Source organism: Streptomyces sp. NPDC107471, assembly GCF_055582845.1.
The window spans coordinates 337,552-395,222 of record NZ_JBVJPC010000002.1 but is presented as its reverse complement, the minus strand read 5'-3'; the positions used below and the strand labels follow the sequence as shown (position 1 = coordinate 395,222).

The window sequence follows — 57,671 nt, the reverse complement described above, 5'->3', positions numbered from 1 at the left end:
CGAGGGCCACATCCTCCAGCCGTTCATCCTCGGGCGCGCGGTGCGCGTCCACCCGCTCGCCGTCGTCCTCACGGTCGCGACCGGCGGCATGGTGGCCGGCATCGGCGGCGCGGTGGTGGCCGTACCGCTGGTCGCGGTGACGAACACGGTGGTGAGCTACCTCAAGACGTACGCCGAGGAACAGTCGGCGCCGGCCGACACCGAGGACGAGGCCGCGGCCGAGGAGGTCCGGGCGGAACCTCCGGCGGACCCTGAGAAACCCGCCTCGGATTCGGTCAATTGAGCGCCGAACACAGTGTTTTGAAAGCCCCTCGAACTCAACTTCCGTCAACTAGGGGCAGGTAGGAAACCCACCCCCGGAATATGCGCCCGGACTGATACACCTTCCCTCCTCAGCGCTACGCGTCAGGCGTGTGTGCGAGACGGTGGGGGGTGTGATGTCGGGCCACGAACACCTGGCACAGGCCCTGGCCTCGTGCGGCCGTGACGGCTTCACCGGAGAGCTGCGGATCACCGGGGCACCCGGCGGCACCTTCCACTTCGCGGACGGCCGGGTGGTCGCCGTGGAGTCGCCCGGCGCCCCGGGCCCCGAGGCGCTGCTGCTGCGCTCGGGACGGGTCAGCGGCGAGCAGTGGGCCGACCTCGTGCGGGAGTCCGGCGGCTCGCGCTGGCCGGCCACCGCGCTGATCGCCCACGGCTACGCGGGGGCCGCCCAGCTCAGGGTGGTGTGCGCGCTGGCCCTGCACGACGCCGCCTTCGCCCTGGCCGCGGGCCGGGTCGAGGAGTGCGAACGCCGGGCCACCGCCGAGCCGTTCGCGCAGGTCCCTCTGGGTGAGCCGCCGCTACGGCTGCTCCAGGACGCGCTGCGCAGACTCACCGCCCTCGCCGCCCTGCCGCACCCCGTGCACCCCGACCGGGAACGCCCCGTGCGCTCGGGCACGGACGGCGCTTCCGAGTCCCTGCGGCGGGAGCTGCTCACCCACGCCGACGGCCGTCGTACCGCCCGCGACCTCGCCTTCCGGGTCGGGCGCGGCGTGTACACCGTGTCGGTCGAGGTCGCCCGGATGCTCGACGAGGGGCTCCTTGTGTGCGCGGGACCGCCCGCGCCCGTCGCGGTCCGCCCGCTCCCCGACGGCGACGAACTCCGGCCCCGCAGACCCCCGGCCGGGGAGCCGTCCCCGGCCCCGGTGAGAACCGATCTGCCCCGCCGGAAGCCCGGCAACTTCTTCCGACTCAGAAACGGAACGCCCCAGTGAAAAAGCCGATCAGACGCGAACAGGATTAGGGGAGTCGATTTCATGGATCACAAAGCCCTGGCGCTCGAAATGCGCGGACTGCGCGAACAGGTCACCGGAATAACGGACACCGCGCTGGCCGCCGCGGACGGGCTGCTCATCGCCGCCGACACCGCCGACTCGATCGACCCGGAAGGTCTCGCCGCGCTCGCCGCGGCCGGCCTCGGCCTCGCCCGGCGCACCGCCGGGGCCACCGCCCGCGGCACCCTGCGCCGGACGGTGACGTACGGCAGCCACGGCTGCGCCGCCTTCTACGCCGTCGGCGAGACCGCCCTGATGGTCGTCCTCGGCGACGAGGGCATGGACGTGGACCACCTGCACCGGGCGACCCAGCCGACCCTGAACCGGATCGGCTCGATCCTCACCGACAAGGCGCCCGGGAAAGCACCAGAAGGAGTCTGAAGGGATGGCGACGAAGCGCATGGCCACAGGTTTCTCCGACCAGGTGATGGGCCTGGTCAAGTCCCTTCGTACCGACGCCCCCGACTGTGTCGCCTCCGGCGTGGTCGACATGTCCACGGGGATGCTGCTGTCGTACGAGACCGTCGAGAACCACCCGCCGGAGGTCCTGGACCTCCTGGCGGGTGCCACGCTCGACCTGTTCCAGGGCCGGACGGTCGTGATGATCGAGGACGTCTTCAAGGAGCGCCGCGGGATCAGCAGCGACAACCACTTCTTCCAGGAGATCCTGGTCAACAGCGAGAACCTCACGCACCTGTTCTTGCGGCTGGTCGAACAGCAGGACGTCGTGGCCGTCGTGGTGTGCCGCAAGTCGGTCAACGTCGGCATGCTGTTCGCCCAGGTCCGGCGGGTGGTGAAGGAGTACAGCCTCTGAGCGGGCGCCCGGCTGCGGGCGGCTACTCCGTCCGCAGCCCGTCCGGCCGCATCAGCCTCAGCAGCGGCGGCAGGCTCAGCAGCGTCACCACGAGGACGACACCGGCGCCCACGCCGGTCATCGACAGCACGCTCGACCAGTCCACGCGCACCGAGGTGTTGGTCATCTTCAGCAGGACCACGCCCAGGGTCAGCCCCACCGCCGAGGCCAGCAGCAGACCGAGCCCGACCGGGATCGCCGTCTGCCACAGCACCGACAGGCTCAGGGTGCGCCGCCGGGTACCGAAGGCGACCAGCGCCGACAGCAGTTGCTTGCGCTCGCGGAGCTGTTCCAGTTGGGAGACCAGCAGACTCGCCCCGATCAGCGCGAGGACGCAGACGGCGCCCACGAACAGGCCGGTGCGGATGGAGGAGTAGCGGTCGTTGCTCTCGGTGGACACCCAGGTCATGGGCTCCTCGTACGGGTTGATCCGGGCGGCCGTGTTGCGGACGTGATCGCGCGCGTCCGGGAACGAGTCGTCCACCCGCACATAGATCTCTCCGCGCACCCCCGCCGCGGCCGGTGCCGGGAAGGCGCCCGGGGTGAGCAGGATTCCGCCGCGTCGGTAGCCCGTCGGGTCGGTGATGGACTCGGCCTGCTTGACGCCCTTCGGGACTGTCCAGACGACCGAGGTCTGCTTCTCCGCGGCCTCGGAGATGTCGAAGTAGAGCTTCTGGCCGGGCCGGGCCGTCACGTTCGACTCGTCGTCGGCGTTCTGCCTGGCGGTGTCGCTCTCACCCGCACCCGGCGCGACATGCGAGACGAAGACGTCGCCGTCGCGGCACGAGGGCAGCTTGGCCACCTCACGCAGGGACGTGCAGTCGGCGACGGTCACCCGGGCCCAGTTCGCGTCCTCGCCCGTGCCGTCGTTGACGAAGCCCTCGTCGAACGCGTACACCTGCCGGACGCCCTTGGTCGCGGCCAGTTCCTTCGCGGTCGCCCCGAGCGCCTTCCCCTTCGGGACGGTCACCTGCATCTGCGCCCGCGAGATGTCGTAGCCGGTCTCCTTCGTGTAGTCGCTCGAGGTGCCCGCGAACAGCATCTGCAGCGCGATCGCCCCGGCCACCGCCACCGCGATGCCGTTGACCATCCGGGCCGCCGTGCCGCTGCTCAACTGGAGCCTGCGCACCGCCAGTTGCCAGGACACCGAGCCCGCGCCCATCCGGGCCACGACCGCCTCGACGATCCACGGCAGCAGCGCGGTCACACCGACCAGCAGCAGGATGACACCGCCGCTGACGAGGTACTGGTTGAAGTCGCCACTGTCGCGGCCCTGTCCGACCATCGGGTACAGCATCCCGAGCCCGGCCAGCGGCAGCAGCAGCCGCCACCACAGCCTGCGTCGCGCGGGCTTCGCCGTACGCACCACGCCGAGCGGTTCGATCACCACGCCCCGCAGGGCGAGGAGCGTCACCAGCACGGCCGCGGCGGGTACCGCGACGGCGACCAGCAGGGCCAGCAGCGGCGAGGGATTGAGATAGCTCGGGAACACGCTCTGCCCGAACACCTCGACCGAACCCGCGACTTCACGGCCGATCAGGAAGAAGTCGGCACCGAGGACGAGTCCGAGGACCGCGCCGGCCAACGCCTCGCCGGCGGCGATCCGCCGGGTCGAGCGGCCGTCGGCGCCCACCAGCCTGAGGGCCGCGAGCCGCCGGTCGCGCCGCTCGCCGCCGAAGCGGACGGCCGCGGTGATGAACACGGCGACCGGCATCAGCAGCACCACGAAGACGACCAGGACCAGCAGCACCAGCACCGGGTCGGATTCCGACTCGGTCGGGTTGGGGTTCCCGTACTTGTTGATCCGGCTGATCCCGGCGCCGTTGATGTCCTGGGCGGCGAGCCCCTCGGCCCCGCGGTAGAAGGCGAGTTCGTGGGAGCCGATCAACCCGCTCTCGGCGATCGTCCCGGCGATCCGGTTCGGCAGCCGCTCCCGCAGCAGTCGGCCGTCCTCGGATTCCAGCAGTTTCCTCAGCGCGGGGGAGACGACCATCTCGCCGACCGCGGGGAACTTCGCGACCCCGGGCGGCAGAGGCGCCTTCGGCCCCTCGGGCTCCAGGTCCCGGCCGCGGATGTCGGTGTCCCGGAAGGTGGTCGACGCGTTCCCCGACAGCAGGGTGTCGTCCCCCTTCCTCATGTCCTGCCCGTAGTTGATGTCCGCGCGGGCGTCGCCCCGCTCGTGCCGCACCGCCAGCGCGTTCGGCAGGGCGGTGGTCAGCAGCAGCAACGCCACCCCGAGCCCCACGCCGACCGCGGTCAGCAGCGCCCGGACCCACCCCTCGCGTCCGCCCGCGAAGGCGAACCGGACCCCCATGGCGAGGTCTCGCCACCATTGCCGCAGGCTCATACGACCCGCTCCATGTCCCGGGACTTGCCGTCCCGTACGACGATCTCGCGGTCCGAGTAGGCGGCCACCCGTGCCTCGTGCGTGACGAGGACGACGGCCGCGTTGGTGGACCGGGCCGCGTCGGTGAGCAGCTCCATGACCCGCTCGCCGTTGAGGGAGTCCAGGGCGCCGGTCGGCTCGTCTGCGAACAGCACGCGCGGGTTGGTCACCAGGGATCGGGCCACCGCCACCCGCTGCCCCTGACCGCCGGAGACCTCTCCGGGCCGCTTCTTCCGCAGGTCGTCGACCTCCAGGCGCTCCATCCAGTTGAGGGCCGCCTTCTCGGCCTCCTTGCGGGAGGTGCCGTTCAGCCGCAGCGGCAGCGCCACGTTCTCCACGCAGGTCAGCTCGGGGACGAGCTGGCCGAACTGGAAGACGAACCCGAACTCGGAGCGGCGCAGAGCGCTGCGCTCGGAGTCGTTCATCGTGGCCATCTCCCGGCCGTTGTACGTGATCGAACCGGAGTCGGGCGTGACGATCCCGGCGAGACAGTGCAGCAGGGTCGACTTGCCGGACCCGGAGGGGCCCATGACGGCGACGACCTCGCCGGGGTGGATGGAGAAGTGGGCACCGTCGAGGGCGACGGTCGGACCGTAGGTCTTGCGCAGCTCGTCGGCGACGAGAAGGGAACCGGCCGGGGTCACTTGACCACCACCTCCGCGAGCTTGTCGAGACGCGCGGCGGTCAGCTCCAGCCAGCGCAGGTCTGCTTCGAGATGGAACAGGGCGTGGTCGCAGATGAGCTGGTCGGCGAGGTCGCCCTTGCGCTTGCGGTCGGTGAGGATGCGCATCATCCGCAGGTGCTCGGAGCGCTGGTTGTCCAGGATGTCGCCGGCGTCCCGGTGCGTGAGCAGCGCGAGGACGACCTTGGTGTACAGCGTGGACTGCAGGTACGGCTCGGGCTTCTCGGGCGTCGCGAGCCACTGCTGCACGTCGGTGATCCCGGCGTCCGTGATGGCGTAGCGCTTGCGCTCGGGGCCGCCGCCGGGCTCGATCCCGTCGACTTCGACGAGCCCGTTCTTCAGCAGCCGCGACATCGTCGAGTAGACCTGGCCGTAGTGCAGCGGCCGGTCGTGACCGAACTTCTCGTCGAAGGCCCGCTTGAGGTCGTAGCCGTGGCGGGGCCCGGACTCCAGGAGCCCTAGGAGGGTGTGACCGATGGACATGGGAAGGACTGTACACGCGGTGTATACCCCGCATGTATACGCGGAGTGTGTAGGTGGGCGGCAGGGGTGAGCAGCCGCAGGTGACGGCCGATTGTCACGGTTCTGCTACGCCCGCTCTACGCGTCCCCGGCGTCCTTGGGCGGTCGTCCCCGGCGCGGCAGCGGTCCGGTGTCGCCGGGCAGTCGGCCGGCCTCCTTCAGGGCCCTGCGCAACAGGAACTCGATCTGCGCGTTCGCCGACCGCAGCTCGTCCCCGGCCCACCGCGCCAGCGCCTCGTACACCAGCGGGTCGAGCCTCAGCAGCACCTGCTTGCGCTGCTGAGGCCGTCGCTCGGGGGGGCCGCCCTCGGAAGGTGCGGAAGGTGTCGTCACTGGTAGAGCGTCCCGGTGTTGAGGACCGGCTGCGGGGCGCGGTCGCCGCACAGCACCACCATCAGGTTGGACACCATCGCCGCCTTGCGCTCCTCGTCCAGCTCCACGATGTCCCGCTCGGTGATCCGGGCGAGCGCCTCCTCGACCATGCCGACCGCGCCCTCCACGATCTGCCGCCGGGCCGCGACGACCGCGCCGGCCTGCTGCCGCTGGAGCATCGCCGAGGCGATCTCGGGCGCGTAGGCGAGGTGCGTGAAGCGGGACTCGATGATCTGCACGCCGGCCGACTCCACGCGCGCGTGCAGCTCGGTGGCGAGCTTCTGGGTGATCTCGTCGGCGTTGCCGCGCAGCGAGAGCCCGTCCTCCTCGTGGGCGTCGTAGGGGTACTCGATGGCGATGTGCCGTACCGCCGTCTCGGTCTGGGTGGCGACGAACTTCACGAAGTTGTCGACCTCGAAGGTGGCCTGCGCGGTGTCCTCGACCTTCCAGACCACGACCGCGGCCAGTTCGATCGGGTTGCCGTAGGCGTCGTTGACCTTGAGGACGGCGGTCTCGTGGTTGCGGACCCGGGTGGAGACCTTGGTCCGGGAGGTGAAGGGGTTCACCCAGCGCAGGCCGTCCTGGCGGATCGTGCCCTTGTAGCGGCCGAAGAGCTGGACCACCCGGGCCTCGCCCGGCGCGACCGTGTTCAGGCCGCGCAGCGAGATGAGCGCGACGATCAGCACGAGGGCCCCGCCGACGGCGAACCCGGGGCTCTCCCCGGCGGCCGCGAACAGGAAGACGGCGAGCAGCAGCCCGGCCAGGCCCAGCAGCAGCGCCAGCGCGCCGCCGATGCTGTGCGCCGCGAACTCCCGCACGCGCGGGGCGGGCATGTCGGGTACCGATTCGTCCATGGCCATAGGGGTCCCCCATCTCTCGAACTCGCGGAGCGGCTATCGCTGCTCTAGCTAAGTGATATCACTTTACCCCGTCCTGGCAACCTTGACGCCCCCTCGGAGGTCTGGTTCCGAGGAGGCGGGTGCTGATTCTCACGCCCGCCCGAGGCCGGATCGAGGGCCCTGTGTCATATAGACCGGTGTTAGCTTTCTGAGCTGACCTGAGCCACGAACCTGTGTGGCCGCCGATGAGGAAGCGGAGCGAGTCGACCCATGGGACGAGCGGAAGAGAGAAGAGCACGTCAGCGCGGTGGCCGCCGCGCGGCGCCGCCCACGCGCTCGTCCGGCACGCCGAGCGAGGGCATCGCGCCGGGCGGCAGGGCCGCCGCGCGCAAGGCCGCCCGCGGCAAGAAGGGCACGAAGAAAGGTAAGAGCGGCATACGCCGGTTCTTCACCTGGAAGAAGCTCCTCGGCGCGTTCTTCGGCTTCTGCCTGCTCGGCATCGGCGCCTTCATCGTGATGTACATGATGATCGACGTGCCCGAGGGCAACGCGGCCGCGCAGAAGCAGAGCAACATCTACGAGTACAGCGACGGCTCGGTCCTGGCCCGCGTCGGCGACACCAACCGCGAGATCGTGGACCTCTCGGAGGTGCCCAAGGAGGTCCAGCGCACCTTCGTGGCGGCGGAGAACAAGTCCTTCTACACCGACGCCGGCGTCGACCTCAAGGGCACCGCCCGCGGCCTGATCAACACCCTGTCCGGCAAGGGCAAGCAGGGTGGCTCCACCATCACCCAGCAGTACGTCAAGAACTACTACCTCGACCAGGACCAGACCGTCACCCGCAAGCTGCGGGAACTGGTCATCTCGTTGAAGGTGGACCGCACGACGTCCAAGGACAAGATCCTCGCGGGCTACATCAACACCAGCTACTACGGCCGCGGCGCCTACGGCATCCAGGCCGCCGCCCAGGACTACTACCGCGTCGACGCCAAGAAGCTCAGCGTCGCCCAGGGCGCGTACCTCGCCGCACTGCTCCAGGCGCCGAGCCAGTACGACTGGGCGGTCGCCAGCCCGACCGGCAAGAAGCTGGTGCAGGCCCGCTGGAACTACGTCCTGGACAACATGGTCGAGCAGGGCTGGCTGAACAAGGCCGAGCGCGACAAGATGACGTTCCCGGTACCCAAGGAGCCCAAGGCCGCCCCCGGTCTCGAGGGCCAGAAGGGCTACCTGGTCAAGCTCGCCAACCAGCAGCTCGAGAGGCAGCTCGTCAAGACGCAGGGCATCACCCAGGACGAGGCCGAGGCCCGGGTCGAGAACTCGGGGTGGACCATCACCCTGAACATCGACAAGAAGAAGCAGGCCGCGCTGGAGAAGTCCGTCAAGACCCAGCTCATCAGCAAGCTGGACCCGAAGAAGCGCGCGGTGGACAAGAACGTCCAGGCCGGCGCCGTCTCCGTGGACCCGAAGACGGGGAAGATCCTCGCCCTGTACGGCGGCCAGGACTACACCAAGCACTTCTACAGCAACGCCAACCGCACCGACTACCAGCCCGCGTCGACCTTCAAGCCGGTCATCCTCGCCGCCGCCCTGGAGAACAACTCCGAGACGCAGAGCGGCAAGACGATCGGCGCCGACACGGTCTACGACGGCACCAGCAAGCGTCAGGTCGTGGACGGCAACGGCAACAAGGTCGGATTCGGTCCCGAGAACGAGGACGACGCCGACTACGGCAAGGTCACCGTCCAGACGGCGATGAACAAGTCCATCAACTCCGTCTTCGCGCAGATGGGCGTGGACGTCGGCATGGACAGGGTGCTGGAGACGGCCACCAAGCTCGGCATGGACACCGGCAAGCTCAAGCCGCTGCCCGCCTACACCCTGGGCACCATGGGCGCGAGCCCGATCCAGATGGCCGGCGTCTACGCCACCCTCGACAACCACGGCAAGCAGGTCACGCCCGCCATCATCAAGTCGGCCGAGCAGGGCGGCACCGAGTTCCAGCTCCCCGACCCGATCGGCGAGCAGGTCATCAGCCGCGAGGCCGCCGACACCGTGACCTCGGTGCTGACCGGCGTGGTCGCCGACGGTACGGCGAAGGTGTCCGTGGCGGAGAACCCGGCCCGCGACGGCCGCAAGGTCGCCGGCAAGACCGGTACCTCGGACGACAACCTCTCGGCCTGGTTCACCGGCTACACCCCGGACCTGGTCACCTCGGTCGGCCTGTTCGGCGAGGACAGCAAGACCGGCGCCCAGACCAAGCTGTACAAGACCGCCGGCCTGGACCGCGTCAACGGCGGTGGCTTCCCGGCGCAGATCTGGGCGGCGTACACCTTCGGAGTCGCGGCCGAGAACACCAAGTTCGACCTGGACACCGACCAGGGCGCCGCGGTCCAGCCCACCTGGACCCCGACCGTGTCGAACACGCCGAGCGAGACTCCCTCGGAGACGCCTTCGGAGACTCCGTCGGAGACGCCCTCCGAGACACCGTCGGAGACGCCTTCGGAAACCCCGTCGGAGACGCCATCGGAGACCCCGCCGACCGGTGAGGAGAGCACTCCGGCCGAGTCGTCGACCTCACCGCTGAACCCGTTCGAGCCGAACGAGGAGCAGTAACCCATGAGAGAGGGCGCCCGGTGACCACCGGGCGCCCTCTCTCATGTCCTAGCCCCTGTTGAGCTCGAACCACACCACCTTGCCGGTGCTCAGCCGGGTGGCGCCCCAGCGCCGGGCGAGCCGGTTGACGAGGTAGAGCCCGCGCCCGCCCTCGTCGGTGGCCCGGGCCTGTCGCAGACGCGGCAACTGCGGCACGTCGTCCCCGACCTCGCACCGCAGGACGTCGGTCCGCAGCAGCCGGAGCGTCACCGGACGCGTCGCGTACCGCACGGCGTTCGTCACGACCTCGCTGACCAGCAGCTCGACCGAGTCCGTCAGGTCCTCCATGCCCCACCGGGACAGCGCCCGCCGGGCGAGCCGCCGGGCACGGCCCGGGGCCGCGTCCTCCGGCTCCAGGAACCAGTACGCCACGTCACTGGGCGCGATCCCGTCGAAGCGGGCCGCGAGCAGCGCGATGTCGTCGTCCCGGTCGCCCGGCCCGAGCATGTCGAGCACCTCGTCGCACAGCGCCTCCAGCGGCGGCGGATGATCCGGCCCGGTCAACTGCGCGGTGGCGGCGAGCTTCTCGCGGAGCTGCTCTATCCCGGTCCACACGTCCCTGAGCCGGGACTCGACGAGCCCGTCGGTGTACAGCAGCAGCGTCGCCCCGGCCGGCGCGTCCAGCTCCACGGCCTCGAAGTCCACCCCGCCGACACCGATCGGCGCGCCCGGCGGCACCCGGAGCACCTCGGCCCGGCCGCCCAGATGCAGCAGCACCGGCGGCGGATGACCGGCGTTGGCGATGGTGATCCGGTGCGAGACCGGGTCGTAGACGGCGTAGAGGCAGGTCGCCATGCGGTCCGTACCGAGCCGCTGGGCCTGCTCGTCGAGGTGGTGCAGCACCTCCTGCGGGGGCAGGTCGAGCCCGGCGAGGGTCTGCGCGGTCGTCCGGAGCTGGCCCATGATCGCCGCGGAGGTCATGGAGTGGCCCATGACGTCCCCCACGACCAGCGCGACCCGGCTGCCGGGCAGCGGGATCGCGTCGTACCAGTCACCGCCCACCCGGGCCGTCTCGGCGGCCGGCAGATAGCGCGAGGCCAGCCGGACCCCGGTCGGCCGCGGAAGCGTCTCGGGCAGCATGGTGCGCTGGAGCTCGTCGGCGATGTACGCCTCACGGCCGTAGAGGACCGCCTTGTCGATGCCCAGGGCGCTGTGCGTGGCGAGCTGGGCGGCGACGAGCAGGTCGTCCGGGTCGAAGGGGATGCGGTCGGGGCGGCGCAGGAACAGGGCGGCGCCGATGACCCGGCGCCGGCCGCGCAGCGGGGCGAGGATCGCCCGCCGGCCCGACGGTACGGCGAACTCGCAGCCCTCGCCGAGCAGTTCCGGCAGCGCGGCATGGGCCGCGGGCGTGTCCGTGAAGACCGGGCGCACCCCGCGCAGCACCTCCGCGAGCGCGCTGCCGGGCTGCACCTCGCACAGTTCGGTGCCGAGCGCGTCCAGCTCGGTCGGGTTCTCCGGCACCGGCACCGGAAGGATGCCGTCCTCCAGGTCCCGCTCCTGCTGCGGGATGCGGTCGCTGCGCCGCAGCCGGAGCACGAGGGGGCCGGTGGGCCGCTCGTCGCCGACGGGCAGCGGGTCGCGCAGATAGACGAGGATCGCGTCCGAGAAGGTCGGCACGGTCGCCCGGCACAGCCCCATCACGATCTCGTCCAGGTCGATGCCCCGGGCGATCCGGCGGGTGGCCGCGCCCACGAAGCGCAGCCGGTCGCCGTCGCGCCGCATGGGCGTGGGCCGGCCCGGGGGCAGCCCCTGTCCCGTACGGCGTTCGTCAGCGCTCAGGGGCACCCGCTCGTCCTCGCCGCCCGGCTGGACCGGAACGCCCTCGGGGAAGGGCCGGGGACGGTGCGTGTCCGGCTCAGCGGCGGCCGGCTGGGAGTGCTCGGGTCCGGTACCGGCCGGGTTCATGCCCATGTCCTTGTGGTTGCCGGTCCGGCCGGCCGTGCTGTTGCCGGCCTGGACGACGGGTGCCGCCTCCGGGGTGGAGTCACCGGAGCGGGCCTGGACGGGTAAAGCGCTCGGCGCCTCGGCGCCCTGGGCGGGCGGCGGCGCCGGGGAACGCAGGAGCGCCCCGCGGGGGTCCGTGGGGTCGACGCCCGGCTGGGGGCGTTCGAAGGAGGTCGGGTGCTCCGTCACGCGTGTCGAATCCGTCCGTCCGGGGCTGCGCGCCGTACGCGCAGTCGGTCCCGCCGAAATCCCGATACCCGGAATGCGTGTCCCAGGAACGGAATTCCCGCGTGGTCAGGGGCTGTTCCTGCGTTTTTGGTCAACCTTCCGCGGCCCGTACCGGTGTTGCCCTCGTACCCCACGCTCACGTCCTGCCGCCCCTCGGTGACGATCGGTCAAGCACAGTGCCCGCTCCGGTAGTTGCCGCTGCGCGCTCTTGCGGAGGACGATCCTACGTTTGCAGCCCGGGGGCGCATCAAGGGTCTCATGAGGACAAGTGCGCGGGCGTACGGTCCCAGTCTTCCGGCAGGAGCGGAACCGTCCAGGCCGGATCGGGGCGCCAGTCGGGCCAGCCGTCCGAGAACGGCGGGCCCCAGGCGCGGATCACCTCCACCGCCGACCGCCCCGCCGATCTGACCTGTTCGGCCAGGTCCGGGCCCATCAGCCCGTCCCGCTGGGCCTGCGCGAACTCGTCCTCGTCCCGCCACTGCCAACCGCCGTCCGGATCCACGGTGATGTCCAGGAAGTGGTCCTCGGAATCCACACCCCCGGCCCAACGCGCCAGGGGCTCCTCCAGGTTCACGTACCAGTTCTTGAACCGCCAGCCCGGCTCCCAGAACAGCCACACCGACCACGGCAGCCCCGGCCGCGCCAGCTTCAGCACCCCGGTGCCGAACCAGCGGTCCCGCCGGACCGAACGCGGCTTGGTGTAACGGGACTCCAGCGGCTCCGCGTGCACCGGCGTGCCGTCCGCCAGCACCGGCCGTACGCACTCGGTGCCCGGTGCCAGCCACACGGCCAGCAGGTCCTCGTCGTCGCGCACGACGGTGACGGGGCGGGCGATGTGGACGTGCGCGCCGGCGTTCTCCCGGTAGCGCCACAGGATCTGACTCCCGGGCTCCCAGAAGTGCGCCGTCGTACCCGCTTCCACCGCTCTCACCGCTCCACCGTCTGCCATGCACAGATATTAGGTGCCATAGGCATACGACGCTGCGGTACGCGTCACGGTTCACGCCGGGGACGGGAAAGGTTACGGCCGTGTCATCCGCAGGACATCGAGTGCCTGGTCGAGCTGTTCGGCCGTCAGGTCGCCCCGCTCGACGTATCCGCCCTCCAGCACGACCTGGCGGATCGTCTTCTGCTCCGCGAGGGCCTTCTTGGCCACCTTGGCGGCCTCCTCGTACCCGATGTACTTGTTGAGCGGGGTGACCACGGAGGGCGAGGACTCGGCGTACTCCCGGGCGCGTTCGCGGTGGGCGACGATGCCGTCGACGGTCCGGTCGGCGAGCAGCCGGGAGACGTTGGCGAGCAGCCGGATCGACTCCAGGACGTTCTTCGCGATGACCGGCAGCATGACGTTGAGCTCGAAGTTGCCGGCCGCGCCGGCGGTGGCGACGGTGGCGTCGTTGCCGATGACCTGGGCCGCGACCATCAGCACGGCCTCCGGGATCACCGGGTTGACCTTGCCGGGCATGATCGACGAGCCGGGCTGGAGGTCGGGGAGCGAGATCTCGGCCAGCCCCGTCCTGGGCCCGGAGGACATCCACCGCAGATCGTTGGCGATCTTCGTCAGCCCGACGGCGATGGTCCTGAGCTGCCCGCTGGTCTCGACGATCCCGTCCCGGGCGCCCTGGGCCTCGAAGTGGTCCCGCGCCTCGGTGAGCGGCAGCCCGGTGGTGCGGGCGACCTCCTCGATCACGGCGGCGGAGAAACCGGGCGGGGTGTTGATGCCGGTGCCGACGGCGGTGCCGCCCAGCGGCAGCTCGGCGAGTCGGGGCAGGGAGGCGGTGAGGCGCTCGACGCCGTACCTGATCTGCGCCGCGTACCCGCCGAACTCCTGACCCAGGGTCACCGGCGTGGCGTCCATCAGATGGGTCCGCCCCGACTTCACGACGTCGGCGAACTCCTCGGACTTACGGGTGAGGGCGTCGGCGAGGTGGTCGAGCGCGGGGATGAGATCCCGGGTCACGGCGGCGGTGGCGGCGATGTGGATGGAGGAGGGGAAGACATCGTTGGACGACTGGGAGGCGTTGACGTGGTCGTTGGGGTGCACGTCACGGCCGGCGCCGAGCCGCTCGCCCGCCAGGGTCGCGATGACCTCGTTGGTGTTCATGTTGGACGAGGTGCCGGACCCCGTCTGGAACACGTCGATCGGGAAGTGCGCGTCCCAGTCGCCGCGGGCCACCTCGTCGGCGGCCTCCTGGATGGCCTCGGCGATGTCCTTGTCGAGCACGTTCAGCCGCGCGTTCACCTTCGCGGCGGCCCCCTTGATGCGGGCCAGCGCCTCGATGTGCGCCCGCTCGATCCGCTGCCCCGAGACGGGGAAGTTCTCCACGGCCCGCTGGGTCTGCGCCCGCCACTTGGCGTCCGCCGGCACCCGGACCTCGCCCATGGAGTCGTGCTCGATACGGAACGCCTGTTCCTGCTGCTCGTCGGCCACTGCCGATCACCTCCGCCTAGCTCAGCGTCTGCCCCCGTGACACCTATTCCTGCCGCACCCACCCCCAGGACACACGGCCCACCGGCACCAGAGTGCCCAACCCACCGACCCCGAAGCCCCCGCCCGGCCGGGACCGCCCCGCGGATCACACCGGGCGACGGCGGACCGTGCCGCTCGTGCCGGGCGGGCAGGCCGGGGGCCGAGCGGTGTCTGTACGGTGGCGCTGACCTGCTCGTGCCGGGCGGGCAGGCCGGGGGCCGAACGGCGGGCACGGCGCGGTGACGTCGGCTTCTCGTGCCGAGCGGCGGGCGCGGCACACCTGGCGTCGACCTGCTCGTGACGGGCACGCGAGATCGCCGTACCCGGTGCGGTCAACGGCCAGACCTCCGGCGACGGCCCCAGGAACCTCGCCGCCCTCAGTCGGCCGCTTCCCGAAGACGGTCGCGTACGTCGACGACGCGGCCTGCGCGCTCGGGAGGCCGGAAGCCCGACGGCCGGCATTGGGCGGCGGCGCCGATCCGATGGCACATCGAGGAAGGGGACCCCTCCGCTCCAGATTCCTCTGGGTCGACACCAGCACCGGGCCGGCCCCCACCGCGGGGTCGAAGGGGCGGCAGCCCCTGGGGATGGGACGGGCAGGGGCTGCGGGGGCGAGATCCACACCCCCTCAGCCACCGAGGGCACGAGCCGGCCCAGGCCCCCGACAGGAGCCGCCGCAGGAACGGAAACGAAGCGGCGGCGGAGCCGAGACACGACCCCGCCGCCGTCCCTATGCCGCTATGCCAACCCAGCCCCCCGAACCGGAATCGACGTGAACGTCGGAGACGGGGACGGGTCCTGGAAGAAATCGTTGCCCTTGTCGTCGACCACGATGAACGCCGGGAAGTCCTCGACCTCGATCTTCCAGACGGCCTCCATGCCGAGCTCCTCGTACTCGACGACCTCGACCTTCTTGATGCAGTCCTGGGCGAGCCGCGCGGCGGGACCGCCGATGGAGCCGAGGTAGAAGCCGCCGTGCGCATCGCACGCGTCGGTGACCTGCTTGCTGCGGTTGCCCTTGGCCAGCATCACCTTGGAGCCGCCCGCCGCCTGGAACTGCTCGACGTAGGAGTCCATGCGGCCGGCCGTGGTCGGACCGAAGGAACCCGACGCGTACCCCTCGGGCGTCTTCGCCGGACCGGCGTAGTACACCGGGTGGTCCTTCAGGTACTGCGGCATCTCCTCGCCCGCGTCGAGCCGCTCCTTGATCTTGGCGTGCGCGATGTCACGCGCGACCACGAGCGGACCGGTCAGCGAGAGCCGCGTCTTGACCGGGTACTTGGTGAGCTCCGCGAGGATGTCGTCCATCGGCTGGTTGAGGTCGATCCGCACGACGTCGCCGTCGGAGTCGAGGTGCTCGTCGGTCGTCTCCGGCAGGAACCGCGCCGGGTCCGTCTCCAACTGCTCCAGGAACACGCCCTCGGCGGTGATCTTCGCGACGGCCTGGCGGTCGGCCGAGCAGGAGACGGCGATCGCGACCGGGCAGGACGCGCCGTGCCGCGGCAGCCGCACCACACGCACGTCGTGGCAGAAGTACTTGCCGCCGAACTGCGCCCCGATCCCGATCTTCTGCGTCAGCTCGAAGACCTTCTCCTCCAGCTCCTTGTCCCGGAAGCCGTGCCCGAGCTCCGAGCCCTCGGCCGGGATCTCGTCCAGGTAGTGCGCGGAGGCGTACTTGGCGGTCTTCAGCGCGTACTCGGCGGACGTACCGCCGACCACGATCGCCAGGTGGTACGGCGGGCAGGCGGCCGTACCGAGCGAACGGATCTTCTCCTCCAGGAACTTCATCATGGAGGCCTCGTTCAGGACGGCCTTCGTCTCCTGGTACAGGAAGGACTTGTTGGCCGAGCCGCCGCCCTTCGCCATGAACAGGAACTTGTACGCGCCGCCGTCGGTGGCGTACAGCTCGATCTGCGCGGGCAGGTTCGAGCCGGTGTTCTTCTCGTCCCACATGGTCAGCGGGGCCATCTGCGAGTACCGCAGGTTGAGGTTCAGGTACGCGTCGTAGATGCCGCGCGACAGGGCTTCCTCGTCGCCGCCGGACGTCAGCACGTTCTGCCCGCGCTTGCCCATGACGATCGCCGTGCCGGTGTCCTGGCACATCGGCAGCACGCCCGCCGCCGCGATGTTCGCGTTCTTCAGCAGGTCCAGCGCCACGAACTTGTCGTTGCCGGACGCCTCCGGGTCGTCGATGATCCGCCGCAGTTGGGCGAGGTGCGCCGGCCGCAGGTAGTGCTGGATGTCGTGGATGGCCTCCGCGGCGAGCCGGCGCAGCGCCTCCGGCTCCACCTTGAGGAAGGTCCGCCCGTCGGCCTCGAAGGTGGAGACACCCTCGGAGGTCACCAGCCGATACGGGGTGGTGTCCTCTCCCATGGGGAGCAGATCGGTGTACGCGAACTCAGGCATCTCAGCCCATTCCTCACTCTGCGGGTCGACCACCCGCCTCCGTTGGCGGGCCTCACCAGCGTAGAACCTGTCCAAGGACGGAAGGTTGTGAGGTAAGGCTCAGTCGGCGGGCCAAGAGTTGTCCACAGCCCTAGTCGCGATCTATCGCGTTTGGGTACGCTGCTGCCGTGGACCTTCAGAAGCCGGACCTCCAGAAGCACGCGGGCCCCGCCCCCGCGGTGGCCGACCTGCGTGCCTCGGACGCCGACCGCGACCGTATCGCCGACATCCTGCGCGAGGCACTCGCCGAGGGCCGCCTCACCGCCGACGAGCACGCCGAGCGGGTCGAGGGGGTGCTGAGCGCCAAGACGGTCGGCGAGCTGGAGGTCTTCATACGGGACCTGCCCGCGGCCCACGAGCGCCGTGACGCCCCCGCCTGGACCCCGGCCCCCAACCGCCCGACCGACGCGATCCCCCCGGACCCCGACGACAACGTGGTGGCGGTCTTCAGCGCCGCCGTCCGCAAGGGCCGCTGGCGCGCGGGCCGCCGCATCCACGCCTACGCGGTCTTCGGCAGCGTCGAGATAGACCTCAGCGAGGCGATCTTCGAGTACCGCCAGGTCGTCATCAAGGCGTTCTCGGTCTTCGGCAGCGTCGAGGTCCGCGTCCCGGAGAACGTCTCGCTGCGCGGCACCGGCGTCGGTGTCCTCGGCGACTTCCAGGTGGACACGCTCGACTCGCCGGAGGTGGACGCACCCGTGGTGTACGTCGACGGCTGGGCGGTCCTCGGCAGCGTCGACGCGAAGCCCAGGCGCGGCAAGCTCATCGCGGACATTCTCGACCGGGTTCAGCGCGCGGTCGATCGCAAGGTCGACAGGAGTTTGCGCAGACACCTGGACCGTTGACGGTGGTGAATCCGGGAGGCTCCGAGACGGCGCGATCCGCCCCGCCCGCTCCCGGAAGCGCCCGCGGACGCCCGGAATCCAGCGGTTGGGGACTCAGTGCATAGGCGCGCGCACAGCGGGTAGGGCTTGCTGCATCGTCGCTCGCTCGCGAAGCCGTCGTCAGGAGTTGACCGTGCTGCAACCGCCGCATTCGTCCCTGCAGGTAGCTGCCGTTCCGGCCCAGCGGGTGCCAGTGCGGGACAGGGACCAAGACGCTCCATGGCACACCGAGGCGGTGTGCCGGCGCGACGAGGCCGGCCTGTTCTTCGCTCCGTCCAAGGAACCCACCGCCGCCCGGCTCTCCCGCGAGGAGGCCGCGAAGCGCGTCTGCGCACGCTGTCCGGTCATGGTCGAGTGCCGCGAACACGCCCTGCTCCAGCCCGAGCCCTACGGCGTCTGGGGCGGCCTCACCGCGGCGGAGCGCCGCGTGGTCCTGGCCCGGCGCCGGCGCCGCGACCTGGAGCTCAGCCAGGCCACGAGGGCGGCCCGCATAGCCCAGGCGGGCTGACACCCGTACAGCGAAAGGCGCCCCCTCCGCACCGGGGGCGCCTTTGGACCTGGGCTGGTGGAACCTGCTCAGGGACGCGGGGAGCTGCGCGACAGGCCGCAGCGCACCCGCACCCGCCCGTGCTCCGCACGCATCGAGCTACTTGGCGCGGTCGAAGTCGATCGCGCTGTAGGCCCGCAGCTTGCTCAGCCGGTGCTCCGAGTCGATCCTGCGCACCGTCCCCGACTTCGACCGCATCACGATCGAGTCGGTCGTCGCCGTCTCCGACCGGTAGCGCACGCCCCGCAGGAGCTCGCCGTCGGTGATGCCGGTGGCCACGAAGAACACGTTCTCCCCGGACACCAGGTCGTCGGTCGTCAGCACCCGGTCCAGGTCGTGACCGGCGTCGATGGCCCGGGCCCGCTCCTCGTCGTCCTTCGGCCACAGCTTGCCCTGGATCGTGCCGCCGAGGCACTTCACGGCACAGGCCGAGATGATCCCCTCGGGCGTGCCGCCGATGCCCAGCAGCATGTCGACGCCGGTGCCCTCGCGCAGCGCGTAGATCGAGCCGGCCACGTCACCGTCGGAGATCAGCTTGATCCGCGCTCCCGCCTCCCGGATCTCCTTGATGATCCCCTCGTGCCGGGGCCGGTCGAGGATGACGACGGTCACGTCCTCCGGGGTGGAGCGCTTGGCCTTGGCGACCCGCCGGATGTTCACGGAGACCGGCGCGTCGATGTCGACGAAGTCCGCGGCCTCGGGGCCGGTGACCAGCTTGTCCATGTAGAACACGGCGGACGGGTCGAACATCGAGCCCCGGTCGGCCGCGGCCAGCACCGCGATCGCGTTCGGCATGCCCTTGGCCGTCAGCGTGGTGCCGTCGATCGGGTCGACGGCGATGTCGCACTCGGGGCCGGTCCCGTCGCCCACGCGCTCTCCGTTGAAGAGCATCGGGGCCTCGTCCTTCTCGCCCTCGCCGATGACGACCACGCCGTTCATCGACACGGTGGAGACCAGGGACCGCATGGCGCGCACGGCGGCGCCGTCGGCGCCGTTCTTCTCGCCCCGCCCGACCCAGCGGCCCGCGGCCATCGCGGCGGCTTCGGTCACCCGGACGAGTTCCAGGGCGAGGTTGCGGTCGGGGGCCTCGGAGGGGACTTCGAGTTCGGACGGCAGATGATGATGCTCGGTCATCGGAGCGCACCTTTCTGATACGACGACGGCCGGATGAGGGTTCGACCGTCGACTCTATCGTCAGTCCGACAAAATGAGCAGGGGACCCCACGGATGAGCGGGCCGGGCACCTGCGACGATAGGGGGCGTGGCAGGTTCGAAGGGCAAGCAGAAGACGGTCCGGGACATGATTCTGTCCCTGGGCCTCATCGGGATCGCGGCGGCGGTCATCTACGTGTTCATCCCGCACGACGACTCCGCTCCGGACATCAAGAAGGTCGACTACCGCGTCGAGCTGCTCACCGCCCGCCGCGCGGCCTCCTATCCGGTGGCGGCGCCGGAGGGCCTGCCGGCCGACTGGAAGGCGACCTCGGTGCGCTTCCGGGGCGACCGGTTCGACGCCTGGCACCTGGGCTTCAACGCCCCCGGTGGTGAGTACGTGCAGATCGAGCAGTCGACTCAGAAGGCGTCGGACTTCATCGACGAGGCGAGCCAGGGCGGCGAGGCGACCAAGCAGACCCGCGAGATCGCGGGCCGCACCTGGACGCGGTACACGGGGGGCCGGTACGACGCCCTCGTGCACCAGGGCGACGGGGCGACGACGGTGGTCGCGGGCACGGGATCGCTGGCCCAGCTCACCGAGATGGCGAAGTCCCTCAGGACGGCGTGACATGACGGCGTGACATGACGACGGGAGGGGCCCGGCCGCCAGGCGGCCGGGCCCCTCCCGTGTGTGGTCAGCCGCCTCAGACGGTGGTGACGACGTCCTCGTACGCCAGGCGCGGGGAGCGCGGGAACCAGGCGTCCTCGCCCGGCTTGCCGATGTTGACGACCATCAGCGGGGTGTGGTCGTCGTCCAGGAACTCCTTGCGGACGCCCTCGAAGTCCAGGCCGGTCATCGGGCCGGCGGCGAGACCCGCGGCGCGGATGCCGATGATGAAGTACGCGGCCTGGAGGGCGGCGTTCAGGTTGGCGCTGCCCTCACGCGTCGCGCGCTCGCCGAAGAAGAGGTCCTTGGCCTGCGGGAAGTGCGGGAAGAGCTGCGGCAGCTCCTCGTGGAACTCGTTGTCCGCGGAGAGGATCGCGACCAGCGGGGCGGCGGCGGTCTTCTTCTGGTTGCCCTCGGCCATGTGCTGCACGAGGCGCTCGCGGGCCTCGGGGGAGCGGACCAGGGTGACGCGCAGCGGCGACTGGTTCATGGAGGTGGGGCCGTACTTGACCAGGTCGTAGATCGCCTGGATCTGCTCGTCGGTCACCGGCTCGTCGGTGAAGGTGTTCGCGGTGCGGGCCTCGCGGAACAGCAGGTCCTGGGCGGCGGGGTCAAGAACGAGAGACATGGGGAAACCTTCTCGGGATGTACATTGGTCCCGTAAACGGACCGTGGACCGGTTGACGTCTCCGACCGTACGCCTATGAAGTTCAATCTTCAACCAAAAACGGGGCGTGGTGATCCGCTTCACAGATCACCAGGCCCCAGGGCTTGAGGACGCCGCTACTCGGAGTCGCCCTCGCCGTCCTCCGACTCCTCCGCCAGAGCCGCGTCGAGGCGCGCCCGCGCCCCGTCCAGCCACCGCCGGCACACCTTGGCCAGCTCCTCGCCCCGCTCCCAGAGCGCCAGGGACTCCTCGAGTGTCGTGCCGCCCGCCTCCAGCCGCCGCACGACCTCGATCAGCTCGTCCCGCGCCTGCTCGTACCCGAGCGCCTCTTCCGCCACCTTGCTGGTCATCCGCCCACCCTACGCATCGACTCGGACAGTGAACTCACCCTCGGCGACCCGCGCCCGCAGGGTCTCCTGCGCCGCCACCTCGTCCGGCCCCCGCACCACGTGTCCGTCGGCCTTCTGCAGGACGGCGTACCCGCGCTGGAGGGTCGCGGCGGGGGAGAGGGCCACCACGCGCGCGCGGGTGTGCGTCAGCTCGGAGTCGGCCCGGTCCAGCAGGTGCCCCAAGGTGCGGCGGGCACGGTCGGTCAGGGAGGCCACATGGTCGGCGCGCTCGTCGATCATCCGGTGCGGATCCTCTATCGACGGCCGCGCGAGCGCGTGCGCGAGGCCCCGCTCCTCCCGCTGGAGGAAGGACCCGACGCACCGCCGCGCGCGGTCCCGCAGCGCCCGCACCCGTTCGTACTCCTCGCCCACGTCCGGTACGACCTTCTTGGCCGCGTCGGTGGGTGTGGAGGCCCGCAGGTCGGCGACGTAGTCGAGCAGCGGGTTGTCCGGTTCGTGCCCGATCGCCGAGACCACGGGCGTACGGCAGGACGCGACCGCCCGCACCAACTGCTCGTCGGAGAACGGCAGCAGGTCCTCCACGCTGCCCCCGCCGCGCGCCACGACGATCACGTCCACGTCGTCCTGCGCGTCGAGCTCCTTGACCGCCTGCACGACCTGCGGGACGGCGTGCACCCCCTGCACCGGGACGTTGCGCACCTCGAAGCGGACAGCGGGCCAGCGGTGCCGGGCGTTCTCCAGGACGTCCCGCTCGGCGGCCGAGGCACGGCCGCAGACCAGGCCGATGAGCTGCGGCAGGAACGGCAGCGGCTTCTTGCGCTCCGGCGCGAACAGCCCCTCCGCGGCGAGGGACTTCTTCAACGCCTCCAGCCGGGCCAGCAGCTCACCGACCCCGACCGGCCTTATCGCGGTGGCCCGCAGCGAGAGCTGGCCCCGCGGCGCGTACCACTCCGGTTTCGCGAGTACGACGACCCGGGCGCCCTCGCCGACGACATCGGCCACGTCGTCGAAGACCTGGCGGAAGCAGGTCACGCTCACCGAGATGTCGTGCGACGGATCGCGCAGCGTGAGGAACACGACCCCCGCGCCCGGACGCCGGGAGAGCTGGGTGATCTGCCCCTCGACCCACACGGCGCCGAGCCGGTCGATCCAGCCGCCGATGAGGCGCGACACCTCGCCGACGGGCAGGGGCGTTTCGGGGGTCGAGTTCACAGCCATGCCGCGAGCGTAACGGCCCCATACGACAACGCCCCGTCACCGACCGACCCCCGCGACCGGAGGCCCCCGCGGACCCGGCCGGTTATCGTCCGCGCTGGGCGACCAGCACCCCGAGCCGGTCGCCTCCGCGGCCCCTGCGACCGGCGGCACCCCCCCGGATCCGGCCGGTTTTCGTCCGCGCTGGGCCATCAGCACTCCGAGCCGGTGGCCTCCGCCGCTCCGCGATCGGCGGTACCCCCCGGATCGGGCCGGTTTCGTCCGTGCTGGGCGATCGGCACCCGGGCCGGTGGCCCCGTCGCCCCCGCGACCGGCGGCAACCCCTCCGGACGCGCCCGGCTACCGACCGCGCTGGGCGATCAGCACTCCGAGCCGGTTGCCTCCGCTGCCCCGTGACCGGCAGCAGCCCCCGGATCGGGCCTGGTTATCGTCCGCGCTGGGCGATCGGCACCCCGGGCCGGTCGCCTCCGGCCCCCCGCGACCGGCGGCACCCCCCCCGGCCCCGGCCGGTTATCGACCGCGCTGGGCGACGGGCACCCTGAGCCGGTCGCCTCCGTCGCCCCCGCGGCTGGCGGCACCCCCGGATCCAGCCGGTTGTCGTCCGCGCTGGGCGACCCGCACCCCGAGCCGATCGCCTCCGCCGCCCCTGCGACCCGCGGCACCCCCGGATCCGGCCTGTTTTCGTCCGCGTGGGGCGATCAGCACTCCAAGTCGGTCGCCTCCGCCGCCCCCGCGACCGGCAGCAGCCCCGGCCCCCGGCCGGCTACCGACCGCGTTGGGCGACCAGCACCCCGAGCCCCGCCGCCAACCACACCGCGCCCACCACCTGCGCCGCCCCCGACGCCTCCACGATCACCGCCACGGTGATCGCCGCTCCGAGGGTCGGGGCCAGGACGTGCCGCCACCAGATCACCGGACCGCCGCGTCGGCGGACCGCGAACCAGCCCACCACGCTCGCGTGCAGGAGCGTGAAGGCCGTCAGGGCGCCGATGTCGACCACGGACACCAGGTGGTCCATGCCGTCGTCCCGGCGGGCCGCCCACACCGCGGCGACCAGGGTGACGGCGGCCGCGGACAGCAGAGCCACGCGCGGCACGCCGGAGTCCGTCCTCGCCAGCGCGCGCGGCAGACGCCGGTCGCGGCCCATCGCGAACAGCAGCCGCCCGGCCGCCGCCTGTCCCGCCAGCGCCGCGAAGGCCGCGCCGATCGCCTTGCTGACGGCCACCAGGTCGTGCAGCCAGGTGCCGACCGCGGAGTCGACGGCGTCGTAGAAGGCCGAGCCCTGCCTGGCCGGCTGCGCCGCGAACTCGGCCGAGGTCGTCGGGTCCAGAAGGGCCACCAGGTAGGTCTGCGCCACGAACAGCAGGCCCGCCAGTGCCAGGCAGAACAGCACCGCGCGGGCGACCTTCTCCGAACCGCCGGTGACCTCCTCCGCGAAGGAGGCGATCGCGTCGAAGCCCAGGTACGACAGGACGGCGACGGAGACCGCGCCGAGCACCGCCGACAGCGCGAACGCGCCCTGGGTGCCGTCCCCGGACAGCGGGGACAGCCAGCCGCGTTCGGCGCCGTCCCGCGCGAGGACGACGACCGCGGACACCACGAAGACCAGCAGGACCACGATCTCCAGGGCCAGCACCAGGAAGCCCACCCGGGCCGCCGCCCGCACGCCCCACAGGTTCAGCAGCGTCGTGACGACCACCGCCAGCGCCGTCCACACCCAGCGCGAGATCTCCGGGACCAGCGCGTTCATCGCGATGCCGGAGAACAGGTAGGCCACGGCCGGGATGAGCAGGTAGTCCAGCATCGCCATCCAGCCCGCCACGAAACCGGCCCGCCGGCCGAGTCCCGCGCGCGCGTAGGCGAACACCGACCCCGCCAGGGGGACGACCCGCACCATCTGGGCGTAGCTGAACGCGGTGAACGCCATCGCCACGGTCGCGACCACGTAGACGAGGGCGACCGCCCCGTGCGACCTGGCGTCCAGGGTGCCGTAGACGCCGACCGGGGCCATGGGGGCGATGAACAGCAGCCCGTAGACCACGAGGTCCCGGAAGCCGAGGCTGCGGCGCAGGCCGCCCGCGCCCTCCTCGGTCGTACGGTCCGCCGTGCCGGTCCCGGACATCGCGCCTCCGCCTGCTCCTCGTCCGTCCCGCCCGTCACCTCTCCCGGCCAGTCTCATCGGGACGGTCACGGGCACGCGATCTTTGACCGGCCGAACGCGGCCGTACGATGGGACGCATGACCGCTTCGCCTGGCCGCCGTGTCCTGCTCGCCGCCCCCCGTGGCTACTGCGCGGGTGTGGACCGCGCCGTGATCGCCGTCGAGAAAGCCCTGGAGCAGTACGGCGCTCCGGTGTACGTCCGGCACGAGATCGTCCACAACAAGTACGTCGTACAGACCCTGGAGAAGAAGGGCGCCATCTTCGTCGAGCGCACGGAGGAGGTCCCGCCGGGCAACATCGTCATGTTCTCGGCGCACGGCGTCGCCCCCGTCGTCCACGAGGAGGCCGCGCGCGGCAAGCTCGCCACCATCGACGCGACCTGCCCGCTGGTCACCAAGGTCCACAAGGAAGCCGTCCGCTTCGCCAACGAGGACTACGACATCCTCCTGATCGGTCACGAGGGCCACGAGGAGGTCATCGGCACCTCCGGCGAGGCCCCCGACCACATCACCCTCGTCGACGGCCCCGCGGACGTCGCCAAGGTCGAGGTCCGCGACGAGTCGAAGGTCGTCTGGCTCTCCCAGACCACCCTCTCCGTGGACGAGACCATGGAGACCGTCGACGCCCTCAAGGAGAAGTTCCCGCAGCTCATCTCGCCGCCCAGCGACGACATCTGCTACGCCACGCAGAACCGTCAGCTCGCCGTGAAGCAGATGGGCGCCGAGGCCGAACTGGTCATCGTGGTCGGCTCCCGCAACTCCTCCAACTCCAAGCGGCTCGTCGAGGTCGCCAAGCTGGCCGGCTCCCGCGAGGCCTACCTCGTGGACTTCGCCCGCGAGATCGACGAGGCCTGGCTGGAGGGCGTGACCACGGTCGGCGTGACCTCGGGCGCCTCGGTGCCGGAGGTGCTCGTCGAGGAGGTCCTGGAGTGGCTGGCGCAGCGCGGCTACGGCGACGTGGAACTCGTGAAGGCGGCCGAGGAGTCCATCACCTTCTCCCTGCCGAAGGAGCTGCGGCGCGACCTGCGCGAGGAAGCCGCGGCGCTGGTCGCGGAGCGCAAGGGGACCTCGGAGGCGTGACTGTCCGTCGTCCGTCGTAACGTAGGGCCATGCAGATCTTCGGCTTGGACATCGGCGGATCCGGGATCAAGGGCGCCCCTGTGGACCTGGACAAGGGCGACCTGGCGCAGGAGCGTCACAAAGTGCTCACCCCGCACCCGGCCACGCCCGACGGCGTGGCCGACGGGGTGAAGCAGGTCGTGGACCACTTCGGCTGGACCGGCCCGGTCGGGCTCACCTTCCCGGGCGTCGTCACCGGCGGATCCCACATCCGTACGGCGGCCAATGTCGACAAGAGCTGGATCGACACCGACGCGCGCGCGTTGTTCAGCGACCGGCTCGGCGGACTGCCGGTGACCGTGGTCAACGACGCGGACGCGGCGGGTGTCGCCGAGATGAGCTTCGGGGCCGGCAAGGACCGCAAGGGCACCGTCATCCTGCTCACCCTGGGCACCGGCATCGGCAGCGCGGTCTTCGTCGACGGCGTCCTCGTCCCCAACACCGAGCTGGGCCACCTGGAGCTGCACGGCCACGACGCCGAGAAGAAGGCCTCCAGCAAGGCCAGGGAGGACGAGGAGCTGACCTGGGAGCACTGGGCCCACCGCGTCCAGAAGTACCTCGCCCATGTCGAGATGCTCTTCTCGCCCGAGCTGTTCATCATCGGCGGCGGCGTCAGCCGCAAGTCGCAGAAGTTCCTGCCCCACATCGAGGGCATCAAGGCCGAGATCGTCCCGGCGCAGTTGCAGAACAACGCGGGGATCGTGGGGGCGGCGATGCGGGCGGCCCAGCAGTAGCGGAGCCGGCGGGGCACCGGGCCCGCGGCGCCGGTGCCGCCCCCGACCGTACGACGGACCGGGAACCGCTCGTTCCGCCGTCGGCCCGGGTCAGGGCCGGCGCGAGCGGTCCCGTACCAGGCGGACCCTGCGGACCAGTGCGACGAGGCCGGCGGCCAGCGTGCCGGCGTAGAGCCAGCCCGCCTGCGTGGCCAGTGCCGTGAACAGGCCCATCAGCCGACCCGAGGTGCCGCCGCCGCTGTCGGCGACCGGGAGGAGCCCGACGGCGAAGGCGATCGGCACGACGATCGGGGCGGTCAGCAGATCCCCCCGGCGCATCCACACCGCGGTCAGCACGCTGACCGGCACGAACAGCACGCCGTACGGCGTCAGCGCCGAGCCGAACAGCACCGAGACCAGACAGCCGAGCAGGAACATCAGACCGCCGCAGAACAGGCCCCCGCCGAGCCCGGTGAGCCGGGGGTTGGGCAGCCGCCGCAGCGTCCGCACCACGGGGGGCGGCGGGCGGCGGGCCACCGGTGGCCGTCGCTCGCCGCGGGCCTGCGCGGGCAGCGGCGCTCCTTGGGGTCCTCCTTGGGCCGGGCGGCGTGTTCCGTTGCGCGGGGGGCTGGTCCTGTGTTGCTCCACTGGACCAACCTAGGTCTGTTTATGTGTCGAATCGGTCCTCGGACACGCCGTGGGAAAGACCTTGGCCATGCGTTCGAGAGGGCCGCCGGTGCGTGCCGCGACACGCCGTAGACTGGTGGATCGGCCCCCTGGCCGCCAGTCTCCTCACGTCTCCTCTCACGTACGGGAAGTCGCAACGTGTCGCTCACGATCGGAATCGTCGGTCTGCCGAATGTCGGCAAGTCGACCCTGTTCAACGCCCTGACCAAGAACGACGTGCTGGCGGCCAACTACCCGTTCGCCACGATCGAGCCGAACGTCGGCGTGGTCGGCGTCCCGGACCCGCGCCTGACGAAACTGGCCGAGATCTTCTCCTCCCAGAAGGTCCTTCCGGCGACCGTCGACTTCGTGGACATCGCGGGCATCGTGAAGGGCGCCTCCGAGGGCGAGGGGCTGGGCAACAAGTTCCTCGCGAACATCCGTGAGTCGGACGCGATCTGCCAGGTCATCCGCGCCTTCAAGGACGAGAACGTCGTCCACGTCGACGGCAAGGTCTCGCCCAGGGACGACATCGAGACGATCAACACCGAGCTGATCCTCGCCGACCTCCAGACCATCGAGAAGGTCCTGCCCCGCCTCCAGAAGGAGTCGCGGATCAAGAAGGACATCGCGCCGAAGGTCAAGGCCGTCGAGGAGGCCAAGGAGATCCTGGAGAAGGGCGACACCCTCTTCTCCGCCGGCATCGTCCAGGGTTCGGGCAACGAGGAGCTGCTGCACGACCTGCACCTGCTGACCACGAAGCCGTTCCTGTACGTCTTCAACGTCGACGAGGACGAGCTGGTCGACGAGTCCTTCAAGGACGAGCAGCGCGCCCTGGTCGCCCCCGCCGAGGCGATCTTCCTCAACGCCAAGCTGGAGGCGGACCTCGCCGAGCTCGACGAGGAGGACGCGATGGAGCTCCTGGAGTCGGTCGGCGCCGAGGAGCCCGGCCTGGCCACCCTCGCCCGCGTCGGCTTCGACACCCTCGGCCTCCAGACCTACCTCACGGCAGGCCCCAAGGAGTCCCGCGCCTGGACCATCAAGAAGGGCGCCACGGCCCCCGAGGCGGCCGGCGTGATCCACACCGACTTCCAGAAGGGCTTCATCAAGGCGGAGGTCATCTCCTTCGACGACCTGGTGGAGACCGGCTCGGTGGCCGAGGCCCGCGCGAAGGGGAAGGCCCGCATGGAGGGCAAGGACTACGTCATGCAGGACGGGGACGTCGTGGAGTTCCGCTTCAACGTCTGACGAGCAGTCAGAAACCTGTGTCCGACCGCTTCCCGGCGGGTCGGGCACAGGTTTCTTTCGATGGAGGGGCGGGAGCGTGGGGCGTGTCGAGCGGGGCGTCGTCGCGAGGGGAGCGCGGCTGTTCGAGGCGGCCCGTGCGGTGGTCGCCGACCATGACAGGGCAGCGGAAGCGGTGCGCGCGGCCCTGCGGCCGATCCACGACGCCGAGGTGAAGCGGGAGCTCGACGCCATCCCCGTGGCCCGGTTGCAGGACGTCACCGGAGGGCGGCTGCGGCTGGGGAGCGTCGAGAAGAGCGGACTGCGCACGGTCGGCGCCGTCCTCGAAGCAGGGCCCTACCGGTTGCGCCAGATCCCCGGCGTCGGGCAGCGCACGGTCGACCAGATGCTCGCGGCCGCCCGCCGGCTCTCCGAGGCCGCGCACGAGACCGTGGCCGTCCACATCGACGTGGAGAAGCCGGAACCGAGCACCACCGCCCTCGTCACGGCCCTGCACGTCCTAGTGGAGGCCGGCCCGGACGCCCGGCGCGCGGTCGACCGGGCCACCGCCCTCACGGCACGGCTCGGACCGCTGCTCGCCGACGCCAGGCTCGCCGTCGGACGCCTCAGGATGCTGCTGGCGAGCCAGGAGAAGAAGGCCCGCGCGGCGGCAGCGGTCACAGCGGTCCAGTCGCTGGTGGACGAGGCGGAGAAGGCGGGCCTGCCCGGGCTGCTCGCCCAGGCATCGGTGGACCTGCTCCGGGCGCCCCCGTCCGACATCGCGGCCTGGGTGGACTTCGAGCTGCGCTCAGCCGAGTACTACAGCCTGCTCGCCGAGATCTCGGGGCGGCAGCCGGACACGGCCGCCGCCGAGGGCTTCCTGCCGGACGCGATCGCCGAGCGGGTGCGGACCCAGCACCTCGACGACTCGCTCCGGCGGGTCTCCCTGCGCGGCTACCAGGCGTTCGGCGCGCGGTTCGCGCTCGCGCAGCGCAAGGTGATGCTCGGCGACGAGATGGGACTGGGCAAGACCATCCAGGCGATCGCCGTGCTGGCCCACCTGGCCGCCGGGGGACAGAGCCACTTCATGGTGGTCTGCCCGGCGAGCGTGCTCGTGAACTGGACACGGGAGATCGAGGCCCGCAGCGCCCTGCGGGTCACCGTGCTCCACGGCCCCGACCGGCACCACGCGTTCGCCGACTGGCGGGAGCGGGGCGGGGTCGGGGTGACCACCTTCGACGCCCTGCGCGGCTTCCCCGCCCCCGCCCCGGACGACGGGGAGGTCGGACTGCTCGTGGTGGACGAGGCGCAGTCCGTGAAGAACCCGAAGGCCAAGCGGTCCCAGGCGGTCGCCCTGTGGGCCGGGCGGTGCGGACGCACCCTCCTCATGACCGGGACCCCCATGGAGAACAGGGTCGCGGAGTTCCACAACCTGGTCCGGATGCTCGACGGAGACCTCGCGGACTCCCTCGGCGAGCGGGACGCGCTGGCCGGATCGGTCGCCTTCCGCAAGGCCGTGGCCCCGGTCTACCTGCGGCGCAACCAGGAGGACGTGCTGACGGAACTCCCCAGCCTCCAGCACACCGACCAGTGGGAGGAACTGAGCGCGTCGGACGAGGAGGCGTACCGGGAGGCCGTGCGCGCGGGCAACTTCATGGCGATGCGCCGGGCCGCCTACCTGCGCCCCGAGAAGTCGGCCAAGCTGGACCGGCTCCGGGAGATCGTCCGGGAGGCCGGGGAGAACGGGCAGAAGACGGTGGTCTTCTCCCACTTCAAGGACGTCCTGGGCGTGGTGGAGGAAGCGCTCGGGGCCGACGGCGCCCACCTGTTCGGCCCGGTCACCGGAGGCGTCCCGGCCGGGCGGCGGCAGCGGATCGTCGACGACTTCGCCGCCGTGCCGGGCCCCGCGGTGCTCGTGGCGCAGATCCAGGCCGCGGGCGTCGGCCTCAACATGCAGGCCGCCTCGGTGATCGTCCTGTGCGAACCGCAGATCAAGCCGACCATCGAGCACCAGGCGGTGGCCCGCGCCCACCGCATGGGCCAGGTCAGACCGGTCCGGGTCTACCGCCTCCTCGCCACCGGGGGCGTCGACGAACGCCTGGTGAAGCTGCTGGAGACCAAGACCCGCCTCTTCGACGCCTACGCCCGCCGCAGCGCCGTGGCCGAGGCCACCCCGGACGCGATCGACATCTCGGACACCGAACTGGCCCGCCGGATCGTCGAGGAGGAACAGGAACGACTGGGCGTGCGGGACGCGAGACTCACGACGGCGGAGTGATCCCGGCTCGGTCGCGGAGCGGCTCCGAACGCCGACGGCCGCACCCCGTCAGACCTCCTGTGCCCCCGCCACGGACCGACAGGCCGCCGCATACCCCCGCACCAGCGGCCGTGCCTCGTCCTCCCTGCGCCAGGCCAGCACGTACCTGCTCGGGCTCAGCCCCCGCACCGGACGGGTGACCACCCCGCCGAGGGTGATCAGGGGGGCGTTCCCCGAGGCCACCAGGCAGATGCCCAGGCCGGCCACGAGGGCCTCGTACGTCTCCTCGGTGCCCGCGATCTCCGCGCCGATGCGGGGCGGGCGGCCGGCCCGTTCGTCGAGGGCGAGCCAGAAGTCGCGCAGCGGGCCCGCGCTCGGCGGCAGGGCGAGGAACGGCTCCTCGGCCAGGTCGGCGAAGTCCACCTCCGCGCGGGCGGCGAGCGGGTGGCCGTCGGGGAGGGCGACCAGACGGGGCTCCTCGGCGACCACGGTCCAGCCGTAGCGCTCCTCGTCGGGCAGCGGCAGCCACACGAACGCGACCTCCGTCCCGCCGTCCGCCAGACCCGCGGTCGGGTCCTGCCAGCCCATCTGCCGCAGCCGTACGACCGCCTCCGGATGCGCGGCCGTGAAGCGGGAGCGGATCGCCGGGAGCAGGCCGCCGCGGCCGGGGCTGGTGCTCATCCCCACCACCAGCGTGCCGCGCCCCGCGGCCCGGGCCCTCGCCATCGCGGTGTCCGCCGCGGACCAGGCCGCCAGCACCTGCCGGGCGTGCGGCAGCAGGGTCTCACCCGCCTCGGTGAGCATCACGCCCCGCGGGTCGCGCCGGAACAGCTCCACGCCCAACTGCCGCTCCAGCGCCCGGATCTGCTTGCTCAGCGCGGGCTGCGACACGTAGAGCCGCTCCGCGGCGCGCGTGAAGTGCAGCTCCTCGGCCACCGCCAGGAAGTAGCGCAGATCCCGTACATGCACGTCGGTCGTCATAGCCATCGGTTATCACCGTGGGTCTTGGACGGGCAACCGGCCCGCGCAGCAGGCTGGTCGGCGACACGGACGGTGGGACCACGAGGAGTCGTCATGAACAAGGTGTGGCTGATCACGGGCGCGAGCAGCGGGTTCGGGCGGGCGATCGCCGAGGCGGCCCTGGCCGACGGCGATGTCGTGGTGGGTGCGGCCCGCAGGCCCGAGGGGCTGGACGACCTGGTGGCCGCCCACCCCGACCAGATGGAGGCGCTGCGCCTGGACGTGACCGACACGGCCGCCGCGGAGGCCGCCGTACGGGACGTGCTGGCCCGGCACGGCCGCATCGACGTGCTGGTCAACAACGCGGGCCGCACCCACGTCGGCGCCTTCGAGGAGACCACCGAGGCCGAACTGCGCGACCTGTTCGACCTGCATGTCTTCGGGCCGGCGGCACTCACCAGGGCGGTGCTGCCCTCGATGCGCGAGCGGCGCGCGGGGGCGATCGTGCAGATGAGCAGCATGGGCGGGCAGATGTCCTTCGCGGGCTTCTCGGCCTACAGCGGGACGAAGTTCGCCCTGGAGGGTCTGTCCGAGGGACTCGCCGACGAGGTGCGGGAGTTCGGCATCAAGGTGCTGATCGTGGAGCCGGGTTCGTTCCGCACCTCGCTGTTCGAAGCGAGCCGTGCCGGGGCCAGCGCCGACAGCGGGATCTACGCCAAGGTGAGCGAGACCCGCGGGTTCGTCTCCGGCGGCGACGGCACCCAGGCCGGCGACCCCGCGAAGGCGGCCGCCCTGATCCGCGCCGCCCTCGACGCCGAACGGACCCCGCTGCGGCTGCCCCTCGGCGACGACGCGGTGACCGCGGTGCTCGACCACCTCGACGGCGTACGGGCCGACGTCGCCGCCTGGGAGAAGAGCACGCGGGCCACGGGTTTCGACGACTGAGACCGGCGCGTCACCGCGGCTCGTCCACCCACCCCGCGGCCAGCACCAGCCGTGTCTCTCGGTGGACGGCGAGAAAGCCGAAGGGGCGGTCGAAGGCGGCCGTGACCACGGTCGAGGTGTACCGGGGCGGGGGCGGCGGCGCTCCCCCCGGTGCCGCCGCGACCGCCGTCACCGCGGCCGCCTCGAAGCCGAGCGCGTCGAAGCGGGCCAGGACGGACTGCCGCGCGGAGCCCACGGCGAGCGGCGAGGCGCTGATGCCGGGGAAGTGCCCCTGCCCCGCGTCCCGCGCCGAGGTGAGGCCGAACAGCCCGTGCAGCTCCAGGAGATCGTGGTGCGCCCGCACCTCGAACGCGGCCGTCGTCACCTCCAGCGTCGGCTGCTCGGGCCTGGCGCACGGCCGCTCCTCCACCCGCAGCCCCGGCCCCGCGGGCCCGTGCGGAAGCGACGACCCCCGTACGACGGGACGCGTGCCGTCGAGCGCGGCCGTCCCCGCCGCCAGCACCTGACCGGGCGTCAAGTGCTCGTCCCCGAGCAGGAGATGGACGTCCACGCCGTTGTCGCCGCGCACCTTCGCCTCGGTGACCCGGCCCTCGGGGGCGGCCACCACGCCGATCCGGTCCAGCCGTACGCTCCTGCGGTGCAGGCCGCGCAGGGTCCGGCCCTGCCAGGGGCCCGCGGCGGGCCGTAGCGGACGCGCCTCGAAGGGCCGCAGCCAGGTGGTCCGCAGGGCCAGCGCGCTCGCCAGCACCAGGTCGGTGCCATCCCGCACCTCCACCGGCATCCGCTCGACCAGACCGTCGGTCCGTTTCGCGGCCCAGGCGTCCATCTCCCGCTGGTCGAGAGCGGGATCGCCGGTGAGCACGCCGTGCGCGTCGGCGGGCAGGCCGGCCCGCCACTCCTCGCGCGGCTCCAGCGTCCGGCTCGTCCACAGTCCGAGCGCCGCGTCCAGCGCCTGCGTCTCGGCCAGTTCCGCGAGCAACTCCCGTGCCGCCGCTGCCGCTTGCTCCGCGGGCACGCCGAGCGCCCGCGCGAGTTCCGCCCGTGCCGGACCCCGTGCCCCGTCGGCCAGGAAGGCCAGCAGCGGCCACACCCCGGCGGCCGAGAACACGGTCCCCGCGGAGCACACCCCCGCCCACCGTGCCGTAAGTCCGTTCACCGCCTGGGTCGTCCCACCCGTGATCGGCATTCCACCCCCGCCCACCCCGCGCATACCATGCGCCCTGTCGTACGTCAGTTCCCCACCACTGCCTGAACCAGGAGCACGGAACCCGTGTCCATACCCCCGCCCCCTGGGCCCCACCAGCCCGACCCCGCCCAGGGGCCGTCCCCGGCCCCGGACCCGTACGGGCCGCCGCCGCAGGGACAGCAGCCGTATGGGCAGCAGTACGGGCAACCCTATGGCCCGCCGTACCAGACCTGGGGACAGGGCTACAGCCCCTACGCCCGCCCCTCCTCCGTCAACGGCCTCGCCGTGGCCTCCCTGGTGCTCGGCGTCCTGTGCTGCTTCCCGGCCGTGGGCCTGGTGCTCGGAGTCGTCGCGCTCGCGCAGATCAGGAAGAAGGGCCAGTCCGGCAAGGGGCTGGCGATCGCCGGGTCGATCCTGTCCTCGCTCGGGTTCGCCCTGTGGGTGACCGCGCTCGCCACCGGCGGGCTCTCCGAGGCCTGGGACGGGTTCAAGAAGGGCGCGACGCAGGGCACCGCCTTCTCCGTGGCGAAGGGCCAGTGCTTCGACGCGCCGGGCGGATCACTCGAAGGCCTGACCTACGACGTCGTCGCGGTGTCCTGCGCGGGTGAGCACGACGGCGAGGTGTTCGGCGAGTTCAGGATGACGGGCTCCACCTTCCCCGGGGACAGCGCGGTCTCCGCGGCCGCCGACGCGAAGTGCTACCCGCTCCAGGACACCTACGCCATGGACACCTGGGCGCTGCCCGAGGACGTCGACGTGTACTACTTCGGCCCGACCCGGCAGAGCTGGCGCCTCGGCGACCGCGAGGTCACCTGCATCTTCGGCAACACCGACGACAACGCGACCCTGACCGGCTCGCTGCGCGCCGACGAGACCACGCTCGACACCTACCAGGTCGCTCTCCTCAAGTCCCTCAACAGCCTCGACTCCGTGCTGTGGGAGGAGCCCGAGGACTACCCGGAGGACGACCTGCCCGGCTACCTGGACTGGTCGCGGGACGTCCACGACGGCCTCGACGAGCAGATCGGGGCGCTGCGCGCGCAGTCCTGGCCGACCGGGGCGGACAAGCAGGTCGCGGCCCTGGTGAAGGACATGGAGGACGCGCGCGACGAGTGGGCGAAGGCGGTGGACGCGGCTGAGGACGACGACGTGGACGCCTTCTACATCCACTACGACAAGGGCTACGAGTACGTCGACGGCCCCAGCACGGTCACCGCACGCAAGGCTCTGGGGCTGGCCACGAAGCGGCCGACGTACGACGAGGAGGGCGGCGAGGACAGCGAGGAGTCGAGCGGTGGCGAACTCAATGTGTGATCGCCGCCATAGCGGGGAGAAAGTGCCTGCGTAAAGCCCACCACCGGCACATGTCATCACATCGAGTGATTCTCTGGCCTTTGCTTGCATGGGCCAACCCACGGTTGCCACGCTGTTGCTGTCTGTACAACCTGATGGGAGCGGCCAGTGACATTCGGTGAGCAGCCGGCGTACCTGCGCGTCGCGGGTGATCTCCGCAAGAAGATCGTCGACGGTTCGCTGCCACCGCACACCCGTCTCCCGTCCCAGGCCAGAATCCGCGAGGAGTACGGCGTCTCGGACACCGTCGCGCTGGAGGCCCGCAAGGTGCTGATGGCCGAGGGTCTGGTCGAGGGCCGCTCCGGCTCCGGGACGTATGTGCGCGAGCGTCCCGTGCCCCGCCGCATCGCCCGCTCCGGCTACCGCCCGGCGTCCGGTGCCACCCCCTTCCGGCAGGAGCAGGCCGACGGGGAGGGGCGCGGCACCTGGGAGTCCAGCAGCCGGCAGACCGAGGCCTCGGTGGCCATCGCCGAGCGGCTCGCCATCCGGCCCGGCGACCGGGTGATGTGCACGAAGTACGTCTTCCGGGAGGCCGGGGAGCCGATCATGCTCTCCACCTCCTGGGAGCCCCTCTCGGTCACCGGGCGGACTCCCGTGATGCTCCCGGAGGAGGGTCCCCTCGGCGGCATGGGCGTGGTCGAGCGCATGGCCGCCATCGACGTCGTCGTGGACAACGTCACCGAGGAGGTGGGCGCCCGCCCCGGCCTCGCCGAGGAGTTGCTCGCCCTGGGCGGTGTCCCCGGGCACGTCGTCCTCGTGGTCCACCGCACCTACTACGCCTCGGGCCGTCCGGTGGAGACGGCCGACGTGGTCATTCCGGCCGACCGCTACCAGGTCGCGTACCACCTTCCGGTGAAGTAGTGCGCTCCCCGGGGAAGTTGCCCCGGGCGAACACTCAACCGGCCCACAGGCGAACGCCGTTCGAATTCGGCCGTTCTCGCAGGTCGACACCGCTGTTCCCGAGACGCCCCTGAGCGCGGGCACCGCCCTTCACCGGGGGCGTGTTCACGGTGCGCGCCCCTGTCGAAGGAGTCCGTCCTGGCTGGTTGCGTACCTCTTTGTGAAAACGCGTGTTCGCTGCGTAAAGGTAGGGCGTAGGCTCGGGCATATGCGGATTGCGGTTTCCTTATCGGGTGGGGCTCGACGCAGGTCGGGAAGGAGCGGTGGGGCGCGGTGAACGACGGCACGATCACTCTTCCCTGGCTCGTCATACGACAGGACGACAACGGCAATCGCTACCGCGTGGGCAGGTACGCGACCCGGGCGGAGGCGCAGAAGATCGCGGACAGCCTCGACGCCCGCGGCCACAAACAGCTCTACTGGGTCGAGCGCATCGGCCCGAACGGCGTGAGTTCGGCCGACTGAGGAGCCTCCCGTAGGCTCCGGCGCATGACGGAACGGATCGTGGTGGTGGCCGCCGCCCTGTACGACGGCGACCGCCTCCTCGCGGCCCGCCGCAGCGCCCCGCCCGAACTGGCCGGCCGCTGGGAGCTGCCCGGCGGCAAGGTCGAGGAGGGCGAGTCGCCCGAGGCGGCACTCGTGCGCGAGCTCCGGGAGGAGCTGGGCGTGGAGGCGGAGGCGCTGGAGCGCGTCCCGGGTGAGTGGCCCCTGAAGCCCCCGTACGTCCTCCAGGCCTGGACGGCCCGCCTGCTGCCGGGCTCCCCGCAGCCCAGGCCCCTTCAGGACCACGACGAACTCCGCTGGCTGACACCGGACCAGATCCGGGACGTGGACTGGCTCGACCAGGACGTGGAAGCCATCGGTGCGCTGGGGGCCTTCAGGGGCGCGGGGAACCGCGCGACAAGCCCCCGCGAACCCGCACGCGCACGACGACGAGTACCCCCGAGCTCTTAGGCGCCCCACTTACGCCATTCGGCACGGTACCGCACCCCTGATATCGGGTATGTGCCCCTTAACCCCACGAAAGCGGACATGGGCTGGCCCGGGATGTGATCGGCGTGATCGACACCGAAGGCGACTGCGCCGAGTGGACGTTCCCGGCGGACCCGGGCGCCGTGCGCGCTGCCCGGACGGCCGTCCGGAACCGACTGACCGCCTGGCGGCTCGACGGCCTCGCCGACATCGCCGCGCTGCTGGTCAGCGAGCTGGTGACCAACTCCCTGCGGCACGCCACCGGCCCCATCGGCGTCCGGCTGGTCCGTCCGGAAGGCGTCGGCGGGGTCCTCCTGGTCGAGGTCTCCGACCCGCTCCCCGACCCGCCCCGCGAACGTGTCGCCGACCTGGACGACGAGAGCGGCCGGGGCCTGCAGTTGGTCGCGCATGCCGCCCACCGCTGGGGCACCCGTCCCGGCACGACGGGCAAGACGGTCTGGTTCGAACTGGCGGTGCCGGGATAGCAGGACCGGACGGCGGCGAAGGGCGGCGGGAAAACCATGAACACGGCGCACGGCGCGCACACCGACCACGCCGGGAACACCTGTACGGCACCTCGGCCGCTGTCCATCGACTGGTTCAGGCCAGTGGCGGTTGTCGGCAGACGTGATTCGACGGCGTGTCCGCTGGTTAGAAGACTGGAAGTGTTGTCGCAGCCCGGACCGAAAACCGTCGGGATCGTGCTGTGATCGTGAACACCGTGTTGTGCGGCGCCGTAGTGCTGGATACTGCGGGCAGCCGCCCCCGGTGACCGGTGCCGGACGCGGTGAGCTGGAGGGGACGGTTCGCGTGAGCGAGATACCAGCGAAGGCCACGGAGTCGAAGGACCCGTCGGACGGCGCGAGGGCGGAGGCCGCGGATGCTGCCGTGGCGGACGCCCGTCAAGGCGACGCGCTGTCCGGGGACGCCATGTGGCAGAGCAGCCCGCCCGGCTCGATCTACGACTACATCAAGGTCGCGTCCTTCTCCATAGGCCCCGACGGTCTGGTCGACCAGTGGAGCCTGCGCGCCGAGCAGCTCTTCGGCATCCCCGCCGAGCACGCCGTCGGCATGGACCCCATCGAGGCCTTCATCGACCCGGACCTGCGCGCGCAGGGCCAGCGCAAGATGGCGGAGATCCTGGACGGCCGCGAGTGGACCGGTGTGGTCCCCTTCCGGGTGCCCGCGCCGAAGGCGCCGCACGAGGGCGAGTGCGGCCGGGAGGGCCTCGCCGAGGTCTATGTGATGCCGACGCGGACCGAGGAGGGCGAGAAGGCCGCCGTCTGCATCGTCGTGGACGTGCGCACGCTGCGCAGCATCGAGACCGACCTCGCCGCCTCGCAGGCCATTTTCGGTCAATCTCCTTTCGGGTTCGTGCTGATCGACCCCGACCTGCGGGTTCGCCGCGTCAACTACCGTTTCGCCTCCCTCTTCGGCGGCACCCCGGACGACCACCGGGGCAAGGACGTTCACGACTATCTGCCGCGTCCCGAGGCCGAGCGGGTCTCCGCGACCCTGCGCCGGGTCATGGAGACCGGCGACTCCATCACGGACATGCACGTCACCGGCTTCCTGCCGGGTTCCGACGAGCGCCGCCACTGGTCCATCAACCTGTACCGGGTGCGCAGCGGGTCCGGCCGGCCCATCGGCATCGCCTGGCTGGGAACCGACATCACGGCCCGTCGCGCCGCGGCCCGCGAGGCCGCCGCCGCACGGCGCAATCTCGCCCTCCTGAACGAGGCCGGCGCCCGCATCGGGAACTCCCTCGACCTGGAGACCACGGCCCGCGAACTCCTCGACGTCGTCGTCCCCGGCTTCTGCGACCTGGCCACCGTCGACCTCTACCAGGGGCTGCTGGCCGGTGACGAGACCCCGCCCGGGCTCGCCGACGGCAGCGCCGAACTGCGCCGGGTGGCCTTCGCCAGCGCGGTCTCCGACGCCCCGTTCGCCGGCTCCGGCGCCCCCGTCTCGGTCGGCGCGGTCCATCATTACCCCTTCAACTCGCCCTGCGCGGACGCCCTGCGCACCGCCCGCCCGCAGTACATCCCGGCCGAGGAGGGCGGCCTCGTGCAGTCCACGCTCGCCGTGCCGATGGTCGCCCACGACACCGTCGTGGGACTCGCGCAGTTCTCGCGGACCAAGGGCAGCGAGCCGTTCGGGGACCGGGACCGGGATCTCGCGGTGGAGCTGGCGGCGCGGGCCGCGGTCTGCATCGACAACGCGCGCCTGTACCGGCGGGAGCACGAGCGGGCGCTGATACTCCAGCGGTCGCTGCTGCCCCCCGGCGACCCGGTCGCCTCCGGACTGGACATCGCCTGCCGCTACCTGCCCGGCAACTCCTCGGCGGACCGCCCCAGCGAGGTCGGCGGCGACTGGTTCGACGTCATCGAACTGCCGGGACACCGCACGGCGTTGGTGGTCGGCGACGTGATGGGCCGTGGTCTGCGGGCCGCGGTGGCGATGGGTGAACTCCGGTCGGCCGTCCGCACCCTGGCCCTGCTGGACCTCGAACCGGCCGAGGTGCTCAGCGCGTTGGACGAGATCGCCCGCGGTCTGGGCGCCCCCGGCGGCGTCCAGCAGGCCACCCGCGCGGCCCGCCGCCCCCGCGAGGCGGACCTGTCCGAGGTGTACCTCGCGACCTGTGTGTACGCGGTCTACGACTCGGTGACCCGCCGCTGCACCTTCGCCAACGCGGGCCATCTGCCGCCCGTGCTCGTCGAGCCCGGCGAGGACGCGCTGATGCTCGACGTGCCGCCCGGCATGCCGCTCGGCGTCGGCGGCGAGCCCTTCGAGGAGGTCGAGGTCGAACTGCCCGAAGGCGCCCTGCTCGCGCTCTACACGGATGGACTGGTCGAAAGCCGCGATCACCCCCTCGACGAGGGGCTCCAGGCGTTCGTCGGGGCGCTCACCGACCCCTCCGCCCCGCTGGAGGACGTCTGCGACCACGTCCTCAACACCCTCGACACCCACCACGGCGAGGACGACATCGCGCTGCTGATGGCACGTGTCCAGGGCCTGCCCGCCGAGTCCGTCGGCGACTGGACGCTGCCGCGCGAGCCGCGCAGTGTGGGCCGGGCCCGCGAGTACGCCCGCGGCCAACTGCTGAGCTGGGACCTCGAACCGCTGGTCGACACCACGGAGCTCCTGGTCAGTGAGTTGGTCACCAACGCCCTGCGGTACGGCGAGGGGGACATCCGGCTCCGGCTGCTGCTGGACCGCACCCTGGTCTGCGAGGTCTGGGACTCCGGCCTGGTCCAGCCGCGCCGCCGCCGCGCCCGCGACACCGACGAGGGCGGCCGCGGCCTGCAACTGGTCGGTCTGCTCAGCGCGGCCTGGGGCTCCCGGCGCACCCCGCGCGGCAAGACGGTGTGGTTCGAACTGCCGCTGCCGGACGGGGAGAACGGCATGGTGGACCCGGCGGAGGCCCTGCTCAGCCTGTTCTAGGCGGGGTGCCCGAGCAGGCGTACGTCCCGTTCGGCGAGGTCACGTGCCTCGCGGGCCAGGACGTCCGCCCGCGGGAGGTCGTCGGTCTCCCGTGCCTCCGCCAGCAGGACCCGGGGCGCGGCACCGACCGCCTCGCGGTGGACGGTGACGTAGTCGTCCGCCGCGGCCACGGACTCCCGGGCGACCAGCAGCGCGGCCACCGGGAGCACCCCGGACCGGCCGGTCGCCAGGGGCGCGGTCGCGTGCACGATCCGGCGCAGCACGCCGAGCGGGTCGTACGGCTGCCCGGACGTCGTCTCCCGTCGTACGGCGGCCAGGACCGCGTCGGCGTGCAGGAGCCGGGCGTAGGTCTCGCCCTCGTACGCGGTGCCGTCGCGCAGCGGTGCCAGTTCCGCCTCCGCGCCGGTGAGGGCGGGCGGGATCAGCCCGGCGGCCTCGGTGAGCGCGGTGCGCAGCCGGGCCACGGCCGTCACCAGGACGTCCGCCCGGGCGATCGCGGTCTCCGCCGCGCGCAGATGGCCGGCCGCCTCGTCCGCCTGTCCGGAGGCGGCGGTCTGGTGGGTCCGGTTGAGGTGCACGGTGGCGCTGACCAGGCTGTCCTTGGCCAGCTCGACGTACCCGGTGACCGCGTCGTCCGTGAGCGCGCCCTCCGCCCCGGCCGTGCGGGCGGTCAGGTCGCGGAAACGGGTCTCGGCGGACGCCAGGGCCGCGCCGGGGTCACGCTCCAGCCCCCGCAGGGCCCGCAGGGTCTCCGTCGCCGCGGTCAGCCGCCGCGCGGCCTCCTCGCAGCGGCCCAGGACCCCGGCGAGCGCGGCCGCCTCCTCCGGGACGCCCTCCTCGTACCGCCGCCGTATCGCGCAGGCCGCCGCCAGCTCGGCCTGAGCCGCCTCGGCCGCCCCGGCGAGCGGGGCCACCGCCCCGGGGCCGGATCCGGCAGCGGCGAAGACGAGCTCCTCGCGGAGGGTGCGCAGCCGGTTGTCGGCGTCGACCAGCGCGGCCCGGGACCGCTCGTCGAGGTCGGCGAGCGGGGGCGTGGCCGCGGGGGACGGGTAGGCGCCGACGTGGGTCGTGCCGGGGGCCGCCGGTGTCGTACGGCTGCGGGCGCGGCGCGTCCGGCGGACCGTGCCGTAGGCGGCCAGGAGCACCACCACGACGAGGGCCGCGACCGGCAGCACGAGGTCGGTGCCGGAGGACTCGCCCTCGGCCGCGGCGGCGCTGACCCGGTGGCCTGCAACCGGAGCGTCGTCGTTGATCGTCATCCACGGCAGCACCAGCCACACCACCGCGGCGACCACGCCCAGCAGGGCGTGCGCCACCCGCACGGATATGTGCGAGCGGCCCCGCCGCGGTCGGCCCCGTACCAAGGATGGCGTCACATTTCGGAGCGTATGGGCCGCAATGCGGGGGCGCGAGCGGGGTGGGACGGGCGGGGGTACACGAGCGGACGGGGGAGCGGATGTCACAGGCGCAGGGCACAGGGACCGACGGGGACCCGACCCCAGGGGACCAGGGCGAGCCGGGGAAGGGGGCGCCGGGGACCAGGCGCCGCCGCTGGATCCGCCGGGCCGCGCTCGGGCTCGCGCTCGTCGTCCTCGTCCCCCTCCTGTCCGTCGCCGTCGCCCTCCGCCTCAACTACGCCGGCGACCCCGCCGACGGCACCCGCACCCGCGGCAAGGACGCGGTCTGGCTCGGCCACGCCTGGGTGGACGGCCGGAAGACCGACGCCGACGTCAGCGCCCTCGCCCGGCGCCTGCGCGCCACCGGCATCCGGGACCTGTACGTCCACGCGGGGCCCCTGGAGCACGACGGCACCCTGCCCGCGTCCGCGTACCCGAGGGCGGCCTGGCTGATCGGCGCCGTGCACGAGGCGGCCCCCGGCGTCCGCGTCCAGGCCTGGCTCGGCGACAAACTCGCCACCGAGAGCCCGGACGGCATGCGCCTGGCCGACGCGGACACCCGGGCCGCCGTCCTGCGGTCCACCCGGCAGATCCTCGCCACCGGCTTCGACGGCGCCCACTTCGACCTGGAGCCCCTGCACTCCGGCGACGAGCACTACCTCGACCTCCTCGACGCCCTCCACCGGGTCACCGGCGCGCAGGGCGTGCCCCTCTCGGTCGCCGCCCACCAGATCGACCCGCTGCCCGCGCTGCACTCCGTCGCGGGGACGCTCGCCGGGCACCCCAAGTGGTGGTCGCAGGCATTCTTCGGGCAGGTCGCGCGCCGGGTCGACCAGATCGCGGTGATGTCGTACGACACGAGCACCCCGCTGGAGAGCCTGTACGGCGGTTACGTGGCCCAGCAGACGTCCCTGGCCCTGGAGGTCACTCCGGCCTCCACCGACCTGCTGATGGGCCTGCCCTTCTACCGGGAGAACAACTTCGACCACTGGGCCCACGCCGAGACCGTCCCCGCGGCGGTCCGGGGCGTGCGCCTCGGGCTCTCCCGCACGGACGCGGACCGGGCCAACTTCGGGGTGGCACTGTACGTCGACTTCGCGGCCACGGAGGGGGACTGGGCGGCGTACGAGCGGGACTGGGTGCGCTGAAAACCACGGGCGCCCCACGGCTCCCCCTGGGAGCATCCCCCGAATGACCGCCACCCGCAGACACCTCACCCGCACCGACCTCGCCCCCCTCGCCCGTGCCGCGACCGGACGCACCCTCACCGGGGTCACCCGGCTGCGCGGCGGCACCAGCAAGGGGGTCTACCGGCTCGCCCTCGACGACGGCACGAGCGTCGTCGCCTACGTCTGGTCCGCCGACGAGGACTACTGGGACTCGGGCCCCGCCGACCCCCGCGACCCCTTCTCGTCCGGCACGGGCCGGGACGTCTTCACCGCCGCGCACGACCGCCTGGTCGCGGCCGGTGTCCGCACCCCCCGGCTGCTGCACCGCGCCACCGACCGGGACGCCGTGGTCGTCGAGGACCTGCGGGGCGGCAGCCTGGAGGCGGCGCTGGAGCGGGACCCGGCCGTCGGACGTGCCGCGCTGGAGCGACTCGCCGGGGAACTGGCGAACCTGCACGCACAGCAGGGCCCCGCCCTCGGCAAGGTCGCGCTCGTCGACGGCGGCGGTACCTCCACACCGGATTCGGCGGCCCGGCGCGTCACCGACGGCGCCCTGCGCGACATCGGGGAGGCCGCCGCGAGGGACGGGCGGATCGCCGCTGTCCGGGAGGAGGCCGAGGAGGCCGTGCGGCACCTGGCCGAGGCCGTGCGGCCCCGGGACCGGCACGTCCTCATCCACGGCGAACTCGGCCCCGACCACGTCCTGTTGGACGACCGGGGGCGGCCCGCGCTCATCGACGTGGAAGGGCTGATGTACTTCGACGTCGAGTGGGAGCACGTCTTCCTGCGGATCCGCTTCGGCCCGCGCTACGACGTCCTGCGCGCCCCCGGCCTGGACGAGGACCGGCTGCGCCTGTACCGCCTCGCCATGCGTCTGTCCCTGGTCGCGGGGCCCCTGCGCCTGATGGAGGGCGACTTCCCGCACCCGGAGTGGATGCGGGAGATCGCGGAACACAACGTCGGCGAGGTGCTCACTCTGCTGAGGAGCGCCTCCTGATCTTCGAGCCCAGCCACACCAGCGGGTCGTACTTGCGGTCGACGGCCCTCTCCTTCAGCGGGATCAGCGCGTTGTCCGTGATCCTGATGCCCTCGGGGCACACCTCCGTGCAGCACTTGGTGATGTTGCAGTAGCCGAGTCCGTGTTCGTCCTGGGCCGTCTTCTTGCGGTCCAGGCCGGACTCCTCCGCCGCGTCCAGCGGGTGCATGTCCAGCTCCGCCACCCGCATGAGGAAGCGCGGACCCGCGAACGCGGTCTTGTTCTCCTCGTGGTCGCGCACCACATGGCAGGTGTCCTGGCACAGGAAGCACTCGATGCACTTGCGGAACTCCTGCGAGCGGTCCACGTCCTCCTGCATCATCCGGTACTCGCCGGGCCCGAGATCCGGCGGCGGCACGAACGCCGGGACCTCGCGCGCCTTCTGGTAGTTGAAGCCGACGTTCGTGACCAGGTCACGGACGACCGGGAAGGCCCGCAGCGGAGTGACGGTGATCGTCTCCTCGGGGGTGAACACCGACATGCGGGTCATGCACATCAGCCGGGGCCGTCCGTTGATCTCCGCCGAGCACGAACCGCACTTGCCCGCCTTGCAGTTCCAGCGGACGGCGAGATCGGGCGCCTGGGTGGCCTGGAGGCGGTGGATGATGTCCAGGACCACCTCGCCGTCGTTGACCTCGACCTTGAAGTCCTCCAGGTCGCCGCCCCCGACATCGCCCCGCCACACCCTGAAGTGGGCCGTGTAGCCGCTCATTCGTACAGCTCCTCTTCGGCGAGGTACTTGACCAGCTCCTCCTTGTCGAAGAGGGCGAGCAGGTCGGCGCGGATGGGTTCGGTGGTCTCACGGCTGAGGTCGATCTGGCCCCGGACCGGGTCGGTCGCCGCCAACCCGCCGGTGGGGTCGGTCAGTTGGCACAGCAGGTTGATCCGGCGCCACTCGCGGTCCATCGTCGGATGGTCCTCGCGGGTGTGGCCGCCGCGCGACTCGGTCCGCTCCAGCGCGGCCCGCGCCACGCACTCGCTGACCAGCAGCATGTTCCTGAGGTCCAGCGCGAGGTGCCAGCCCGGGTTGAACTGCCGGTGCCCCTCGACCCCGGCCCGCCGGGCCCGTACCCGCAGGTCCGCCAGCTTCTCCAGGGCCTGCTCCATCTCGCCCTCCCGGCGGATGATGCCGACCAGGTCGTTCATCGCCTGCTGAAGCTCCTGGTGCAGGGTGTAGGGGTTCTCCGGGGGCCCCACGGCGGGCTCGGTGCCCTCCGCCGAGAAGGGCCGGAGCGCCTCGGCCGCCGCCGCGTCGACCTGGACCTCGTCCACGGCGGGACGTGCCGTGGAGGTCGCGTACTCCGCCGCGTGCCAGCCCGCCCGGCGCCCGAACACCAGCAGGTCGGACAGGGAGTTCCCGCCCAGCCGGTTCGAGCCGTGCATGCCGCCGGCGACCTCACCGGCCGCGAACAGTCCCGGCACCCCGCGTGCCGCCGCCGTGTCCGACTCGACCGCGATGCCGCCCATCACGTAGTGACAGGTCGGCCCGACCTCCATCGGCTCGGCCGTGATGTCGACGTCCGCCAGCTCCTTGAACTGGTGGTACATCGAGGGGAGCCGGCGGCGGATGACCTCCGCCGGCATCCGGGTGGACACGTCCAGGAAGACCCCGCCGTGCGGGGAGCCGCGGCCGGCCTTCACCTCGGAGTTGATCGCGCGGGCGACCTCGTCGCGGGGGAGCAGCTCGGGGGGACGCCGGTTGCTGTCCGGGTCCTCGTACCAGCGGTCGCCCTCCTCCTCCGACTCGGCGTACTTCTCCTTGAAGACGTCCGGGACGTAGTCGAACATGAACCGCTTGCCCTCGGAGTTGCGCAGCACCCCGCCGTCGCCGCGGACCGACTCGGTGACGAGGATGCCCTTCACCGACGGGGGCCAGACCATGCCGGTCGGGTGGAACTGCACGAACTCCATGTTCAGCAGGGGTGCGCCCGCGAGCAGCGCCAGCGCGTGCCCGTCGCCGGTGTACTCCCACGAGTTCGACGTCACCTTGAAGGACTTGCCGATGCCACCGGTCGCGATCACGACGGCTGGGGCCTCCAGGACGAAGAAACGGCCGGTCTCCCGGTCGTAGGCGAAGACACCGGAGACCCGCGACCCGTCCTTCAGCACCCGGGTGACCGTGCACTCCTGGTAGACCTTCAGCCGGGACTCGTAGTCGCCGGTCTCCCGCTTGTCCTCCTGCTGGAGGGACACGATCTTCTGCTGGAGGGTGCGGATCAGTTCGAGGCCCGTGCGGTCGCCGACGTGGGCGAGGCGCGGGTACTCGTGGCCGCCGAAGTTGCGCTGGGAGATCCGCCCGTCCTTCGTGCGGTCGAACAGGGCGCCCCAGGTCTCCAGCTCCCAGACCCGGTCCGGGGCCTCCTGGGCGTGCAGCTCGGCCATCCGCCACTGGTTGAGGAACTTCCCGCCGCGCATGGTGTCGCGGAAGTGGACCTGCCAGTTGTCGTGCTCGTTGGCGTTGCCCATGCTGGCCGCGATGCCGCCCTCGGCCATCACGGTGTGCGCCTTGCCGAACAGCGACTTGCAGATCACCGCCGTACGGGCGCCCCGCTCGCGGGCCTCGATGGCGGCGCGCAGGCCCGCGCCGCCGGCGCCGACCACGACGACGTCCCACTCCTGACGGTCGACCACGGACATCAGAAAAACCTCGGATCGTCGAATGCGCCGGAGGCGACCAGGAAGACGTAGAAATCGGCCAGCGCCACGCTCACCAGCGACGCCCAGGCGAGCTGCATGTGCCGGGCGTTCAGCTTCCCGACGAACTGCCAGGCCTTGTAGCGCACGGGGTGCCGGGAGAAGTGCCGCAGCTTTCCGCCGACGATGTGCCGACAGGAGTGGCAGGAGACGGTGTACGCCCAGATCAGCACGATGTTGACCAGGAACACCAGGGTGCCGAGGCCCATGTGGCCCCACTCGTACTTCTCGTTGCGGAACGAGAGCACGGTGTCGTAGGTCAGGATCCCGGCGACCAGGATCGCCGCGTAGAAGAAGTACCGGTGGATGTTCTGCAGGATCAGCGGGAAGCGGGTCTCACCGGTGTACTTCTTGTGCGGCTCGGCCACCGCGCAGGCCGGCGGGGACGCCCAGAAGCCCCGGTAGTAGGCCTTGCGGTAGTAGTAGCAGGTCAGCCGGAAGCCGAGCGGGAAGATCAGGATGATGATCGCGGGGGAGATCCCCCACCAGCCGCCGAAGAGCTCCCAGTTGGGGCCGTGCCGCATGGGCGCGCAGCGCTCGGCCAGACAGGGGGAGTAGAACGGCGAGACGTACGGTGCCGCGTAGTAGTCCGTGTCGGCGAACGCCCGCCACGTCGAGTAGACGATGAAGGCGAGCAGCCCCGCGGCCGTGGCGGCGGGCGCCAGCCACCAGCGGTCGGTGCGCAGGTGCGGGGCGTCGATCGCGGCGCGCGTACCGGCGCGTACGCCGCCGCTCACGGTATGGGATTCGGTGTCGGGGGGTTCCGTACCAGTGGCCAACGCTTGACTCCGGTCGGGTTCAGGGGGCTCGGCGGTCGCGGGCGCCGAGTCCCTCGTCGTCCGAGTCCGTCCACAGGGTGTTGTCGTACGGGGTGTCGGAGATGGAGACGAGATCCGGGCGGCGGGCCTTGGCGAGCGCCGGGTCGGTCTCCCGCAGCAGCGCCAGGCTCTCGCGCAGGCGGTCGGCGTCGAGCCGCACGCGGCGCATCTCCAGGCCGCTGCTGCCGAGCTGCTGCTCCAGGCGCTTGACGTACCTGAGCACTTCGTCGAGCGAGCGCTGGGCCGCTGCCAGTTCGTCGTTCACGGACATGACGTGACCTCACTTCCGTGGGCGGGGATGCCCTGGACGGGAACGGTCATGCGCCTGCGAGTGTTGCGCGTCACACCTGCCGGTGTGAAGGGACGTGCATGGATTGGCGGATCGTGTGCCTCCATGCGCGCCCCTCGTGCGCCGTCGATTGCGCCGCACGGGTGGGCTTCCCGGTCGTTGTCGCCGTGTCGCCGTCCGTTGCCGAACCCTTTCCTCTTCAGTGGCCGCATAGATGTGATCAGCTCCATATACCGCCAAAAGTGATCATAACGCCCACGGCTCCCGGAGGTAAGCAGAGATGTCCCACAACGGCGTCACCCTGCGCGCGGTCACGCGCTCGGTCGGCTTCCTCACCGCGGGCGCGCTCGCGGTGACCGCACTCTCCGGGTGCAGTTCCGAGGAGAAGACCAGCAAGCCGCTCGCGGAGCAGGACATCGCGCCCGCCGCCCGCGACCGGGTCGCCGACGGCGGCACCCTGCACTGGGCCGTCGACGCCGTCCCGGAGACCCTGAACACCTTCCAGGCGGACGCGGACGCGACCACCACCACCGTCGCCCAGGCGGTCCTGCCCTCGATGTACCGGCTCGACGCGAACGGGCGGCCGCAGGTCGACCCGGACTACCTGGAGTCGGCCGAGGTCGTCGAGACCGAGCCCCGGCAGGTCGTGCTGTACAAGCTGAACCAGCAGGCCGTGTGGAGCGACGGGCGGGAGATCGGCGCCGCCGACTTCGCGGCCCAGTGGCGCGCCCTGTCCGGCAAGGACTCCGCGTACTGGACCGCCCGCAACGCCGGCTACGAGCGCATCCAGAAGATCGAACGCGGCAAGAACGACCTGGAGGTCCGGGTCACCTTCGCGCGCCCGTACGCCGACTGGCGCTCGCTGTTCTCGCCGCTGTACCCGAAGGACGTCATGGGCACCCCGGACTCCTTCAACGACTCCGCCCGCAAGAAGCTCAAGATCACCGCGGGTCCCTTCCGGGTGAAGAAGGTCGACCACAAGAAGGACGAGGTCACCCTCGCCCGCAATCCGCGCTGGTGGGGCCACCCCGCCAAGCTGGACGAGATCGTGCTGAGGGCCGTGCCGCGCGACGAGCGGACCACCGCGCTGGCCGCCGGTGCGATCGAGCTCGCCGAGATCGACCCCGAGGCCCTCGACCGCATCAGCCTCTCCGCCCGCGCGGGAGCGGGGACCAGCAGCCCGGTCGCGGGCCCGGGCGGGCTGCCCGCCCACCGCCCCGACAGCAACCTGGGAGCCGCCGACGCGCTGCGTTCCTGGGCCGACGCCCACGCGGACGACGAGGACGACGAGGGGGAGGGGGACGAGGAGCTCAGCGCCCGGCAGAAGGAGCGCAGGGCACTCGCCGCCCAACGGCGTGAGCGGGCGGCGCTGAAGAACTTCGAGGTCCGCAAGTCGCTGGAGCCCGCCTACACCCAACTCGCCCTCAACGGCGCCTCCGGTCCGCTGACCGACGAGCGGGTGCGCCGGGCCGTGGCCCGCGCCATCGACCGCAAGGCCCTGGCCGGCGTGGTCCTCTCCCCGCTCGGGCTGCCCGCCGAGCCCGTCGGCAGCCATCTCGCGCTCTCCGGCCAGGCCGCCTACGCCGACAACAGCGGCGCGCTCGGTGACCAGAACGCCAAGGAGGCCAGGGCCCTGCTCGCGGACGCCGGGTGGGTGCCGGGCGGGCCGGTGGTCAAGGAGAAGAAGAAGGGCGACAAGGCGGCGGGGACCGAGGGCGAGAAGGCCGGACGGGACTCGGAGAAGGACTCCGACGGTGAGAAGGCCGGCCGGAACTCCGAGAAGGACTCCGACGGGACCTACATCGTCGGCGAGGACGACAAGGGCGACGACAAGGACCCCAAGGACCACCGCGGGGCCGGTGACGGTCCGCGCCATCTCGCCCAGGACGGCAAGCAGTACGCGAACAAGCTGCAGGGCGGCGCGCCGGGGGCGTACGCCCCCAAGGGCACGGCGGCTCCCGCCGACGCGGCGACCAAGGTGCTGGCCAAGAACGGCAAGGCGCTCGCCCTGCGGTTCGTGCTCCCGTCCGGGCCGGGGTCCGAGACGCTGCGCACGGTGGCCGGGCGGATCTCCTCGATGCTGGAGAAGATCGGCATCCGGACCGAGATCTCCAAGGTCTCCGACGAGAGCTACTTCAAGGACCACATCGCGTCCGGGCAGTACGACCTCGCGCTGTACTCCTGGCCCGCGTCCGCCTTCCCCGCCACCGACGGCCGCCCGATCTTCGCGAAGCCGGTGCCGGCCGCGGACGGGTCGCTGAACGTCGAGCAGAACTACACCCGGGTCGGCACGGACCAGGTGGACCAGCTCTTCGACGAGGCCGTCGGCACGCTGGACGAGGGACGGAACCGGAGCCTGATCCGCAAGGCCGACTCCCGCATCTGGGCCGCCGCCGGATCCATCCCGCTGTACCAGCGGCCCCAGCTCACGGCCGCGAGGAAGAACGTGGTGAACGCCGGTTCCTTCGGTTTCCAGACGCCGGTCTACGAGGACATGGGCTTCCTGAAGAAGGGGGCGAAGGGGCCGGCCGGCCCCCAGCGGGGCTGAGCCCGGCGAGCCCCCACCCATGAGGCAACGTACGATGGGGTGAGGCCGTGGCATGTTGAGCCCGGCAGGGTCCGCGTAACACAGACGTACGCGTCGGCCTTCCTCACACTCCAGGAGTACGCCTTCATGGCCACGCGCCACGACATCCGTAACGTCGCCATCGTCGCCCACGTCGACCACGGCAAGACGACCCTCGTCGACGCCATGCTGAAGCAGGCCGGTGCGTTCGCCGCGCACGCCGCCGAATCGCTCGACGACCGCATGATGGACTCGAACGACCTGGAGCGTGAGAAGGGCATCACGATCCTGGCCAAGAACACGGCCGTGAAGTACCACCCGAAGGACGGTGGCGAAGTCGTCACCATCAACATCATCGACACCCCGGGCCACGCGGACTTCGGCGGCGAGGTCGAGCGTGGTCTGTCGATGGTGGACGCGGTGGTGCTGCTCGTCGACGCGTCCGAGGGCCCCCTGCCCCAGACCCGCTTCGTGCTGCGCAAGGCGCTGCAGGCCCGGCTGCCCGTCATCCTCTGCATCAACAAGACGGACCGCCCCGACTCGCGCATCGACGAGGTCGTCAACGAGGCGTACGACCTCTTCCTCGACCTCGACGCCGACGAGGACCAGATCGAGTTCCCCATCGTCTACGCCTGCGCGCGTGACGGTGTGGCCTCGCTGACCAAGCCGGAGGACGGCACCGTCCCGGCCGACAGCGACAGCCTGGAGCCCTTCTTCTCCACGATCCTCTCGCACGTCCCGGCTCCGCAGTACGACGACGCCGCCCCGCTCCAGGCGCACGTCACCAACCTGGACGCCGACAACTTCCTCGGCCGTATCGCGCTGCTCCGCGTCGAGCAGGGCGAGCTGCGCAAGGGCCAGACCGTCACCTGGATCAAGCGCGACGGCACGATGTCCAACGTGCGCATCACCGAGTTGCTGATGACCGAGGCGCTCACCCGCAAGCCCGCCGAGAAGGCCGGCCCGGGTGACATCTGCGCGGTCGCCGGTATCCCGGACATCATGATCGGCGAGACCCTCGCCGACCCCGAGAACCCGATCCCGCTCCCGCTGATCACGGTCGACGAGCCCGCGATCTCGATGACCATCGGCACCAACACCTCGCCGCTGGTCGGCCGCGGCGGCACCGGCAAGGGCGCCGACGCGAAGGCGGCCGTCAAGGACCGCAAGGTGACCGCCCGTCAGGTCAAGGACCGCCTGGACCGCGAGCTGATCGGTAACGTCTCGCTGCGCGTCCTGGACACCGAGCGCCCCGACGCCTGGGAGGTCCAGGGCCGTGGTGAGCTCGCGCTCGCCATCCTGGTCGAGACCATGCGCCGGGAGGGCTTCGAGCTGACCATCGGCAAGCCGCAGGTGGTCACCAAGGAAGTCGACGGCAAGGTGTACGAGCCCGTCGAGCGCATGACCATCGACGTGCCCGAGGAGCACATGGGCGCGGTCACGCAGCTCATGGGCGTCCGCAAGGGCCGTATGGACAACATGTCGAACCACGGCTCCGGCTGGGTGCGCATGGAGTTCGTGGTGCCCTCCCGCGGTCTGATCGGCTTCCGCACGGAGTTCCTGACCCAGACCCGCGGCACCGGCATCGGGCACTCCATCCACGAGGGCTTCGAGCCCTGGTTCGGCACCCTGCAGACCCGCAACAACGGCTCGCTGGTCGCCGACCGCTCCGGTGCCGTCACCGCCTTCGCGATGACGAACCTCCAGGAGCGCGGCGTGCTGTTCGTGGACCCGGGCACCGAGGTCTACGAGGGCATGATCGTCGGTGAGAACTCGCGTGCCGACGACATGGACGTGAACATCACCAAGGAGAAGAAGCTCACGAACATGCGGTCGTCCTCGGCCGACTCGTTCGAGGCGATCGTCCCGCCGCGCAAGCTCTCCCTGGAGCAGTCCCTGGAGTTCTGCCGCGACGACGAGTGCGTCGAGGTGACCCCGGAGGCGGTGCGCATCCGTAAGGTCAACCTGGACGCCCGCGAGCGCGCCCGCGCCGCGAGCCGCGCCAAGCACGGCTGACCGAACCGCCGGCGACCGTCGGCAGCCCGGTTTCCCGACACGCGGGGAACCGGGCCTTCGGTGTGCCCGTGGGAGCCTGTCCGCGATCTATGAGACAGCGTCCGGATATCGGTAAGGACCCGATCGTGTTTCGGACATGTGAACCGAAATCCATTGCGGTATGTCCGTTTTGACGGTCTGTCGACTCGCGTGTCAAGCGCGACCAGGTGTCAATCTTTGCAATTTTTCCTCAAAATATGGTCGGTAGGGAGATCCCTATGTCTTCCGCCCTTGACGCGCGTTGAACACTTTGGCGAAAGTTCCCCCAAACCACAGAACCTGCCGGTATCTGTGCTGCGCTCAACTCTCCAACCCCCCGGGGGAAGTACACACATGACCAGTCCAGTCGCCTTGGACCCCGAGCTCGAGTCGAACGCCGAGCCTGTCAAGGCCGAGCAGAAGCTCGAGGGTCGTTCTCCCGGCCAGTTGATGTGGCAGCGCTTCAAGCGCGACCGTACCGGTGTCATCTGCGCCGTGGTAGTGATTTTGTACTTCGTCGTCTCGCTGCTCGCGCCGCTGCTGGTCAAGCTGAGCGGGACCGACCCGTACACGCTGTACGGGCAGGACCCGACCTACGCGGACAAGCCCATCCTGGACCAGTTCGGTCTGCCCCTGGGCTACTTCGGCGGCGTCTCGGGAGACCACTGGTTCGGCGTGGAGCCGCAGTACGGCCGTGACCTGTTCGCCATGCTCGTGTACGGCATGCGGACGTCGTTGTTCATGGCGCTCGGCGTGACCGTCCTCCTGATGGCCACCGGCGTGATCATCGGTCTGATCGGCGGCTACTTCGGTGGTCGTACCGACTACTGGATCGGCCGGGTCACCGACTTCTTCCTGTCCTTCCCGCAGCAGCTCTTCTTCATCGCCTTCATGCCCGTGGTCACCGCGTTCTTCGTCGACCCGCGGGAGGAGACCCCCACGTACTTCCGCGCACTGGCGATGCTGATCGTGCTGTGGCTGCTGGGCTGGATGGGCATGGCGCGCCTCGTGCGCTCCACCGTGCTGTCCCTGAGGGAGAGGGAGTTCGTCGAGGCCGCCAAGGTCTCCGGTGCCTCCCCCTGGCGGATCGTCCGCAAGGAGATCCTGCCGAACGTGGTGACGCCGATCCTGGTGCAGTTCACGTACCAGTTGCCCAGCACCATCCTCACCATCGCCTTCCTTTCCTTCGCCGGAGTCGGGTTCGTCGAGCCGACCCCGGACTGGGGACGACTGTTCGCCGCCGCTGCCAACTACACCGAGCAGGACCCGGCGTTCCTCTTCTTCCCCGGCCTGGCGCTGGTGATCTTCGTTCTGGCCTTCAACCTCCTCGGAGACTCGGTCCGGGACGCCTTCGACCCCAAGTCCGGGCGGTAACTCGTCCATTGGTGGGGGGTGGCTGCCGCCCCCGCGTCGGCCTACCAGCCGCGTCAGGCAGTACTCATGGATAACAACCGACAGGTAGGTATTCGCCTCATGAAGCCCATCAGTTCGCGCAGAGCGCGCGCCGTCGTCGTCGCCCTCGCGGCCGGTTCCCTGGCTCTCACGGCCTGCTCCAAGAACGAGGGCGGCGACTCCGGTACCGACTCGAAGAAGGACCAGAGCGAAGCGTCGGTCCAGTCCAAGTCGGTCACCTACGCCGACGCCGCGGGCTCGACCGGTCCGGCCGAGGAGGTCACCGGCGCCAAGTCCGGTGGCACGATCAACGTGTACCAGGAGGCGGGCGTCTCGCACCTGGACCCGGGCCAGATCTACGTCTCCGACGCGGGCCAGGTCGCCAACCTGCTCTTCCGTCGTCTGACGCAGTTCAAGGAGGACGGCAAGGGCGGCGTCTCGGTCGTCGGCGACCTCGCCACCGACTCGGGCAAGTCCTCGGACGGCGGCAAGACCTGGACCTTCACGCTGAAGGACGGCGTCAAGGACCAGAACGGCAACGCCATCACGTCCGCCGACGTCCGCCACACCGTCGAGCGTCAGTACGCGAGCTTCATCTTCGACGGCCCGACCTACCTGCAGACCTGGCTGAGCGGCGCGGACTACCGCAAGGCGCTCCCGGACGGCGGCTTCGGCAAGAAGCACCTGCCGGCCTCGGTCCTGGACACCCCGGACGACAAGACGGTCGTCTTCCACTTCGACACCGCGCGTCCGGACCTGCCGCAGACGCTGGCCATGGCCGGCTACGCGATCGTCCCGGAGAAGACGGACACGAAGGCGGCGTACGACAAGGCTCCGGTCGCCACCGGCCCGTACAAGATCGTCTCGAACAAGGTGGGCAAGGAGCTCGTCCTCGCCAAGAACACCAACTGGGACCCGAAGACCGACTCCGTCCGCCACCAGTACGCGGACAAGTTCGACTTCCAGTTCGGCATCACCGAGTCGACCCAGACCAAGCGTCTGATCGCCGACCAGGGTGCGGACAAGAACGCCATCCAGTTCACCGGTGGTGTCGAGTCCACGCAGATCCAGGACGTCATCGGCAACCCGGCCGTCAGCAAGCGCACGGTCAAGGGCTACCAGCCCTACGTCATGCAGTTGACGTTCAACCTCGACCGGGTCAAGGACCTCAAGGTCCGCCAGGCGATCACGTACGCGGTCAACTCCAAGTCCCTCATCGCCGGTGAGGGCGGCGCGTACGGCGGCGACGTGGCCCCGAACTACTTCGCCCCGACCCTGCCGGGCTACGAGGCCACCTACGACCCGTACGGCCGTCTGAAGACGCCGCAGGGCAACATCGCGAAGGCCAAGGAGATCCTCAAGACGATCCCCGCCGCCGAGAAGAAGGTCGTCTTCGCCTACGCCAACAGTGAGGCGGGCCAGAAGCGCAAGGTCGCCATCGAGGACGCCCTGACCAAGGTCGGCTTCGACGTCGTCTCCAAGGAGGTCGACGCGGCGAGCTACTACGAGCAGATCGGCAAGCTGAACAACCCGTACGACATCTACATCACGGGTTGGGGCCAGGACTGGCCGTCCGCGGGCACGGTCATCACGCCCATCTACGACGGCACCCAGGTCGCCGACGGTTCCTCGAACTACTCGCACGTCAAGGACCCGAAGGTCGACGAGCTGATCAAGAAGGCGCTCTCCCAGGACCCGACCGCGGCTGCCGCGACCTGGAAGGAAGCCCAGCACTACCTGCTGGAGAAGGTCGTCCCGGCCGCCCCGCTCTGGTACACCAAGCAGTTCCAGCTCTCCGGTTCGAACATCGGCGGTGCCCGCTACGGCTCGGTGTCCAGCCTGATCGACATCACCCGCCTGTACGTCAAGTCGTAACTCTCTACGGCTGAACGCGGGGGCGCGCACCAGGCGGAGCGCGTCCCCGCACCTCCGTGAACCCTCCCACCGTCTCCGCAGAGAGCAGCCCTCCCGCCATGTTTCAGTTCATCGTCCGGCGCACAGTCGGTGCCCTGGTCACCCTGTTCCTCATCGGCGCCGCTTCGTTCTTCCTGTTCGTCGCCGCGCCTTCCGACTACGCCTCTCTGGCCTGTGGCAAGGACTGCTCTCCCGCGAGACTGGAGGACATCCGCCAGGCTCTCGGCCTCAACCTGCCGATCCACCAGCAGTTCTGGGACTTCATGTCCGGCATCGTGCTGGGCCGTGACTTCCCGACCGGCCACTGCAGCGCGCCCTGCCTCGGCCAGTCGTTCTACTCGGGCGACATGGTCTGGTCGACGATCATGGACCGCTTCCCGACGACCCTGACGCTCACCGCGGGCGGTGCGGTCGTCTTCGTCGTCGTCGGTGTCGGGGCCGGCATGCTCGCCGCCTACCGGCGCGGCACGCTGGTCGACAAGGTCGCCACCGGTGTGTCCATGGTGCTCAGCTCGTTCCAGATCTACGTGCTCGGCCCGATCGTCCTGCTGATCTTCGTGTACAGCACGGGCTGGATGGACAACCCGGCGTACCACCCGATCACCCAGGACCCCTGGAAGTGGTTCACCGGCATGCTCCTGCCGGTCCTCGTGATGGCCACCATCTTCACCGCGCAGTACACGCGTATGTCGCGCTCCTCGATGATCGAGCAGCTCGCCGAGGAGCACGTCCGCACCGCCCGCGCCAAGGGCATGTCGCAGAAGTACGTGTTCTTCCGCTACGCCTGGCGTGGCTCGATGATCCCGATCGTCACCGTCCTCGGCATCGACATCAGCGCCATGCTCGGCGGCGCCGTCGTCACCGAGCTGACCTTCTCGCTCCAGGGGATCGGCCGCCTGGCCGTGGACGGCGCGGTCCACAAGGACCTGCCGCTCACCTTGGGCGTCCTGCTGTTCGGTGCCTTCTTCATCCTGATCGTCAACATCCTCACCGACATCGCGTACGCCCTCATCGACCCGCGCGTCCGTCTCTCCTAGGAAGAACGAACCACCGTGACCACACTGACCAAGACCGAGGACGCCCCGGCCCCTTCCGGCTCGGACAGCTTCCTCTCAGTGCGCGATCTGAAGGTGCAGTTCTCCACCGAGGACGGCATCGTCAAGGCTGTGGACGGCCTGTCCTTCGACGTCGAGCGCGGCAAGACCCTCGGCATCGTGGGCGAGTCCGGCTCCGGCAAGTCCGTCACCAACCTGACGGTCCTGGGCCTGCACAACCCGCGCACCACCACCGTCGACGGCGAGATCGTCCTCGACGGCAAGGAACTCGTCACCGCCACCGAGCGCGAGCTGGAGCAGCTCCGCGGCAACAAGATGGCGATGATCTTCCAGGACCCGCTGACCGCGCTGTCGCCGTTCTACACGGTGGGCCGCCAGCTCTCCGAGCCGTTCATGAAGCACCGCGGCGCCTCCAAGAAGGAGGCGAAGGACCGGGCGGTCCAGATGCTGGAGAAGGTCGGCATCCCGCAGCCCAAGACGCGCTTCGACGACTACCCCCACCAGTTCTCCGGCGGTATGCGCCAGCGCGCGATGATCGCCATGGCCCTGATGTGCGACCCCGAGCTGCTGATCGCCGACGAGCCGACCACCGCGCTGGACGTCACCGTGCAGGCCCAGATCCTGGACCTGCTCAAGGACCTCCAGCAGGAGTTCGGCTCCGCGATCGTCTTCATCACGCACGACCTGGGCGTCATCTCCAACATGGCCGACGACCTGCTGGTGATGTACGCCGGCCGGGCCGTCGAGCGCGGCACCGTCCGCGAGGTCATGCGCGCGCCCCGCCACCCCTACACCTGGGGTCTGCTCAGCTCGATGCCGCGGCTGGACAGCGACGTCAACGAGGAACTGGTGCCGATCCCCGGCTCCCCGCCCTCGCTGCTCAACCCGCCCTCGGGCTGCCCGTTCCACCCGCGGTGCGCCTTCAAGGACGAGGTGCCCGGCACCCTCTGCACGGACTCGCGGCCCCCGCTGGGCGAGGGACGCGCCTCCGCGTGCCATCTGACGGCGGAGCAGAAGCAGACCATCTTCATCGACAAGATCCAGCCCCGGCTGCGCTAGGGAGAACCGAGACATGAGCGACAACCTCACCCTCCCCACCCAGCAGGGTTCCACCGGGACCTCCACCGAGGAGCTCCTCAAGGTCGAGGGCCTGGCCAAGCACTTCCCGATCTACGGCGGCTTCCCGATCAAACGCAAGGTCGGCGCCGTGCAGGC

50 protein-coding genes (2 of these 50 only partly in view) are annotated in these 57,671 nt (G+C 71.0%); 28 read left to right on the top strand and 22 right to left on the bottom strand.

The annotated features are described in order from the left end of the window. The 4 genes from ACZ66S_RS06675 to ACZ66S_RS06660 all read left to right on the top strand — a co-directional run. Nucleotides 1-283, top strand: partial view of an AI-2E family transporter gene (locus tag ACZ66S_RS06675; RefSeq protein WP_469900129.1) — the end only. It extends 1,058 nt beyond the left edge of the window; 283 of the gene's 1,341 nt are visible here — the last part of the coding sequence; its start codon lies beyond the left edge, outside the window; its stop codon occupies nt 281-283. A gap of 154 nt (nt 284-437) precedes the next feature. Further along, a complete protein-coding gene (locus ACZ66S_RS06670; protein WP_469900128.1) occupies nt 438-1,256 on the top strand; it encodes a MarR family transcriptional regulator in 819 nt (272 codons plus the stop codon). 42 nt (nt 1,257-1,298) lie between these two features. Continuing rightward, the gene (locus ACZ66S_RS06665) at nt 1,299-1,697 is read left to right on the top strand and encodes a roadblock/LC7 domain-containing protein (protein WP_469900127.1); all 399 of its coding nucleotides are present in this window, start codon (nt 1,299-1,301) and stop codon (nt 1,695-1,697) included. 4 nt (nt 1,698-1,701) lie between these two features. After that, nucleotides 1,702-2,130, top strand: coding sequence for a hypothetical protein (locus ACZ66S_RS06660; RefSeq protein ID WP_469900125.1), 429 nt, complete (start codon nt 1,702-1,704; stop codon nt 2,128-2,130). Nucleotides 2,131-2,152: 22 nt separating this feature from the next. Here ACZ66S_RS06660 and ACZ66S_RS06655 read toward each other — a convergent pair whose 3' ends face one another. From ACZ66S_RS06655 to ACZ66S_RS06635, 5 genes are all read right to left on the bottom strand, one after another. Beyond that, nucleotides 2,153-4,516: an ABC transporter permease gene (locus ACZ66S_RS06655; protein WP_469900124.1), complete on the bottom strand. Its 2,364-nt coding sequence runs from the start codon at nt 4,514-4,516 to the stop codon at nt 2,153-2,155. Beyond that, nucleotides 4,513-5,199 carry an ABC transporter ATP-binding protein gene (locus ACZ66S_RS06650; protein ID WP_469900123.1) on the bottom strand — a complete coding sequence of 229 codons (687 nt, stop codon included), beginning with the start codon at nt 5,197-5,199 and terminating at the stop codon, nt 4,513-4,515. Before ACZ66S_RS06650 ends, ACZ66S_RS06655 begins: the two co-directional genes overlap by 4 nt. Beyond that, nucleotides 5,196-5,720, bottom strand: coding sequence for a PadR family transcriptional regulator (locus ACZ66S_RS06645; protein ID WP_469900122.1), 525 nt, complete (start codon nt 5,718-5,720; stop codon nt 5,196-5,198). Before ACZ66S_RS06645 ends, ACZ66S_RS06650 begins: the two co-directional genes overlap by 4 nt. Before the next feature lie 116 nt (nt 5,721-5,836). Beyond that, a complete protein-coding gene (locus tag ACZ66S_RS06640) occupies nt 5,837-6,091 on the bottom strand; it encodes a type II toxin-antitoxin system antitoxin (protein ID WP_469900121.1) in 255 nt (84 codons plus the stop codon). Continuing rightward, on the bottom strand, nt 6,088-6,990 hold the full coding sequence (locus ACZ66S_RS06635) for an SPFH domain-containing protein (protein ID WP_469900120.1): 903 nt from the start codon (nt 6,988-6,990) through the stop codon (nt 6,088-6,090). The genes ACZ66S_RS06640 and ACZ66S_RS06635 overlap by 4 nt, the downstream gene beginning before the upstream one ends. Nucleotides 6,991-7,239: 249 nt before the next feature. On the opposite strand from ACZ66S_RS06635, the gene ACZ66S_RS06630 reads away from it, so the two are divergent. Further along, nucleotides 7,240-9,582, top strand: a complete 2,343-nt coding sequence (locus ACZ66S_RS06630; RefSeq protein ID WP_469900119.1) for a transglycosylase domain-containing protein — start codon at nt 7,240-7,242, stop codon at nt 9,580-9,582. Between the two features lie 48 nt (nt 9,583-9,630). Here the strand turns inward: ACZ66S_RS06630 and ACZ66S_RS06625 are convergent, their stop codons facing one another. From ACZ66S_RS06625 to ACZ66S_RS06610, 4 genes are all read right to left on the bottom strand, one after another. Next, the gene (locus tag ACZ66S_RS06625) at nt 9,631-11,754 is read right to left on the bottom strand and encodes a SpoIIE family protein phosphatase (RefSeq protein ID WP_469900118.1); all 2,124 of its coding nucleotides are present in this window, start codon (nt 11,752-11,754) and stop codon (nt 9,631-9,633) included. A gap of 295 nt (nt 11,755-12,049) precedes the next feature. Further along, nucleotides 12,050-12,742, bottom strand: a complete 693-nt coding sequence (gene fomD, locus ACZ66S_RS06620) for a cytidylyl-2-hydroxypropylphosphonate hydrolase (protein WP_469900116.1) — start codon at nt 12,740-12,742, stop codon at nt 12,050-12,052. Nucleotides 12,743-12,814: 72 nt separating this feature from the next. Beyond that, entirely contained in the window at nt 12,815-14,224 is a 1,410-nt protein-coding gene (locus ACZ66S_RS06615; RefSeq protein WP_469900115.1) for a class II fumarate hydratase, read from the bottom strand. 777 nt (nt 14,225-15,001) lie between these two features. Continuing rightward, on the bottom strand, nt 15,002-16,669 hold the full coding sequence (locus ACZ66S_RS06610) for a fumarate hydratase (RefSeq protein ID WP_469900114.1): 1,668 nt from the start codon (nt 16,667-16,669) through the stop codon (nt 15,002-15,004). Between the two features lie 167 nt (nt 16,670-16,836). Here ACZ66S_RS06610 and ACZ66S_RS06605 point away from each other — a divergent pair, with 167 nt between their 5' ends. Beyond that, the gene (locus ACZ66S_RS06605; RefSeq protein WP_469900113.1) at nt 16,837-17,553 is read left to right on the top strand and encodes a DUF1707 SHOCT-like domain-containing protein; all 717 of its coding nucleotides are present in this window, start codon (nt 16,837-16,839) and stop codon (nt 17,551-17,553) included. A gap of 172 nt (nt 17,554-17,725) precedes the next feature. Next, nucleotides 17,726-18,100 carry a WhiB family transcriptional regulator gene (locus tag ACZ66S_RS06600; RefSeq protein ID WP_469900112.1) on the top strand — a complete coding sequence of 125 codons (375 nt, stop codon included), beginning with the start codon at nt 17,726-17,728 and terminating at the stop codon, nt 18,098-18,100. Between the two features lie 138 nt (nt 18,101-18,238). On the opposite strand, the gene glpX is transcribed toward ACZ66S_RS06600, so the two are convergent. After that, a complete protein-coding gene (gene glpX / locus ACZ66S_RS06595) occupies nt 18,239-19,273 on the bottom strand; it encodes a class II fructose-bisphosphatase (RefSeq protein ID WP_120051096.1) in 1,035 nt (344 codons plus the stop codon). Nucleotides 19,274-19,400: 127 nt separating this feature from the next. On the opposite strand from glpX, the gene ACZ66S_RS06590 reads away from it, so the two are divergent. Further along, nucleotides 19,401-19,922 carry a DUF4245 domain-containing protein gene (locus tag ACZ66S_RS06590; protein WP_469900111.1) on the top strand — a complete coding sequence of 174 codons (522 nt, stop codon included), beginning with the start codon at nt 19,401-19,403 and terminating at the stop codon, nt 19,920-19,922. 76 nt (nt 19,923-19,998) lie between these two features. Here ACZ66S_RS06590 and ACZ66S_RS06585 read toward each other — a convergent pair whose 3' ends face one another. From ACZ66S_RS06585 to ACZ66S_RS06570, 4 genes are all read right to left on the bottom strand, one after another. Beyond that, the gene (locus ACZ66S_RS06585; RefSeq protein WP_469900110.1) at nt 19,999-20,589 is read right to left on the bottom strand and encodes a malonic semialdehyde reductase; all 591 of its coding nucleotides are present in this window, start codon (nt 20,587-20,589) and stop codon (nt 19,999-20,001) included. A gap of 155 nt (nt 20,590-20,744) precedes the next feature. Beyond that, nucleotides 20,745-20,978, bottom strand: coding sequence for an exodeoxyribonuclease VII small subunit (locus ACZ66S_RS06580; RefSeq protein WP_031042033.1), 234 nt, complete (start codon nt 20,976-20,978; stop codon nt 20,745-20,747). 9 nt (nt 20,979-20,987) lie between these two features. After that, the gene (gene xseA, locus ACZ66S_RS06575) at nt 20,988-22,196 is read right to left on the bottom strand and encodes an exodeoxyribonuclease VII large subunit (RefSeq protein WP_469900108.1); all 1,209 of its coding nucleotides are present in this window, start codon (nt 22,194-22,196) and stop codon (nt 20,988-20,990) included. A gap of 760 nt (nt 22,197-22,956) precedes the next feature. Further along, nucleotides 22,957-24,315, bottom strand: a complete 1,359-nt coding sequence (locus ACZ66S_RS06570) for an APC family permease (protein WP_469900107.1) — start codon at nt 24,313-24,315, stop codon at nt 22,957-22,959. A 107-nt stretch (nt 24,316-24,422) separates the two neighbouring features. Here ACZ66S_RS06570 and ACZ66S_RS06565 point away from each other — a divergent pair, with 107 nt between their 5' ends. Together ACZ66S_RS06565 and ppgK are read left to right on the top strand one after the other, a co-directional pair. Further along, nucleotides 24,423-25,433: a 4-hydroxy-3-methylbut-2-enyl diphosphate reductase gene (locus ACZ66S_RS06565; RefSeq protein ID WP_469900106.1), complete on the top strand. Its 1,011-nt coding sequence runs from the start codon at nt 24,423-24,425 to the stop codon at nt 25,431-25,433. Between the two features lie 29 nt (nt 25,434-25,462). Continuing rightward, nucleotides 25,463-26,206: a polyphosphate--glucose phosphotransferase gene (gene ppgK / locus ACZ66S_RS06560; protein WP_469900104.1), complete on the top strand. Its 744-nt coding sequence runs from the start codon at nt 25,463-25,465 to the stop codon at nt 26,204-26,206. A 90-nt stretch (nt 26,207-26,296) separates the two neighbouring features. Here the strand turns inward: ppgK and ACZ66S_RS06555 are convergent, their stop codons facing one another. Beyond that, entirely contained in the window at nt 26,297-26,833 is a 537-nt protein-coding gene (locus ACZ66S_RS06555; RefSeq protein ID WP_469900103.1) for a DUF6542 domain-containing protein, read from the bottom strand. Nucleotides 26,834-27,010: 177 nt separating this feature from the next. Between ACZ66S_RS06555 and ychF the strand changes: the two genes are divergently transcribed. Next, entirely contained in the window at nt 27,011-28,099 is a 1,089-nt protein-coding gene (gene ychF / locus ACZ66S_RS06550) for a redox-regulated ATPase YchF (protein WP_469900102.1), read from the top strand. 76 nt (nt 28,100-28,175) lie between these two features. After that, nucleotides 28,176-30,353: a DEAD/DEAH box helicase gene (locus ACZ66S_RS06545; RefSeq protein WP_469900101.1), complete on the top strand. Its 2,178-nt coding sequence runs from the start codon at nt 28,176-28,178 to the stop codon at nt 30,351-30,353. Nucleotides 30,354-30,401: 48 nt separating this feature from the next. Here the strand turns inward: ACZ66S_RS06545 and ACZ66S_RS06540 are convergent, their stop codons facing one another. After that, the gene (locus ACZ66S_RS06540) at nt 30,402-31,319 is read right to left on the bottom strand and encodes a LysR family transcriptional regulator (protein ID WP_469900100.1); all 918 of its coding nucleotides are present in this window, start codon (nt 31,317-31,319) and stop codon (nt 30,402-30,404) included. Nucleotides 31,320-31,406: 87 nt separating this feature from the next. Between ACZ66S_RS06540 and ACZ66S_RS06535 the strand changes: the two genes are divergently transcribed. Beyond that, entirely contained in the window at nt 31,407-32,237 is an 831-nt protein-coding gene (locus tag ACZ66S_RS06535) for an oxidoreductase (RefSeq protein ID WP_469900098.1), read from the top strand. 10 nt (nt 32,238-32,247) lie between these two features. Here ACZ66S_RS06535 and ACZ66S_RS06530 read toward each other — a convergent pair whose 3' ends face one another. After that, nucleotides 32,248-33,423: a serpin family protein gene (locus ACZ66S_RS06530; RefSeq protein WP_469900097.1), complete on the bottom strand. Its 1,176-nt coding sequence runs from the start codon at nt 33,421-33,423 to the stop codon at nt 32,248-32,250. Between the two features lie 84 nt (nt 33,424-33,507). Here ACZ66S_RS06530 and ACZ66S_RS06525 point away from each other — a divergent pair, with 84 nt between their 5' ends. The 6 genes from ACZ66S_RS06525 to ACZ66S_RS06500 all read left to right on the top strand — a co-directional run bounded on the left by ACZ66S_RS06525 (nt 33,508) and on the right by ACZ66S_RS06500 (nt 40,092). After that, nucleotides 33,508-34,737 (top strand): DUF4190 domain-containing protein, encoded by a 1,230-nt coding sequence (locus ACZ66S_RS06525; protein ID WP_469900095.1) that lies wholly within the window; start codon nt 33,508-33,510, stop codon nt 34,735-34,737. A 147-nt stretch (nt 34,738-34,884) separates the two neighbouring features. Then, a complete protein-coding gene (locus ACZ66S_RS06520; RefSeq protein WP_469900093.1) occupies nt 34,885-35,637 on the top strand; it encodes a GntR family transcriptional regulator in 753 nt (250 codons plus the stop codon). Between the two features lie 312 nt (nt 35,638-35,949). Then, nucleotides 35,950-36,141 carry an SPOR domain-containing protein gene (locus ACZ66S_RS06515; RefSeq protein ID WP_365455265.1) on the top strand — a complete coding sequence of 64 codons (192 nt, stop codon included), beginning with the start codon at nt 35,950-35,952 and terminating at the stop codon, nt 36,139-36,141. 24 nt (nt 36,142-36,165) lie between these two features. Beyond that, nucleotides 36,166-36,630: a (deoxy)nucleoside triphosphate pyrophosphohydrolase gene (locus tag ACZ66S_RS06510; protein WP_469900091.1), complete on the top strand. Its 465-nt coding sequence runs from the start codon at nt 36,166-36,168 to the stop codon at nt 36,628-36,630. A 95-nt stretch (nt 36,631-36,725) separates the two neighbouring features. Then, complete coding sequence (locus ACZ66S_RS06505) at nt 36,726-37,133, top strand: ATP-binding protein (RefSeq protein ID WP_469900090.1); 408 nt, start codon at nt 36,726-36,728, stop codon at nt 37,131-37,133. Nucleotides 37,134-37,458: 325 nt separating this feature from the next. After that, complete coding sequence (locus ACZ66S_RS06500) at nt 37,459-40,092, top strand: SpoIIE family protein phosphatase (protein WP_469900089.1); 2,634 nt, start codon at nt 37,459-37,461, stop codon at nt 40,090-40,092. Here the strand turns inward: ACZ66S_RS06500 and ACZ66S_RS06495 are convergent. After that, a complete protein-coding gene (locus ACZ66S_RS06495) occupies nt 40,089-41,468 on the bottom strand; it encodes a hypothetical protein (protein ID WP_469900088.1) in 1,380 nt (459 codons plus the stop codon). The two genes, ACZ66S_RS06500 and ACZ66S_RS06495, sit on opposite strands and share 4 nt — an antisense overlap. Before the next feature lie 80 nt (nt 41,469-41,548). On the opposite strand from ACZ66S_RS06495, the gene ACZ66S_RS06490 reads away from it, so the two are divergent. Beyond that, a complete protein-coding gene (locus ACZ66S_RS06490; RefSeq protein ID WP_469900086.1) occupies nt 41,549-42,637 on the top strand; it encodes a glycoside hydrolase family 18 protein in 1,089 nt (362 codons plus the stop codon). A 43-nt stretch (nt 42,638-42,680) separates the two neighbouring features. Continuing rightward, on the top strand, nt 42,681-43,655 hold the full coding sequence (locus tag ACZ66S_RS06485; protein ID WP_469900084.1) for a phosphotransferase: 975 nt from the start codon (nt 42,681-42,683) through the stop codon (nt 43,653-43,655). On the opposite strand, the gene ACZ66S_RS06480 is transcribed toward ACZ66S_RS06485, so the two are convergent. The 4 genes from ACZ66S_RS06480 to ACZ66S_RS06465 are packed head-to-tail and all read right to left on the bottom strand — an operon-like array spanning nt 43,630 to nt 47,477. Beyond that, entirely contained in the window at nt 43,630-44,406 is a 777-nt protein-coding gene (locus tag ACZ66S_RS06480) for a succinate dehydrogenase/fumarate reductase iron-sulfur subunit (protein ID WP_469900083.1), read from the bottom strand. The two genes, ACZ66S_RS06485 and ACZ66S_RS06480, sit on opposite strands and share 26 nt — an antisense overlap. After that, entirely contained in the window at nt 44,403-46,331 is a 1,929-nt protein-coding gene (locus ACZ66S_RS06475) for a fumarate reductase/succinate dehydrogenase flavoprotein subunit (protein WP_469900081.1), read from the bottom strand. The genes ACZ66S_RS06480 and ACZ66S_RS06475 overlap by 4 nt, the downstream gene beginning before the upstream one ends. After that, complete coding sequence (locus ACZ66S_RS06470) at nt 46,331-47,167, bottom strand: hypothetical protein (RefSeq protein ID WP_469900080.1); 837 nt, start codon at nt 47,165-47,167, stop codon at nt 46,331-46,333. Before ACZ66S_RS06470 ends, ACZ66S_RS06475 begins: the two co-directional genes overlap by 1 nt. 19 nt (nt 47,168-47,186) lie before the next feature. Then, nucleotides 47,187-47,477 (bottom strand): hypothetical protein, encoded by a 291-nt coding sequence (locus ACZ66S_RS06465; protein ID WP_053852419.1) that lies wholly within the window; start codon nt 47,475-47,477, stop codon nt 47,187-47,189. A gap of 298 nt (nt 47,478-47,775) precedes the next feature. On the opposite strand from ACZ66S_RS06465, the gene ACZ66S_RS06460 reads away from it, so the two are divergent. The 7 genes from ACZ66S_RS06460 to ACZ66S_RS06430 form a co-directional block, all read left to right on the top strand. Further along, a complete protein-coding gene (locus ACZ66S_RS06460; protein ID WP_469900078.1) occupies nt 47,776-50,043 on the top strand; it encodes an ABC transporter family substrate-binding protein in 2,268 nt (755 codons plus the stop codon). Nucleotides 50,044-50,169: 126 nt separating this feature from the next. Further along, nucleotides 50,170-52,077, top strand: a complete 1,908-nt coding sequence (gene typA, locus ACZ66S_RS06455) for a translational GTPase TypA (RefSeq protein ID WP_469900077.1) — start codon at nt 50,170-50,172, stop codon at nt 52,075-52,077. 372 nt (nt 52,078-52,449) lie between these two features. After that, on the top strand, nt 52,450-53,469 hold the full coding sequence (locus ACZ66S_RS06450) for an ABC transporter permease (RefSeq protein WP_469900076.1): 1,020 nt from the start codon (nt 52,450-52,452) through the stop codon (nt 53,467-53,469). A gap of 99 nt (nt 53,470-53,568) precedes the next feature. Beyond that, entirely contained in the window at nt 53,569-55,362 is a 1,794-nt protein-coding gene (locus ACZ66S_RS06445; RefSeq protein ID WP_469900075.1) for an ABC transporter substrate-binding protein, read from the top strand. Nucleotides 55,363-55,460: 98 nt separating this feature from the next. Further along, a complete protein-coding gene (locus ACZ66S_RS06440; RefSeq protein ID WP_053852414.1) occupies nt 55,461-56,438 on the top strand; it encodes an ABC transporter permease in 978 nt (325 codons plus the stop codon). Nucleotides 56,439-56,453: 15 nt separating this feature from the next. Continuing rightward, entirely contained in the window at nt 56,454-57,515 is a 1,062-nt protein-coding gene (locus ACZ66S_RS06435; protein ID WP_469900073.1) for an ABC transporter ATP-binding protein, read from the top strand. A 13-nt stretch (nt 57,516-57,528) separates the two neighbouring features. Further along, nucleotides 57,529-57,671, top strand: partial view of an ABC transporter ATP-binding protein gene (locus ACZ66S_RS06430; RefSeq protein ID WP_469900072.1) — the beginning only. Its footprint extends 988 nt past the window's final position; the window shows 143 of its 1,131 coding nt (coding positions 1-143); it begins with the start codon at nt 57,529-57,531; its stop codon lies off the right edge, out of view.

Excerpts from the sequence above, each read along its gene's own strand:
- ACZ66S_RS06670 (WP_469900128.1), top strand. The coding sequence starts at position 438 with ATGTCGGGCCACGAACACCTGGCACAGGCCCTGGCCTCGTGCGGCCGT.
- ACZ66S_RS06665 (WP_469900127.1), top strand. The coding sequence starts at position 1,299 with ATGGATCACAAAGCCCTGGCGCTCGAAATGCGCGGACTGCGCGAACAG.
- ACZ66S_RS06660 (WP_469900125.1), top strand. The coding sequence starts at position 1,702 with ATGGCGACGAAGCGCATGGCCACAGGTTTCTCCGACCAGGTGATGGGC.
- ACZ66S_RS06655 (WP_469900124.1), bottom strand. The coding sequence starts at position 4,516 with ATGAGCCTGCGGCAATGGTGGCGAGACCTCGCCATGGGGGTCCGGTTC.
- ACZ66S_RS06645 (WP_469900122.1), bottom strand. The coding sequence starts at position 5,720 with ATGTCCATCGGTCACACCCTCCTAGGGCTCCTGGAGTCCGGGCCCCGC.
- ACZ66S_RS06635 (WP_469900120.1), bottom strand. The coding sequence starts at position 6,990 with ATGGCCATGGACGAATCGGTACCCGACATGCCCGCCCCGCGCGTGCGG.
- ACZ66S_RS06630 (WP_469900119.1), top strand. The coding sequence starts at position 7,240 with ATGGGACGAGCGGAAGAGAGAAGAGCACGTCAGCGCGGTGGCCGCCGC.
- fomD (WP_469900116.1), bottom strand. The coding sequence starts at position 12,742 with ATGGCAGACGGTGGAGCGGTGAGAGCGGTGGAAGCGGGTACGACGGCG.
- ACZ66S_RS06610 (WP_469900114.1), bottom strand. The coding sequence starts at position 16,669 with ATGCCTGAGTTCGCGTACACCGATCTGCTCCCCATGGGAGAGGACACC.
- glpX (WP_120051096.1), bottom strand. The coding sequence starts at position 19,273 with ATGACCGAGCATCATCATCTGCCGTCCGAACTCGAAGTCCCCTCCGAG.
- ACZ66S_RS06585 (WP_469900110.1), bottom strand. The coding sequence starts at position 20,589 with ATGTCTCTCGTTCTTGACCCCGCCGCCCAGGACCTGCTGTTCCGCGAG.
- ACZ66S_RS06580 (WP_031042033.1), bottom strand. The coding sequence starts at position 20,978 with ATGACCAGCAAGGTGGCGGAAGAGGCGCTCGGGTACGAGCAGGCGCGG.
- xseA (WP_469900108.1), bottom strand. The coding sequence starts at position 22,196 with ATGGCTGTGAACTCGACCCCCGAAACGCCCCTGCCCGTCGGCGAGGTG.
- ACZ66S_RS06570 (WP_469900107.1), bottom strand. The coding sequence starts at position 24,315 with ATGTCCGGGACCGGCACGGCGGACCGTACGACCGAGGAGGGCGCGGGC.
- ACZ66S_RS06565 (WP_469900106.1), top strand. The coding sequence starts at position 24,423 with ATGGGACGCATGACCGCTTCGCCTGGCCGCCGTGTCCTGCTCGCCGCC.
- ppgK (WP_469900104.1), top strand. The coding sequence starts at position 25,463 with ATGCAGATCTTCGGCTTGGACATCGGCGGATCCGGGATCAAGGGCGCC.
- ACZ66S_RS06540 (WP_469900100.1), bottom strand. The coding sequence starts at position 31,319 with ATGGCTATGACGACCGACGTGCATGTACGGGATCTGCGCTACTTCCTG.
- ACZ66S_RS06535 (WP_469900098.1), top strand. The coding sequence starts at position 31,407 with ATGAACAAGGTGTGGCTGATCACGGGCGCGAGCAGCGGGTTCGGGCGG.
- ACZ66S_RS06530 (WP_469900097.1), bottom strand. The coding sequence starts at position 33,423 with ATGCCGATCACGGGTGGGACGACCCAGGCGGTGAACGGACTTACGGCA.
- ACZ66S_RS06510 (WP_469900091.1), top strand. The coding sequence starts at position 36,166 with ATGACGGAACGGATCGTGGTGGTGGCCGCCGCCCTGTACGACGGCGAC.
- ACZ66S_RS06490 (WP_469900086.1), top strand. The coding sequence starts at position 41,549 with ATGTCACAGGCGCAGGGCACAGGGACCGACGGGGACCCGACCCCAGGG.
- ACZ66S_RS06485 (WP_469900084.1), top strand. The coding sequence starts at position 42,681 with ATGACCGCCACCCGCAGACACCTCACCCGCACCGACCTCGCCCCCCTC.
- ACZ66S_RS06480 (WP_469900083.1), bottom strand. The coding sequence starts at position 44,406 with ATGAGCGGCTACACGGCCCACTTCAGGGTGTGGCGGGGCGATGTCGGG.
- ACZ66S_RS06475 (WP_469900081.1), bottom strand. The coding sequence starts at position 46,331 with ATGTCCGTGGTCGACCGTCAGGAGTGGGACGTCGTCGTGGTCGGCGCC.
- ACZ66S_RS06465 (WP_053852419.1), bottom strand. The coding sequence starts at position 47,477 with ATGTCCGTGAACGACGAACTGGCAGCGGCCCAGCGCTCGCTCGACGAA.
- ACZ66S_RS06460 (WP_469900078.1), top strand. The coding sequence starts at position 47,776 with ATGTCCCACAACGGCGTCACCCTGCGCGCGGTCACGCGCTCGGTCGGC.
- typA (WP_469900077.1), top strand. The coding sequence starts at position 50,170 with ATGGCCACGCGCCACGACATCCGTAACGTCGCCATCGTCGCCCACGTC.
- ACZ66S_RS06450 (WP_469900076.1), top strand. The coding sequence starts at position 52,450 with ATGACCAGTCCAGTCGCCTTGGACCCCGAGCTCGAGTCGAACGCCGAG.
- ACZ66S_RS06445 (WP_469900075.1), top strand. The coding sequence starts at position 53,569 with ATGAAGCCCATCAGTTCGCGCAGAGCGCGCGCCGTCGTCGTCGCCCTC.
- ACZ66S_RS06440 (WP_053852414.1), top strand. The coding sequence starts at position 55,461 with ATGTTTCAGTTCATCGTCCGGCGCACAGTCGGTGCCCTGGTCACCCTG.